At 65.3% G+C, this 56,263-nt stretch carries 51 protein-coding genes, 1 tRNA gene and 1 riboswitch (1 of these 53 running past the window's edge); of the genes, 30 read left to right on the plus strand and 22 right to left on the minus strand.

Annotated features, from left to right (window positions below):
• Window positions 1-1,434 carry the 5' portion of a tetratricopeptide repeat protein gene (locus tag AAFG13_RS32105; protein WP_212313881.1) on the minus strand. Its footprint begins 366 nt before the window's first position, so 1,434 of the gene's 1,800 nt are visible here — the first part of the coding sequence; it begins with the start codon at window positions 1,432-1,434; the stop codon falls past the left edge of the window.
• A gap of 240 nt (window positions 1,435-1,674) precedes the next feature.
• On the opposite strand from AAFG13_RS32105, the gene AAFG13_RS32110 reads away from it, so the two are divergent.
• Entirely contained in the window at window positions 1,675-2,310 is a 636-nt protein-coding gene (locus AAFG13_RS32110; RefSeq protein ID WP_342713436.1) for a LysE family translocator, read from the plus strand.
• A gap of 84 nt (window positions 2,311-2,394) precedes the next feature.
• On the opposite strand, the gene AAFG13_RS32115 is transcribed toward AAFG13_RS32110, so the two are convergent.
• Window positions 2,395-3,147, minus strand: coding sequence for a sulfite exporter TauE/SafE family protein (locus AAFG13_RS32115; protein ID WP_342709282.1), 753 nt, complete (start codon window positions 3,145-3,147; stop codon window positions 2,395-2,397).
• Window positions 3,148-3,238: 91 nt separating this feature from the next.
• On the opposite strand from AAFG13_RS32115, the gene AAFG13_RS32120 reads away from it, so the two are divergent.
• Window positions 3,239-4,132: a LysR family transcriptional regulator gene (locus AAFG13_RS32120; protein ID WP_342709283.1), complete on the plus strand. Its 894-nt coding sequence runs from the start codon at window positions 3,239-3,241 to the stop codon at window positions 4,130-4,132.
• Window positions 4,133-4,151: 19 nt separating this feature from the next.
• Complete coding sequence (locus AAFG13_RS32125) at window positions 4,152-4,799, plus strand: glutathione S-transferase (protein ID WP_212313875.1); 648 nt, start codon at window positions 4,152-4,154, stop codon at window positions 4,797-4,799.
• A gap of 1 nt (window position 4,800) precedes the next feature.
• Here the strand turns inward: AAFG13_RS32125 and AAFG13_RS32130 are convergent, their stop codons facing one another.
• The 3 genes from AAFG13_RS32130 to AAFG13_RS32140 all read right to left on the minus strand — a co-directional run bounded on the left by AAFG13_RS32130 (window position 4,801) and on the right by AAFG13_RS32140 (window position 8,092).
• On the minus strand, window positions 4,801-5,769 hold the full coding sequence (locus tag AAFG13_RS32130; protein WP_342709284.1) for a tripartite tricarboxylate transporter substrate binding protein: 969 nt from the start codon (window positions 5,767-5,769) through the stop codon (window positions 4,801-4,803).
• 86 nt (window positions 5,770-5,855) lie between these two features.
• Window positions 5,856-6,635: a histidinol-phosphatase gene (gene hisN / locus AAFG13_RS32135; protein WP_212313866.1), complete on the minus strand. Its 780-nt coding sequence runs from the start codon at window positions 6,633-6,635 to the stop codon at window positions 5,856-5,858.
• Window positions 6,636-7,204: 569 nt separating this feature from the next.
• On the minus strand, window positions 7,205-8,092 hold the full coding sequence (locus AAFG13_RS32140; RefSeq protein ID WP_212313858.1) for an N-formylglutamate amidohydrolase: 888 nt from the start codon (window positions 8,090-8,092) through the stop codon (window positions 7,205-7,207).
• Window positions 8,093-8,397: 305 nt separating this feature from the next.
• On the opposite strand from AAFG13_RS32140, the gene AAFG13_RS32145 reads away from it, so the two are divergent.
• The gene (locus AAFG13_RS32145) at window positions 8,398-8,757 is read left to right on the plus strand and encodes a response regulator (RefSeq protein ID WP_092123795.1); all 360 of its coding nucleotides are present in this window, start codon (window positions 8,398-8,400) and stop codon (window positions 8,755-8,757) included.
• A gap of 79 nt (window positions 8,758-8,836) precedes the next feature.
• Window positions 8,837-8,911 (plus strand) — tRNA-Val (locus AAFG13_RS32150).
• A 533-nt stretch (window positions 8,912-9,444) separates the two neighbouring features.
• Here AAFG13_RS32150 and AAFG13_RS32155 read toward each other — a convergent pair.
• A complete protein-coding gene (locus tag AAFG13_RS32155) occupies window positions 9,445-10,281 on the minus strand; it encodes a hypothetical protein (protein ID WP_212313857.1) in 837 nt (278 codons plus the stop codon).
• Window positions 10,278-11,708 (minus strand): bifunctional diguanylate cyclase/phosphodiesterase, encoded by a 1,431-nt coding sequence (locus AAFG13_RS32160; protein ID WP_342709285.1) that lies wholly within the window; start codon window positions 11,706-11,708, stop codon window positions 10,278-10,280. The genes AAFG13_RS32155 and AAFG13_RS32160 overlap by 4 nt, the downstream gene beginning before the upstream one ends.
• Window positions 11,709-12,259: 551 nt before the next feature.
• Here AAFG13_RS32160 and AAFG13_RS32165 point away from each other — a divergent pair.
• The 5 genes from AAFG13_RS32165 (at window position 12,260) to AAFG13_RS32185 (ending at window position 21,946) form a co-directional block, all read left to right on the plus strand.
• Window positions 12,260-12,694: a hypothetical protein gene (locus tag AAFG13_RS32165; protein WP_342709286.1), complete on the plus strand. Its 435-nt coding sequence runs from the start codon at window positions 12,260-12,262 to the stop codon at window positions 12,692-12,694.
• Window positions 12,695-13,451: 757 nt separating this feature from the next.
• Window positions 13,452-14,504 carry a helix-turn-helix domain-containing protein gene (locus tag AAFG13_RS32170; RefSeq protein ID WP_342709287.1) on the plus strand — a complete coding sequence of 351 codons (1,053 nt, stop codon included), beginning with the start codon at window positions 13,452-13,454 and terminating at the stop codon, window positions 14,502-14,504.
• A gap of 335 nt (window positions 14,505-14,839) precedes the next feature.
• On the plus strand, window positions 14,840-20,506 hold the full coding sequence (locus AAFG13_RS32175) for a calcium-binding protein (RefSeq protein ID WP_342709288.1): 5,667 nt from the start codon (window positions 14,840-14,842) through the stop codon (window positions 20,504-20,506).
• Window positions 20,503-21,081 carry an invasion associated locus B family protein gene (locus AAFG13_RS32180; protein ID WP_212313845.1) on the plus strand — a complete coding sequence of 193 codons (579 nt, stop codon included), beginning with the start codon at window positions 20,503-20,505 and terminating at the stop codon, window positions 21,079-21,081. Before AAFG13_RS32175 ends, AAFG13_RS32180 begins: the two co-directional genes overlap by 4 nt.
• A 115-nt stretch (window positions 21,082-21,196) precedes the next feature.
• A complete protein-coding gene (locus AAFG13_RS32185; protein WP_212313843.1) occupies window positions 21,197-21,946 on the plus strand; it encodes a hypothetical protein in 750 nt (249 codons plus the stop codon).
• 27 nt (window positions 21,947-21,973) lie between these two features.
• On the opposite strand, the gene AAFG13_RS32190 is transcribed toward AAFG13_RS32185, so the two are convergent.
• A complete protein-coding gene (locus tag AAFG13_RS32190; RefSeq protein WP_342709289.1) occupies window positions 21,974-22,714 on the minus strand; it encodes an SDR family oxidoreductase in 741 nt (246 codons plus the stop codon).
• A 49-nt stretch (window positions 22,715-22,763) separates the two neighbouring features.
• Window positions 22,764-23,330 carry a TetR/AcrR family transcriptional regulator gene (locus tag AAFG13_RS32195; protein WP_342709290.1) on the minus strand — a complete coding sequence of 189 codons (567 nt, stop codon included), beginning with the start codon at window positions 23,328-23,330 and terminating at the stop codon, window positions 22,764-22,766.
• Between the two features lie 186 nt (window positions 23,331-23,516).
• Here AAFG13_RS32195 and AAFG13_RS32200 point away from each other — a divergent pair, with 186 nt between their 5' ends.
• The 10 genes from AAFG13_RS32200 (at window position 23,517) to uca (ending at window position 35,453) form a co-directional block, all read left to right on the plus strand.
• Window positions 23,517-24,389: an AraC family transcriptional regulator gene (locus AAFG13_RS32200; protein WP_342709291.1), complete on the plus strand. Its 873-nt coding sequence runs from the start codon at window positions 23,517-23,519 to the stop codon at window positions 24,387-24,389.
• Window positions 24,390-24,509: 120 nt separating this feature from the next.
• Entirely contained in the window at window positions 24,510-25,706 is a 1,197-nt protein-coding gene (locus AAFG13_RS32205) for a CaiB/BaiF CoA-transferase family protein (RefSeq protein ID WP_212313835.1), read from the plus strand.
• Between the two features lie 64 nt (window positions 25,707-25,770).
• Window positions 25,771-26,514 (plus strand): SDR family NAD(P)-dependent oxidoreductase, encoded by a 744-nt coding sequence (locus AAFG13_RS32210; RefSeq protein ID WP_342709292.1) that lies wholly within the window; start codon window positions 25,771-25,773, stop codon window positions 26,512-26,514.
• 4 nt (window positions 26,515-26,518) lie between these two features.
• Window positions 26,519-27,163 (plus strand): glutathione S-transferase family protein, encoded by a 645-nt coding sequence (locus AAFG13_RS32215; protein ID WP_342709293.1) that lies wholly within the window; start codon window positions 26,519-26,521, stop codon window positions 27,161-27,163.
• A gap of 309 nt (window positions 27,164-27,472) precedes the next feature.
• Window positions 27,473-27,583, plus strand: a riboswitch (guanidine-I (ykkC/yxkD leader).
• 78 nt (window positions 27,584-27,661) lie between these two features.
• Window positions 27,662-28,735: a putative urea ABC transporter substrate-binding protein gene (locus AAFG13_RS32220; protein ID WP_342709294.1), complete on the plus strand. Its 1,074-nt coding sequence runs from the start codon at window positions 27,662-27,664 to the stop codon at window positions 28,733-28,735.
• Between the two features lie 46 nt (window positions 28,736-28,781).
• Entirely contained in the window at window positions 28,782-29,600 is an 819-nt protein-coding gene (locus AAFG13_RS32225; protein WP_176529135.1) for an ABC transporter permease, read from the plus strand.
• Window positions 29,597-30,430 (plus strand): ABC transporter ATP-binding protein, encoded by an 834-nt coding sequence (locus AAFG13_RS32230; RefSeq protein ID WP_342709295.1) that lies wholly within the window; start codon window positions 29,597-29,599, stop codon window positions 30,428-30,430. The genes AAFG13_RS32225 and AAFG13_RS32230 overlap by 4 nt, the downstream gene beginning before the upstream one ends.
• Window positions 30,427-31,272: an urea amidolyase associated protein UAAP1 gene (locus AAFG13_RS32235; protein ID WP_342709296.1), complete on the plus strand. Its 846-nt coding sequence runs from the start codon at window positions 30,427-30,429 to the stop codon at window positions 31,270-31,272. Before AAFG13_RS32230 ends, AAFG13_RS32235 begins: the two co-directional genes overlap by 4 nt.
• Entirely contained in the window at window positions 31,269-31,907 is a 639-nt protein-coding gene (locus AAFG13_RS32240; protein WP_342709297.1) for an urea amidolyase associated protein UAAP2, read from the plus strand. The genes AAFG13_RS32235 and AAFG13_RS32240 overlap by 4 nt, the downstream gene beginning before the upstream one ends.
• Window positions 31,908-31,910: 3 nt before the next feature.
• Window positions 31,911-35,453, plus strand: a complete 3,543-nt coding sequence (gene uca, locus AAFG13_RS32245; RefSeq protein WP_342709298.1) for an urea carboxylase — start codon at window positions 31,911-31,913, stop codon at window positions 35,451-35,453.
• A 44-nt stretch (window positions 35,454-35,497) separates the two neighbouring features.
• On the opposite strand, the gene AAFG13_RS32250 is transcribed toward uca, so the two are convergent.
• Window positions 35,498-36,088: an N-acetyltransferase gene (locus AAFG13_RS32250; RefSeq protein WP_342709299.1), complete on the minus strand. Its 591-nt coding sequence runs from the start codon at window positions 36,086-36,088 to the stop codon at window positions 35,498-35,500.
• A 95-nt stretch (window positions 36,089-36,183) separates the two neighbouring features.
• On the opposite strand from AAFG13_RS32250, the gene AAFG13_RS32255 reads away from it, so the two are divergent.
• Complete coding sequence (locus AAFG13_RS32255) at window positions 36,184-37,098, plus strand: LysR family transcriptional regulator (protein ID WP_342709300.1); 915 nt, start codon at window positions 36,184-36,186, stop codon at window positions 37,096-37,098.
• Window positions 37,099-37,174: 76 nt separating this feature from the next.
• On the opposite strand, the gene AAFG13_RS32260 is transcribed toward AAFG13_RS32255, so the two are convergent.
• From AAFG13_RS32260 to AAFG13_RS32290, 7 genes are all read right to left on the minus strand, one after another.
• Entirely contained in the window at window positions 37,175-37,870 is a 696-nt protein-coding gene (locus AAFG13_RS32260) for an ABC transporter ATP-binding protein (RefSeq protein WP_342709301.1), read from the minus strand.
• Window positions 37,870-38,619, minus strand: coding sequence for an ABC transporter ATP-binding protein (locus AAFG13_RS32265; protein ID WP_342709302.1), 750 nt, complete (start codon window positions 38,617-38,619; stop codon window positions 37,870-37,872). Before AAFG13_RS32265 ends, AAFG13_RS32260 begins: the two co-directional genes overlap by 1 nt.
• Complete coding sequence (locus tag AAFG13_RS32270) at window positions 38,616-39,908, minus strand: branched-chain amino acid ABC transporter permease (protein ID WP_342709303.1); 1,293 nt, start codon at window positions 39,906-39,908, stop codon at window positions 38,616-38,618. Before AAFG13_RS32270 ends, AAFG13_RS32265 begins: the two co-directional genes overlap by 4 nt.
• Window positions 39,905-40,852 carry a branched-chain amino acid ABC transporter permease gene (locus AAFG13_RS32275; RefSeq protein ID WP_173638683.1) on the minus strand — a complete coding sequence of 316 codons (948 nt, stop codon included), beginning with the start codon at window positions 40,850-40,852 and terminating at the stop codon, window positions 39,905-39,907. The genes AAFG13_RS32270 and AAFG13_RS32275 overlap by 4 nt, the downstream gene beginning before the upstream one ends.
• Before the next feature lie 135 nt (window positions 40,853-40,987).
• Window positions 40,988-42,226, minus strand: coding sequence for a branched-chain amino acid ABC transporter substrate-binding protein (locus AAFG13_RS32280; protein ID WP_342709304.1), 1,239 nt, complete (start codon window positions 42,224-42,226; stop codon window positions 40,988-40,990).
• 231 nt (window positions 42,227-42,457) lie between these two features.
• Entirely contained in the window at window positions 42,458-43,681 is a 1,224-nt protein-coding gene (locus AAFG13_RS32285) for a TetR family transcriptional regulator (RefSeq protein ID WP_342709305.1), read from the minus strand.
• A 198-nt stretch (window positions 43,682-43,879) separates the two neighbouring features.
• Entirely contained in the window at window positions 43,880-44,956 is a 1,077-nt protein-coding gene (locus AAFG13_RS32290; protein ID WP_342709306.1) for a dienelactone hydrolase, read from the minus strand.
• Window positions 44,957-45,050: 94 nt separating this feature from the next.
• On the opposite strand from AAFG13_RS32290, the gene AAFG13_RS32295 reads away from it, so the two are divergent.
• From AAFG13_RS32295 to AAFG13_RS32305, 3 genes are all read left to right on the plus strand, one after another.
• Window positions 45,051-45,860: a LytTR family DNA-binding domain-containing protein gene (locus AAFG13_RS32295; protein ID WP_342709307.1), complete on the plus strand. Its 810-nt coding sequence runs from the start codon at window positions 45,051-45,053 to the stop codon at window positions 45,858-45,860.
• A 124-nt stretch (window positions 45,861-45,984) separates the two neighbouring features.
• Window positions 45,985-47,049 (plus strand): hypothetical protein, encoded by a 1,065-nt coding sequence (locus AAFG13_RS32300; protein WP_212313815.1) that lies wholly within the window; start codon window positions 45,985-45,987, stop codon window positions 47,047-47,049.
• A gap of 145 nt (window positions 47,050-47,194) precedes the next feature.
• Complete coding sequence (locus tag AAFG13_RS32305; protein WP_163162778.1) at window positions 47,195-47,389, plus strand: hypothetical protein; 195 nt, start codon at window positions 47,195-47,197, stop codon at window positions 47,387-47,389.
• Between the two features lie 4 nt (window positions 47,390-47,393).
• Here AAFG13_RS32305 and rnk read toward each other — a convergent pair whose 3' ends face one another.
• The 3 genes from rnk to AAFG13_RS32320 all read right to left on the minus strand — a co-directional run bounded on the left by rnk (window position 47,394) and on the right by AAFG13_RS32320 (window position 49,203).
• Entirely contained in the window at window positions 47,394-47,813 is a 420-nt protein-coding gene (gene rnk, locus AAFG13_RS32310) for a nucleoside diphosphate kinase regulator (RefSeq protein ID WP_342709308.1), read from the minus strand.
• 296 nt (window positions 47,814-48,109) lie between these two features.
• A complete protein-coding gene (locus AAFG13_RS32315) occupies window positions 48,110-48,640 on the minus strand; it encodes a chromate transporter (protein WP_212313814.1) in 531 nt (176 codons plus the stop codon).
• Window positions 48,637-49,203, minus strand: a complete 567-nt coding sequence (locus AAFG13_RS32320) for a chromate transporter (protein ID WP_342709309.1) — start codon at window positions 49,201-49,203, stop codon at window positions 48,637-48,639. The genes AAFG13_RS32315 and AAFG13_RS32320 overlap by 4 nt, the downstream gene beginning before the upstream one ends.
• 113 nt (window positions 49,204-49,316) lie before the next feature.
• On the opposite strand from AAFG13_RS32320, the gene AAFG13_RS32325 reads away from it, so the two are divergent.
• Complete coding sequence (locus AAFG13_RS32325) at window positions 49,317-50,234, plus strand: LysR family transcriptional regulator (protein WP_342709310.1); 918 nt, start codon at window positions 49,317-49,319, stop codon at window positions 50,232-50,234.
• A gap of 194 nt (window positions 50,235-50,428) precedes the next feature.
• A complete protein-coding gene (locus AAFG13_RS32330; RefSeq protein WP_342709311.1) occupies window positions 50,429-50,977 on the plus strand; it encodes a carboxymuconolactone decarboxylase family protein in 549 nt (182 codons plus the stop codon).
• 57 nt (window positions 50,978-51,034) lie between these two features.
• Here the strand turns inward: AAFG13_RS32330 and AAFG13_RS32335 are convergent, their stop codons facing one another.
• Window positions 51,035-52,030, minus strand: a complete 996-nt coding sequence (locus tag AAFG13_RS32335; RefSeq protein WP_342709312.1) for a DJ-1/PfpI family protein — start codon at window positions 52,028-52,030, stop codon at window positions 51,035-51,037.
• Window positions 52,031-52,105: 75 nt separating this feature from the next.
• Here AAFG13_RS32335 and AAFG13_RS32340 point away from each other — a divergent pair, with 75 nt between their 5' ends.
• The gene (locus tag AAFG13_RS32340) at window positions 52,106-52,816 is read left to right on the plus strand and encodes a DJ-1/PfpI family protein (RefSeq protein ID WP_342709313.1); all 711 of its coding nucleotides are present in this window, start codon (window positions 52,106-52,108) and stop codon (window positions 52,814-52,816) included.
• A gap of 9 nt (window positions 52,817-52,825) precedes the next feature.
• On the opposite strand, the gene AAFG13_RS32345 is transcribed toward AAFG13_RS32340, so the two are convergent.
• Window positions 52,826-53,317, minus strand: a complete 492-nt coding sequence (locus AAFG13_RS32345; protein WP_342709314.1) for a hypothetical protein — start codon at window positions 53,315-53,317, stop codon at window positions 52,826-52,828.
• Between the two features lie 251 nt (window positions 53,318-53,568).
• Between AAFG13_RS32345 and AAFG13_RS32350 the strand changes: the two genes are divergently transcribed.
• From AAFG13_RS32350 to AAFG13_RS32360, 3 genes are all read left to right on the plus strand, one after another.
• Window positions 53,569-54,633, plus strand: a complete 1,065-nt coding sequence (locus AAFG13_RS32350) for an amidohydrolase family protein (RefSeq protein ID WP_212313798.1) — start codon at window positions 53,569-53,571, stop codon at window positions 54,631-54,633.
• Window positions 54,634-54,707: 74 nt separating this feature from the next.
• Window positions 54,708-55,820 carry an amidohydrolase family protein gene (locus AAFG13_RS32355; protein WP_342709315.1) on the plus strand — a complete coding sequence of 371 codons (1,113 nt, stop codon included), beginning with the start codon at window positions 54,708-54,710 and terminating at the stop codon, window positions 55,818-55,820.
• A gap of 7 nt (window positions 55,821-55,827) precedes the next feature.
• The gene (locus AAFG13_RS32360; protein ID WP_342709316.1) at window positions 55,828-56,241 is read left to right on the plus strand and encodes a Rieske (2Fe-2S) protein; all 414 of its coding nucleotides are present in this window, start codon (window positions 55,828-55,830) and stop codon (window positions 56,239-56,241) included.
• Window positions 56,242-56,263: the final 22 nt, after the last annotated feature.

The following is a 56,263-nucleotide window of genomic DNA, read 5'->3' on the forward strand; positions in this document are numbered from 1 at the left end:
GCGCTGAACCGCCGTCGAGAACAGATCGACCGCCTTGCGATGATCGCCGATCACCATATGGCAGATTCCAAGCACGCCGCGGGCGCCCATGTCGTAGGGATTGAGCTCGATCGCCCGCTTGATGGCGTCCATCGCGGCTTCGTAGTGGCCCTGCATCGCATGCAGATAGGCCAGCAGCGAAAATGCGAACGAGGAGCGCGGGTCGAGCCGGACGCTGCTCTCGGCCAGGCTGACCGACGAGGCCCACAATTCGCGCGTGCTCGGAATCCAGCCGAACTGGATACTCTGGATCTGGATCAGCGCGAGATAGGCGCGCGCGATCGACAGCGCGGGGTCGAGCTCGATCGCCTCCTTGAACAGCGCGATCGCGGTTTCGCAATCGTCCTTGGTCTGGTGATAGTAGTGCGAAAGACCTTTCAGGAAGCGGTCCCACGCGGTCAGCTCGGCGTTCGGCGAGCGCGCCGGCGCCGAGGCCTCGGCACGGTAGATCTCCTGGGCCACCGCGGCGGAGAGGTTCGCGGTGATCTCGTCCTGCATCGCGAACAGGTCGCCCATGTCGCGGTCGTAGCGGCCGGTCCACAGCTGCTCGCCCTTCTCGGGCGCGATCAGCTCGGCGGAAACGCGGATCTTGTTGCCGGCGCGGCGCACCGAGCCCTGGATCAGATAGGTCGCGTCGATTTCGCGCGCGATCAGGCGGGTCGAGACGTTCTTGCCCTTGTAGGCGAAGGTCGAGTTGCGGCTCAGCACGCGGTAGAAGGATTGCAGCGACAGCGCGTGGATCAGATCCTCGGTCAGGCCGTCAGAGAAATATTCGTCGGCGCCACCGCTCAGATTGTCGAACGGCAGCACACCGACGATCGCGGTCCGGTATTGCCCCGGCAGATGCGGGCCGTCGTCGGGAACCTGCTCCTGCTTGTCGGAGCCGGCCGGCGCCCAGGTCCAGACATGGACCGGCTCGGTGATGTTCTTGAAGCGGTGCGGGCCGGCATCGACCAGGCTGACGGCAAGCCGCCGCCCTGACTCGGTGCGGGCCTTGTCCGACACCGCAATGCCGCCCGGCACGGCGACGGTCTCGAGGCGGACGGCGATGTTGACGTCGTCACCGAACACCTCGTCCTCGTCGGCCATGACGTCGCCCATGTGGACACCCATCCGGAAGTGCATGGCGCGGTCGGCCGGCAGATGTTCGTTGCGCTCGGCCATCAGGGTCTGCATCGCGACGGCAGCCTCGATCGCGCCGATGATGCTCGGAAATTCCAGCAGGAAGCCGTCGCCGGTGTTTTTGACGATTCGGCCGCCATGGTTGAGGATGATCGGGTAAATCGCGCTGCGGTGCGCCTTGAACGAGGCATGCGTCCCCGCCTCGTCGACACCCATCATGCGGGAATAGCCGGCGATATCAGCGCAAAGAATGGCAGCGAGCCGTCTTTCCATGTCTCCTGTGCCCTGGAATTGGCCACTTAGCCGAGGTGACCGAATCCGATACTTACAAGACAGGCCGGGTCCGGCGGAAGCGCGGTTTACGGGCACCTATAATGCATCGTAGCAGGAATTGGCATGCGACCAACGGATCGTACAGTCCGTTTCTCTACTGAATTCGTGTGTCGCTGGGATGGCGCAGGTTGGCTGACCGTCCTTTCGGGTTCGTTACTTACAGAGGTTAATGTGGCCGAGATGCTGGGAATTCACGAGCTTTGGCTGTTTGTCCTGTCCGGGCTGCTGCTCAACGTCACGCCGGGGCCGGATACCGCTTATATCATAGGGCGCACGATTCAGCACGGATGGCGCGGCGGAGCCGCTGCGGCGATCGGTATCAGCTGCGGCTGCCTGGTCCACGTGCTGGGCGCGGCGATCGGGCTGTCGGCGTTGCTGATGGCGTCGTCGACCGCGTTCCTGGCCGTCAAGCTGATCGGCGCGGCCTATCTGGTGCTGACCGGCCTGCAGATGCTGCTGTCGCGCGCCAAGCCGATCGCGGACATCGGCGGGCAGGGCGGCGAGACCTCGATCTCGCGTGTGTTCTGGCAGGGGGCACTGACCAACATCCTCAACCCCAAGGTGGCGCTGTTCTTCCTGGCATTCCTGCCGCAATTCGTGGCGGCGGACTCAGCCCAGAAGACGCTCGCCTTCCTGGTGCTCGGGCTGATCTTCATCACCGGCGGCACGCTGTGGTGTCTTGGCCTCGCGGCCTTTGCGGCACGGGCTGCCAGCCGCATCCGGCAATCGACCGGCGTGATCGCCTGGATCAACCGCTCGCTCGGCGCGCTCTTCATCTATCTCGGCGTCCGCGTCGCCATGCTGGAGGCGCGCTAGCCGTCACTTGAGCGTGATCTCCGCGCAAACGCGTTCCGCGTTTATCGCGAGGGAAAACCGCTTCGCACTTTTCCGGATCATGCTCTAGCCGTGGATCTTGAGCAGCGCGCTGCCGGCGAGATAGATGCCGAGCAGGATCATCGCGATCAGGAACCAGCGGCGGAAGACGTCCGGCTGCATCCGTGTGCGGACCGCCTGGCCGATGAACATGCCGATGAACGATGCCACCATCGCGACCGCGCCCGGCAGCGCGGTGGCCGCGGTCAGCAGGCCCGAGGCCGTGAGGTTGAAGGCGAGTGCGATGGTCGCGGTTGTGAAGAAGACGCCGAGCGCCTGCACCAGTTCGTCCCGCTCCATGCCGATCGCCTGCATGAACGGCATCGAGGGAATGACCTGGACGCCGGTTGCCGCCGAGATCAGCCCGGTGATGACGCCGACGATGCCGCCGATCCATTTCTCGTCGCGCCGTCTGACCTTGAAGTTGAATCTGCTCAGGCCGACGATCGCGTAGATCACCAGCAGCGCGCCGAGCACGACGGTGCCGTAGGCCGCGTAAGGCCCGGTCAATAGTCCGGCATTGATCCAGATTCCAACGACGGTGCCGAGCATCAGCGGCCACAGCCGCTTGAGGATGTCGTGCAGATAGGGGCCGACGAAGGTCTGCCAGATATTGGTGACGATCGCCGGCACGATCACGATCGCAATCGCCTGACCTGGTGCCATCGTGGTTGCCAGCAGTCCCATCGCGACCGTCGGCAGCCCGAGGCCGAGTGTGCCCTTGACGAAGCCGGCGAGCAGGAAGGCGAAAGCGATGAAGATCAGGAGATGGTCGACCATGGCTGCACATTGACCGATCGACGCGATCGGCACAATCTGGAGGTTACGGAGTTAGCCTTCGGATCACCCGAAGGGCGGGGCGGGAAACGTCATGCGGTTCGACCTGATCGACTTGCAATTGTTCATCGCGGTTTCGGATGCACGCAGCATCACCCAGGGCGCGGCGCGAGCAAACCTTGCGCTAGCCTCGGCCAGCGAGCGGATCAAGGGGCTCGAGGAGGCGCTCGGCGTCGCGCTGCTCAAGCGCGGCCGCCGCGGCGTCGAACTGACGGCGGCGGGCGAGAGCCTGCTCGGTCACGCGCGGATCGTGATGCATAATGTCGAGGCCTTGCAGAGTGATCTCGCCGCCTATGCCAGCGGCGTCCGCGCCAACGTGCTGCTGCTCGCCAACACCTCGGGCCTGTCGGAGCATCTGCCGCGGGCGCTGGCAGCGTTCCTGCACGAACATCCCGATATCAGCGTCGACGTCGAGGAGCGCGAGAGCACCGACATCGCGACTGCGATCGCCAGCGGCGCCGCCGATCTCGGTTTCGCCGCCGAACACGCGCTGCCTGACAGCGTCGAGCGTTTCCTGTTCAGCGAGGACCGCCTGATGCTGGTTGCATCGCGCCGCAGTGATCTCGGCGGCCGCCGCCAGATCGACTTCCAGGAGGTGGTCGGCCGCGATTTCGTCGGCCTCACGGCGACGTCCGCGCTGCAGGTCCATATTTCGCGGCACGCGGCAAAACTTGGTGCGCGGCTGCGCTTCCGCGCCCGCCTGCGCGGCTTCGACGCCATCTGCCAGATGGTTGCCGCCGATGTCGGCATCGCGGTGATCCCGGAAACCGCGGCGCGGCGCTGCGCGGCGGCGATGCCGATCACAACGATCCGGATCCGCGACGTCTGGGCCAACCGCCGGCTGACGATCTGCGCACGCAGCTTCAAGGCGCTGCCGCGCGCGGCCAAGCAGCTGGTGGAATATTTGCGGGCCGAAGCGCAACGCTGACGAAGCCGAGGAGAGTGCAATGCTCAGGGTCTGGGGACGGCGCAGTTCGTTCAACGTGCAGAAGGTGATGTGGCTGATCGGCGAGCTCGATCTGGCGCACGAGCACATCGATGCCGGCGGCGCATTCGGCGGGCTCGATGCGCCGGCGTTCCGCGCGATGAACCCGCATGGCCGCGTGCCCGTCGTCCGGGATGACGACGCGATCGTCTGGGAGTCCCACGCCATCCTGCGCTACCTCGCCGCGCGCTATGGCAACGGCCGCTTCTGGTCCGACGATCCAATTGTCCGGGCGCGGGTCGATGGCTGGATGGACTGGTCGCAAACCGCGCTGCAGCCGGATTTTCTCGGCGGCGTGTTCTGGGGATTTTTCCGCACACCCGACAGCCAGCGCGACTGGTCAGCGATTCACAAGGCGCTCGCCCGCTGCGAGCAGCATTTTGCCAAGCTCGAACGCCTGCTCGAAGCCACGCCGTTCCTGCTCGGAGAGACGCTGTCGCTCGCGGACATCACCTCGGGAACCTCGCTCTATCGCTATTTCGAACTCGAGATCGCCCGCCCGCCGCTGCCAGCAGTCGAGCGCTGGTATCAGAGGCTGCAGCAGCGCCCGCCGTTTCGTAAGCACGTCATGCTTCCGTTCGAGGAACTGCGCGGCCGGCTCGACTATTAATCTACTTCGTCGTCACCACGCCGGCGTCCTGGATCACCTTTGCCCATCTCTTGATGTCGGCGGCGATGAAGTCGCGGAAATGCTCCGGCGTGTCGCCGACCAGCGTCAGGCCTTGCTCGGCGAGTTTTGCTTTGACCGTCGGATCGGCCATCGCTTCGGTGGCGATCTGGTTCAGCCTGATGACGATCGCCGGCGGCGTTCCGGCGGGGGCGACCATGCCGTACCAGTTCTCGATGATCAGGTCGGGCATGCCGGCTTCCGCCGTGGTCGGCACGTCCGGCGCGGTCGGGGCGCGCTCGCGGCCGCCGAGCGCGATCGGCCGCAGCGTGCCCGCCTTGATCTGCGGCAGGATCACCGGCAGGTCGAGGAAGGTCATCTGCACCTGCTGACCCAACAGATCGTTCACCGCCGGCGCCGCGCCGCGATAGGGCACGTGCACGATGTCGATCTTCGCCGTCAGCTTGAACAATTCGCACGCCAGATGCGGCAGGCTGCCGGGGCCGGAGGAGGCGAAGTTGAGCTTGCCCGGCTGCGCCTTGGCGAGCGCGACCAGTTCGCTCATGTTCTTTGCCGGCACGTCGGTGGCGACAACCAGCATCTCCGGCACGGTCGCGACCAGCGTGATTGGCGCAAGATCCGTCAGCGTGTCGTAGGCGACCTTCTCCATGCTCGGGCTGATCGCCAGCGCGCCGGCGCTCGCGATCGCAACCGTGTAGCCGTCGGGGGCGGCCTTCGCGACCGCATCGGTACCGAGCACGCCGCCCTGGCCGGCGCGGTTGTCGACGATGATCGGCTGCTTCGCCAGTTCCGAGATCTTCTGCCCGATCACCCGAGCGATGATGTCGTTCGGCCCGCCGGGCGGGAACGGCACGATCAGCCGGATCGGCTTGGTCGGGAATTGCTGGGCGCTGGCGGTGACGGGCGCGAGAAGCAGGAGAATGGCTGCCAGCAGCCTGCCGCACATCGTCATGTCGCCCGTCCCTGACTTTTCTCGTTGCCGTCAGGATGGGCGTAGATCAATCGCCCGGCAACTCAAGAAATCAGGCGGAGCAAGGATCAGGCGTTGAGCAGCTTCATCGCGGCTTCGTGCACGCGCGGGTCACCGGCTGCGATGATGCGGCCGCCGCCTTGTGCCGGCTTGCCGTCCCAGGTGGTGACGACGCCACCGGCGCCGGTGACGATCGGGATCAGGCCGGCAATGTCGTAGGGTTTCAGCTCGGTCTCGACCACGAGGTCGAGATGGCCGGCCGCGAGCATGCAATAGGAGTAACAGTCGCCGCCGTAGCGCGACAGGCGCGCCGCGTGCTCGACGCGGCCGAAGCGGGCGCGGTCATCCGGATTCATCAGCAGCGGGCTCGTGGTGAAGACGGTCGCTTCCTTCAGCGAGGCGCAGCGCCGCACCGAGAGCCGCCGCGCGCCCGACGGACCGGCGTAATTCGCCGAGCCGTTGTCGCCAGAGAAGCGCTCGCCGATATAGGGCTGGTGCATCATGCCGAATACCGGCGTACCTTTGTGCAGCAGCGCGATCAGCGTGCCCCAGATCGGAAAGCCGGCGATGAACGACTTGGTGCCGTCGATCGGATCGAGCACCCAGACATAGTCGGCGTCCTGGCGCTCATTGCCGAACTCCTCGCCGACGATGCCGTGCTGGGGGAAGTTCGCCTTGATCAGCCGCCGCATCACGGCTTCCGCGGCCCGGTCGGCCTCGGTGACCGGATCGAAATCGCTCGAGCTCTTGTTGTCGACCGAGAGCGAGGTGCGGAAGAAGGGCAGGATGGTTTCGCCGGATGCGGTCGCGAGGCGGCCGATGAAGGCGGTAAAGTCGATGACCGTCACGGCATGTCCCTGAAATGCGCAAACGACGCGATAGATACCGGATGTGCTCTTGCCTAGCTCAATCCCAGGCGGCGCGCACGATTAACGGAGTGTTATCCCAGCCTGGATGACCCGGTTCCGGACTTTCGATTTGGCTTCGATTCGAAAGTCTCCCTGGCTTTGGGCCGGATCACGAAGTTGCGAGTTCTGGTATACAAGCTATGCGCTGAACGCTGTCCGAACGCGATTTCTCGTGTAAACTATTGATATTCAACATCTTAATTTGGCCACCTGGTCGTGTTGCAGTTTCGCCAGACTTACCAACATTACAGAAGAAATGTTTCGAAAGTTCTTGCGTTTTGTGCAGCGCGGTCGCATATTGTTGCGGTGCGGTAGCGCCTCGCGCTATCGCTGCCCTCCTTGGGCGTTTCCTCCCTAGACTTGGGCCGCTTGTTCATTCAAGCGGCCCTTTTTTCTTTGGGCCGTCATTTCCGCGAGCGAACTGGGAATCCAATTCGGCGCCTACCGCGTCGCCAATTTGAATTCTTGGTTCATGACTTCATCGGTACCACGGGTGGCCGACGAAGGATTTACTCCGCTGCCGCCTGGAACGGGCCGAGATCCCCGAACGGAATTTTCGCGAGCGCATCCGCGAGCGACGCAAAGTCGGCCGTCACCTGGGCGAAGCGCGGTCCGCGCTCGCGTTGGCGCTCATCCATATAGACCGCGCGGTTGAGCTCGATCTGCACGGTGTGCAGGCCGCTCGCCGGGTTGCCGTAATGCTCGGTGATGAAGCCGCCGGCATAGGGCTTGTTGCGGCCGACCGAATAGCCGAGCGAGCCCATCATCTCCTCGACCAGGTCGGGCAGCAGCGGCGCGCAGCTCGTGCCGTAGCGGTCGCCGATCACGACGTCGGGCCGGCGCGGCTCGTCGCGCGATACCCCGACCGACGGCATCGAATGGCAATCGACCAAAATCACGGCACCGAACGCCTGGTGCGCCTTGTTGATCAGCCGGCGCAGTGCGCGGTGATAGGGCTTGTAGAGCACCTCGATCCGCCGCAGCGCCTCGTCGACGTCGAGCCGCTCGCGGTAGATCTCCTGCCCGTCGCCGACCACGCGCGGGATGGTGCCGAGGCCGCCGGCCACCCGCATCGAGCGCGTGTTGGCAAAGCTCGGCAGCCGCCCGGTGAACATGCGCGGGTCGAGCTCATAGGGCTCGCGGTTCACGTCGACATAGGAACGCGGGAAGTTGACCCGGATGATCGGAAAGCCGCGATCGCTCAATCCGGCGATCAACTCGTCCATGAAGGAGTCTTCAGAGCGGCGCAGCGACGCCACATCGATTCGCGACGCCTCGAGGAACTCGGCCGGGTAGACCGAGCCCGAATGTGGGGAATTGAAGATGATCGGCGCGCGCCAGGCCTGCGGCTCAACGATCTCGAACGGGGGCGACAACTCGCCAGCAAATTCGGTCATTCCCTTGGCGCCGTCCCTTGCGTCCGCCTCGCCCCGCAAGAACTGATTCTGCCGGAAAAGCGGAGATTTATGGGCGGGCATTGTCGGTAATCGCGATCATTCTGCCAAGTGAAAAGAGTGTGGCGCGGGCTGGAACGCGTCTTAAAGGCGGGAAATGCCACACGAGGTTGATTCGATGCGTGGTTCGGTCCACAAATGGCTGGCGCGCATTTGCCGCTGGCTTGACGCAAATTTCACCCGAAATTTACCGTCTGTCGGGCTTACTGTTCGGACTGCTCCTCAAGCCGGATTCGACGATCCCTGCCATGCCGAAAATTCTTCTCGCCGAAGACGACACCGATATGCGCCGCTTTCTGGTCAAGGCACTGGAAAATGCGGGTTTCAAGGTCTCGCCGCACGACAACGGCATGTCGGCCTATCAGCGGCTGCGTGAGGAGCCGTTCGAAATGCTGCTCACCGACATCGTGATGCCCGAGATGGACGGCATCGAGCTGGCGCGCCGTGCCTCGGAACTCGATCCCGATATCAAGATCATGTTCATCACCGGCTTTGCCGCGGTGGCCCTCAATTCCGATTCGGAGGCGCCGAAAAACGCCAAGGTGCTGTCCAAGCCCGTGCACCTCAGGGAATTGGTTAGCGAAGTGAATAAGTTGCTGGCGGCCTGATTCGCCAAAAAACCTTCACTTTGTATCCTTGCCTGCCCCGCCGCCGTCCGTTATAGGGACCCGATCCAAACACGGCTTTGGGTGCGTAGCTCAGCGGGAGAGCACTACCTTGACATGGTAGGGGTCACAGGTTCGATCCCTGTCGCACCCACCACGCTTCGCCCTGACGGGCTTCGCGTGGCACAGCCACGCGGAGACCTTCAGGTCGAAGCGTGTCCGGCGTAGCTTGAACGAAGTGAAAGCGAAGTCGGACTGTCACCGCGAGCAAGCTTATTCTATCGATGCGTAGCGAGAGAAGGATGCCGCGCCGAAGCCCAAAGGGCGAAGGCGGGCCTTTGGCCGCGAGCTACGGCTCGGCAAGCCACGCCATGATGGCGGGCTTCTGATTCAACCTGTCAAACAGCTCGTTCAGTGTCATGCCCGCGCATGCGCCGCCGTTAGGTCCGTCATCCTGACGAGCCGCGAAGCGGCGTCTCGAAGGATCGACGGCCACCAGTGGGGCCGTGCATCCTTCGAGACGCGCTGCGCGCTCCTCAGGATGACGGGATAAGCGTCACGCGCAACAGCATTTAGAATATGAGAACGCATTCTCGCGACATGATTTGCCCGAGCTTTGCATCTCGTCTCGCCATCTCGCTTGAAGAGGGCCTAGGGAAAGCCGGCTGCCGATCGCACCCACAAGACCGGTCAGTGCTGCAGGTTCCTGCCGCTCCAGGGTGAGGGCCGCGCCGGCGCGGCCGCGGCACCGACCAGCGGACGTCGATTCCAGTCCAGCACGGAGTCGCTGTGCAGCTGCTCGACGACCCAGAGGAAATAAACCGAGGCGGGAATGCCGATCAGGTCGAACACGAGCATCGATCCGCTGCCGTGAGTCGTCGCGTCAATGAGATGGATCAGCGCGCAGGAGAAGAAGACGCCCGCCAATGCGGCCCCCGACAGCGACCACACACCGGTCGCCAGATAGCGGCGCACCTGATGGTCAGCCAGATACCAGCCGACCAGGCCGTAGGTCACGGTGACGAACACATTGGCGTAGAACGTCGCGGAGGCGACGTCGATCCAGGTGCTCGGCATCGTCGCGCGCGCGGCGAGATCGGCCGACGTGCAAAGGAACGGGATGTTTGCGCCGGGCTGGGCCATCGCCCAGGCCGCCAGCCAGCCTGCCGTGATGGCGAAGCCGCCGACCAGCAACATCGCGCGATGCGGCGAGAGGGCGATCAATCGCTCGCCCTGGCCACCCAATATCGTCTCGAACCGCAGGAACACAAATGTCAAACCTGCCGGCAGCCCGAGCAGGGTGACGGCGAGCATCGACCAGGACACGCTTTCGCCCTGCAGCACCTGGAAGCCATGCACCAGATGATGCGGGCCGCAGCTTGCCGCCATCATCGAAAATCCGATGCCGAAGCGGGACCAGCCCCGGTAACGATGCAGGCTGACCGTTTCCCAGGCCGACAATACGCCGAGGCCCGCGTAAGCCAGCCCGATCGCCAGATTGCTGAGACCGATGACGAGATACATCATCGCGAGACCGTCGCCTTGGTGCCCATGGGAGCCCCGATGTGATCAAGGAATTCGTCGATGAAATAATGATGGCCGCGCCGTACCGGTCCTTCCACGGGCTGCGCGGCGTGCAGCGCGCGTCCCGAACTTGGATGCCAGAGTGCCCTGGTCAGCATCGGCGCGATCTGTTCGGCGGCAACCGGCCGCGAAAAGAAATAGCCCTGGGCAACGTCGCAACCCATGCGGAGCAGCATTGCGGCCTGCTCACTCCGTTCGACGCCCTCGGCGATGGTATGCTTGCCCATCGCGTAGGCCAGGCTCAGGATCGACGATACGATCGCCGTATCGCCGGGCTCGCTGCTGAGACCGTCGATGAAGCTGCGGTCGATCTTCAGGACCTCGGCCGGCATGTCGCGCAGGCGCGACAGCGACGAGTGCTCAGTGCCGAAATCGTCGATCGCGACGAACACGCCGAGCTGGCGGATCTGGTCGAGTACCTGGACGACCTCCTCCGGGGCGCTCATCATGACGCTTTCGGTGATTTCGAGACACAGGGCGGTCGGATCGACATTGGTGCTGGCGAGAACCTGGCGGAGCTCCTGGATGAAGGTCGGCTCCGCGATCTCGCGCGGCGACACGTTCACGGTCATGGCGAGCGGGCAGCCCGGCATCAGCCTCGTCCACTCGGCGAGCTGGCGACAGGATTCCTGCAACACCTGCCGTCCGATCTTGACGATGAGCCCGCATTCCTCGGCCACAGGGATGAAGTCGGCGGGCGAGATGATGCCACGCTCGGGATGTCGCCAGCGCACCAGCGCCTCGACGCCGACGACGCGTCCATCTTTCAGGCGGACCTGCGGCTGATACTCCACGAACAGCTGCGATTCCCGCAGCGCCGCCCGCAAATCGGATTCGATTTGAACACGCTTCTCGGCGCGGGCATGCAGCTCGTCGTTGAACTCGGCCAATCGCGCACGGCCACGGACCTTTGCCGCGTAGAGCGCGGTGTCCGCCTCGCGAAGCAATTGTTCGGCGGACTTCGTGCCGGGCTTGCAGTGCGCGAGCCCCACGCTTGCCGATACCACGACTTCCTTGCCAGAGAGCAGGATCGGCTCCGCCAGCGCTGCAAGAATCCGCCTGCCGAGTTCAGCTCCGGAAGAGGCCGAGGCGCGCGGATGGAGAACGACCATCTCGTCGCCGCCGAACCGGCTCGCAGTATCTTCCGGTCCGAGACAGCTTAGGATGCGCCGGGCCATTTCGGACAACACCTCGTCGCCGCTGCTATGGCCGAGTGAATCGTTGACGAGCTTGAAGTTGTCGAGATCGACGAACAGAACCGCGATCCGCGCGCCGTCATCGGCCTCGCGCGCCAGTTCAAGATCCAGCCGCTCGAGCAGCAGACTGCGCGTCGGAAGTCCGGTCAGCTGGTCATGCGCGGCCGTGTGCATCAGGCGTGCAATGACGCCGCGCAGGCGCTCGACTTCCGGGTTTGTTCCAACCGATGGAACGGCGGGATCACGCTCAACGCCCGAATGCTGTTCCCTGAATGCAGTCCCGAGTCGTATTGGGATATTCGGCCGCAGCCCAGCCATTCCCGTCCCCACTATCACTATAATATCCGGTGACGGTAGGCAGTTTGGAGTTTGCAAAAGGTTGCGTGAAGGCTGCCCGCGACTTTTGCCCGATAACGATTTGCAAGATGGTTACAAATCTACGACAGGCGCGCCGCCCATTTGTTGCGACTTTCGTCGAGGGCCAAATTACCGCCGTGCCGACCCATGGCTATTCGGAACGGGCGCCGGGGCGCGGCACGCCTCCCGGTGAGAACCCCTGTGCTGCCGCGGGCCATCGAAGGCGGCTTGGACGATAGACTTGTGCGGTCGGGCAAATCGGTGATCGGCATCTCGACGATCACGGCGCCCCGGGGCAATAAAGGGCGCGGAACACAGGTTGCACAGGGCTCCTGGCGCGATCACGGAAGGTCGAAGGAGGCATCGCAGTGCTCGATCATATCCCGAAGTTCATGACGCTCGGGACCATCATCGTCGGCATCACCGCGATCTACACGGCGCTGCATACCAACAACCGGCGGCTGGGAGCCGACATCTTCCTGAGATATTCCGAGCGCATATCCGATTTGCGGCGTCGCCTGCCAACGGCGGCGTTCCATGACGAGGGCGCCGGCGGCACCATTGAGATGACGCCGGACGAGCGCCGAATTGTGCATGAAGTCATCTTCTCGATCTTTGAGCTCTACGAGCTCAAGGTGCATGGCTTCGTTCCGCCGGGAATCTGGAAGATCAGGGAGCCCGACATCGAACGGGTGCTCTCGCTACCGGTCTTCCAGCAGGAGTTGGCGGTCGTGCAAGGCAGGTTTGCGAAGCATCCGCGCTTTGCGGCATGGCTCGACCGGATCGGGCAAGGCAACGCATAGCGGGGCGGCGCGCGATCGAGGAACGCAGGCTGCGTCGCTGGTGTTGCAGGTGCCGGCGATCAGGTTCGCTCCGCCGGCATCGCGGGTGTGTTCACCGACGAATATGATGAGCCATTGTTACTTTCGTCATCTCGACGTTCATATGAAAATGCCGCAGCGTGCCGCAACATGTGCGCCTCGTGCGGCGCGCGTGTTCCGTTCCCATCGATCGCATTCGCGTCGCACGTGGTGGAATGCCGCATGATTAGGCAAGCGTCTTCAGGCGCGGTCGACGCGAATCCCGTGCGCGGGATTCGCGATGTGTCATGTACCGTGCTTAAGTCGCTGCGCTCTCGCGACGTTCATTTCGTCTCAGCGCGAAGATCGAGAAAACTTTCTGAAGTCCCTGCGATGATGCGTTGCCCGATCGCATCGCACGAACGCAATTTTGGATTTCTTCAAGGCGCGCGTTGTCGCCGCTCTGGTTCTCGCACAAATTGTTCTTTAGACCAGTCAGGCCGAGTCGGTGACGGAGCTTCCGGGCCGGAATCCGGCAGCGAAGCGACAATGATGAATGCCATGTGTGAGCACGACTGCTGCAGGACCCATCGGCCCTATCAGGAGCGGTCGGTGTAAGCGGGTGATGTCCGCATCCAAAAATGCTGCTTCCTTGTCCGCCAGAAATTCGCCTGCCCGCCAGAGGCCGGCGACGCAACCTTGGGAATGCGCCCCCGTTGAGACGACGTTCGTCGTTTGCGACAACGGGGCACGGAATGACATGCCAGAAGACGACAATGCGCCGGCGAGTGCCGCCAAGCTCCTCGAACAAGTTCCCCTGCCACGCGAGCCCCGGAACATCAGGGACATAATCCCGTCGGTACCGCGGTTCTTCACGACACGGCTCTATCCGCCGTCGGAGCAGTTCGAGGTCTGGAAGACGCGCATGGCCTCGCTGGTCGATGTGGCGCCGTCGGAAGGCCATAGCCCTGCGCAAGGATTCGAGGTGGAGTATCTGACCTGCAACATGGCCGACGTCATCTTCACGTCAGGACGCGTTGCCGCTCAAACATTCGCGCGTGCCGTCGAGCCGTCGCAGGGCGCGCCGGTCGATATCTGGTGGCTGTTCCGGGTGCGCTCCGGCGAGGCCCGCTTCGAAACCGCAGAGCGGCGCGTTCACGCCGGGCCAGGCGCGATGTTCCTGATCTCGCTCGACGACGATTTCCGCGGCAGCATCACCGACTATGATGGCCTGGTGCTGGCTTTGCCGCGCCGGTCATTCGCGGATGTGGCCGATCAGCTTAACGACGCCTGCAACATTCTCCTCTCGGGCAATCTGATCGAACTGCTGTCCGACTATCTCGACAGACTCGAAACGCGCCTGGTCCTGATGTCGCCGGAGGAACTGCGGCAGGCAGGGCGAGCGACCGCGCAGATGATCGCCGCGTGCATTCAGCTGTCTTCGGACCGGCTGGAGCAGGCGCGCGGCGCAATCGAACCGGTGCTGTTCGAGCGTGCACGCCTTTATATTGAGACGCATCTCGGCGACTTCGATCTGGCGCCGGATCGCATTGCGCAGCAATTGCGGATCTCGCGCTCTGCCCTCTACCGTGCATTCGAGAGCGTCGGCGGCGTCGCCGGATATATCCTGCGCAAGCGGCTGCGCGCAGCACATGCCGAACTCGTCGCGTCCACCGACAGGCAGGTGCAGGAAATCGCCTATCGTCACGGCTTCAAGCTGGCGTCGGATTTCACGCGCGCGTTTCGCCGCGAGTTCGGCGCCAGTCCGCGCGAGATGCGTGAACGCGTGCGCCGCAGGTCAACTGCCGGTTGAAGATTTGCAGATTACCCCACGGTGCATCGAGCAAATCATTCAACTTGTGAGACGATCTGCGCGCTATTTGGACGGACTGCTGAGTGACGTTGTCAAATATGTGTCTATCATTTTTGATATGACGACTCGGGGCACATTGATGGGGCAGTCGAGCGGGCGCTGGGTGGCAAGATGCGCTCGTTGAGTTCGACACATCGTTGGCCAGGACGGGAAGGCAGGCGTGCGTTGCGCTGTCTTCATTTCGTCACATGCGGTCCCAAAGGACGCGCATGTCGGCACAGTCCGCGGCATGGCACCCCCGACGTCTGGACAAGATGTCACGAAGGGGTCGCACCATGGTTGTCGCACACAACTCGTCCGAATCGCTGAAGCGTCAAGGCCGCACCGGTTTCGTCCGGAGCTGGGTCGCATCGGGCGATGCGGGTAGCCGTTCGTTGCGGCGGCGGCTGTTGGCGGTGCTGCGTCAGGCGCATCGCAAGCTCGGCGTGAAGCGTGATCGGCTGGGGCTTGGTTCGCTCGGCGCTGGCGGGCTTACGTCAAGGATGGCAACAACGCTCGGTGCACTCGCGATCGCAATCGCCGCGACCTCGACCGCGAGCGCCCAGAACTACAACGCCGGCAGCGGCAGCGTCGCGACGGGCACCCAGGCGACGGCGATCGGCACGAACGCCTCTGCGGCTGCGGGGGCAGGGAATCCCACGGCCGTTGGGGCGGGCGCGAAGGCAAATGTTACGGGAGGGGGGTCTCCCATTGCCATCGGCACGAACGCGAATGCGAGCGGAACCGGGGGCGTCGCGGCGCTTCCCGGTGGCGGCACGAGTTTTGAGGCGGTTGCCATCGGCAACGCGGCCGTTGCCACGGGGCAGGGTAGTTCGAGCCTTGGCCCCAGTGCGAGCGCGACTGGGAACTGGGCCACCTCCATCGGCTTGCTCGCCAATGCATCAGGGTATCAGGCGACGGCGGTCGGTGTTCAGGCTGCTGCGTCAGGACAATACACGGTCGCGCTCGGGCGGAGTGCGCAGGCGTCGGGCACTGGCGGCGCGATGGCGCTGGGCGCCGGCACGATCTCGAGCGGCGTCAATTCGGTCGCGCTCGGCGTCAACGCCAATGCCACCGCAGCCGGCTCAAGCGCCTTGGGCACCTTCGCCAGTGCCACCGGAGGCAACGCCAGTGCGGTCGGCGTCAGCTCCACGGCGAGCGGCAACTTTTCATGGGCCGGAGGCTGGTCGGCCGTTGCCTCGGCGGACAGCGCGACTGCCGTCGGCAAGCAGGCGGTCGCGTCGGGAATCAACTCATTCGCCGGAGGTAGCTCCGCCAACGCAGCCGGGGATTTCGCCGTGGCTGTGGGCAATCAGGCGCAGGCGCTGAGCACCGGGGGCTCGGTCGCAATTGGATCGGGCGCAATCGTCAACAGTGCAGCGACGGGCGGCATCGCGCTCGGCAACAATGCGGCATCCGCCGGCATCAGTTCGATCGCGACCGGCGTTGGGGCCAGTGCCGCCGGCACAAGTTCGCTGGCGATCGGCACTACCTCAAATGCGAGTGCCGCCGCCAGCACTGCGGTTGGCAACACAGCCGTTGCCAGCGGCCAAAACTCCTCTTCATTCGGGTCTGGAGCGAGCGCGGCAGGAGACAATTCTCTCGCGGTCGGCGTCAGCGCCAGCGCCAGCGGAGTAGCCAGTACCGCGCTCGGCATCGGCGCCAAGGCGTCGGCTACAAGCGCCATCGCTATCGGTAACAATGCCGCGGCCAGTTCCGCCAACGCGGTGGCCTTGGGCACCAACGCAGTGGCGACCGGCGGCCAGGCGGTCTCGATCGGCGCGAACAACACCGCCTTTGGCAACGGCGCGGTGGCGATCGGCGACCCCAGCTATGCGAGCGGCACCGGCGCTTTCACCGGCGGCGCGAACAATATCGCCAACAGTGACGGCACGGCCAGCGCCACCGCCGCCAACCAGGCCAACGGCGCCGTCGCGATCGGCAACAACAACAAGGCGATCGGGCAGGGCTCCGTGGCGCTCGGCAATGGCTCCACCGCGGGCGCCGCCGGTCTTGTCGGCAATATCGCACTGGGCAACGGCGCCACGGCGGCGGCAAAATCCGGCGATGTCGCGCTCGGCTCCGGCAGCGTCACGGCTGCCGCGGTCGGCACGCCCAATGCAGTCGTCAACGGCATCACGTATGGGAACTTCGCCGGCACCACGCCCGGGTCCACGATCAGCGTCGGCGCGGTCGGCGCCGAGCGCACCATCACCAATGTCGCGGCGGGCCGGGTCACCCAGACCTCGACCGATGCCATCAACGGCTCGCAGCTCTACAGTGTCGCCAACACGCTGACGAGCCAGATCGCCGCCGGCGCGATCCACGACTACAGCGTCAACAGCGCGACGCCAGGAACCGACACCAACTACAACAATGCCGGAGCCACCGGCGCCAACGCACTCGCGGCCGGCGTCAGTGCGAGTGCCGCCGGCGCGAGCAGTGTTGCGGTCGGCGCTGGCGCCGCGGCACGGGCATCATCCGACACGGCGCTCGGTTCGGGCGCGCTTGCTGCGTCGCTCAGCAATTCGCCGCAGACCGGGGCCGTTGCCATCGGTGCGGGGCAGGCCACGAATGATGGTGCCATCGCGATCGGCAACGGCTTTGGCGGCGGTCCGAAGGCATCCGGCCGCGATTCGATTGCTCTCGGCACCGCCGCGACCGCCGCCAACGCCGGCGCCGTTGCGCTCGGCTCGGGCAGCGTGACGACCGCTGCGGTCGGCACGCCAAATGCGGTCGTCAACGGCATCACCTATTCGGGCTTCGCGGGCACGACGCCGCTCTCGACGGTTAGCGTCGGCGGGGTCGGCGCGGAACGCACCATCACCAACGTCGCGGCCGGTCGAATCGGCACGTCGAGCACGGACGCCATCAACGGCTCGCAGCTCTACAGTGTCGCCAACACGCTGACGAGCCAGATCGCCGCCGGCGCGATCCACGACTACAGCGTCAACAGCACGACGCCGGGAACCGACACCAACTACAACAATGCCGGAGCCAGCGGCGCCAACGCGCTCGCGGCCGGCGTCAGTGCGAGTGCCGCCGGCGCGAGCAGTGTTGCGGTCGGCGCTGGCGCCGCGGCACGGGCATCATCCGACACGGCGCTCGGTTCGGGCGCGCTTGCCGCGTCGCTCAGCAATTCGCCGCAGACCGGGGCCGTTGCCATCGGTGCGGGGCAGGCCACGAATGATGGTGCCATCGCGATCGGCAATGCCTTTGGCGGCGGTCCGAAGGCATCCGGTCGCGATTCGATTGCTCTCGGCACCGCCGCGACCGCGGCCAACGACGGCGCTGTCGCGCTCGGTTCGGGCAGCGTGACGACCGCTGCGGTCGGCACGCCCAACGCGGTGATCAACGGCATCACCTATTCGGGCTTCGCGGGCACGACGCCGCTCTCGACGGTTAGCGTCGGCGGGGTCGGCGCGGAACGCACCATCACCAACGTCGCGGCCGGTCGAATCGGCACGTCGAGCACGGACGCCATCAACGGCTCGCAGCTCTACAGTGTCGCCAACACGCTGACGAGCCAGATCGCCGCCGGCGCGATCCACGACTACAGCGTCAACAGCACGACGCCGGGAACCGACACCAACTACAACAACGCCGGAGCCAGCGGCGCCAACGCGCTCGCGGCCGGCGTCAGTGCGAGTGCCGCCGGCGCGAGCAGTGTTGCGGTCGGCACCGGCGCCGCGGCGCGGGCATCATCCGATACGGCGCTCGGTTCGGGCGCGCTTGCCGCGTCGCTCAGCAATTCGCCGCTGACCGGGGCCGTTGCTATCGGTGCGGGGCAGGCCACGAATGATGGTGCCATCGCGATCGGCAATGCCTTTGGCGGCGGTCCGAAGGCATCCGGTCGCGATTCGATTGCTCTCGGCACCGCCGCGACCGCGGCCAACGACGGCGCTGTCGCGCTCGGCTCGGGCAGCCAGACCACTACGGCGGTCGGCACGTCAGGCATCACCATCGGCACCACCGCCTACAGCTTCGCCGGCACGACGCCGCTCTCGACTGTCAGCGTCGGCTCGGTCGGCAGCGAACGCACCATCACCAACGTCGCGGCGGGACGGATCAGCAACGGATCGACCGATGCGATCAACGGTTCGCAGCTGTTTGCCGCCACCTCGGCGATCGACAGCCTGTCGACCATCGTCAGCAACGGCCTGACGCATTATTACAGCGTCAACGACGGTGGCACCCAGCTGGCGAACTACACCAACAACGGTGCGACCGGTGCGAATTCGATGGCCGCCGGCATCGCCGCGTCGGCAACCGCCGCCAATTCCACCGCGCTCGGCTTCAACACCCAGGCCACGGTCGCCGGCGGCGTCGCGATCGGCTCGGGTTCGATCTCCAACCGCGCGCTCGCGCCGGCTTCCGGCACGATCGGCGGCACCATCATCCCCTACAACACAACCGATCTCGCGCTGCTCGGCGCGGTGTCGGTCGGCAATGCGACGAGCTATCGCCAGATCACCAATGTGGCCGACGGCACCCAGTCGAGCGATGCCGTCACCGTGCGGCAGCTGACCGGTGCACTGTCGTCGTTCGCGACCACGACGACGAAATACTTCCACGCCAATTCGACGCTCGCCGACTCGCTCGCGGTCGGTAACAACTCGGTCGCGGTGGGGCCGCAGACCGTGGTCAATGGCGACAACGGCATCGGCATGGGATTTGGCGCGACCGTGCAGCAGACTGCGCCCGGCGGCATTGCGATCGGCCAGAATTCGGTATCCAACTTCGCCGACTCGATCGCGTTCGGAACCAATGCGCAGGCCAGCGGCATCCAGTCCGTCTCGATCGGCGCCGGGTCCCAGACGACCAACCCGACCAGCGTTGCGCTCGGCCCGAATGCCAAGGCGACGGCACAGGCCGGCGACGTCGCGCTCGGTGCCAATTCGACCACACAGACGGTGGTCGCGACCAAGAACACCACGATCGGCGGCACCACCTACGCCTTCGCCGGCACGGCGCCGACCTCGACCGTCAGCGTCGGCAGCGTCGGGGCGGAACGCACCGTCACCAACGTGGCCGCGGGACAGATCAGCGCGACCTCGACGGACGCGATCAACGGCTCGCAGCTCTGGGCCACCAACACCTCGCTCGACGCTCTCTATACAACGGTCAACAACATCTCGACCGGCAGCGGCGGCATCAAGTATTTCCACGCCAACTCCACCGCGGCGGATTCGTCCGCCACGGGCGCGGAGAGCGTCGCGATCGGACCGCAATCGGTCGCAAGCGGCGCGAACGCAGTATCGATGGGCAACGGCTCGGCCGCATCGGGCGCCAACTCGGTCGCGATCGGCGCCGGCGCCAAGGCGACTTCGGCCAATTCGCTGGCGCTCGGCGCGAACTCGACTACAACGGCCAATCTGAGCGATGCAGCCTATACGCCCGTCGTCGGCAAGAGCGTCGCGGGGGTTGCGACCGGCGAAGTGTCGGTCGGCTCGGCCGGGGCTGAACGCCGCGTCACCAATGTTGCCGCGGGCTCGGCTGCGACCGATGCGGTCAATGTCAGCCAGTTGCAGGCGGTTTCCAGCGGCTCGATCCGCTACGACACCGATGCCTCCGGCAACACCACCAACAAGGTGACGCTGAACAGCGGCAGCAGCGGGCCGGTCACCATCAGCAACGTGGCGGCGGGTGTCGCCGGCACCGACGCGGTCAACGTCAACCAGCTCAACAGCGCATTCCAGCAGCTGAACGGCCAGATCGGCGAGGTGCGGCAGGACGCCTGGCGTGCGGCCGCGATCGGCATGGCCGCAGCATCGCTGCGCTATGACGACCGGCCCGGCAAGATCAGCGCATCGGCCGGCGGCGGCGTCTGGCGCAGCCAGGGCGCGCTCGCCTTCGGCATCGGCTACACCAGCGAGAACGGCCGGCTGCGCACCAACGCGGCGGCGACCACCGCCGGCAGCGAGTGGGGCGTCAGCGCCGGCGTGAGCCTGACGCTCAATTGACCCTGGCGTCGACGAGGCGGCTGGCGTGGCTGGCTTTGGCCATCTGGCTCGGCGCGGCGGCGGGCGCGAGCGCGCAGGGCGCGCCGCCACCCGCCTATGCCGTGAAGCCATCGGACGTCGTGGTGCCGGAAGGCGAGACGCTCGGCGAGTTCAGGCGGATGATCCAGCCGTTCAAGAACTGGACCTTGATCTGCGACGAGAGCCTGAAATCGAAGCGCCGCGTCTGCAACGTCACGCAATCGATCGTCAACGCGCAGGGCGCGGTTGCCTTCAACTGGTCGCTGATTGCGACCGCCGACGGCAAGCCGCTGATGGCGATGCGGATTCCCGCGGTCGCCGGGGTCGGCGCGCAGATCGAGCTCGCGATGGGCGACAGTCCGGACCGCATCGTTGCGCAGACCGATCGCTGCGACGCCAATTTCTGCTTTGCCACGATCGCTATCGGCAATGTGCTGAGGCGGCACATCCGCGCGGCGACGCCGTGCCTGGTGTCGTATCCGCTGCCGCAAGGCGGGCCGGTCGTGCTGGAGGCGCCGCTCGACGGCCTGTCCGGTGTGCTGGCGAAGCTGAAATGACCCGAGAGCGTTTTCGAGCGAAGTGGATGCCGGTTCGCGCGAGGAAAACGCGTCAAAACCAAAATCCGGAGCCCTGTTCCGATTCAATCGGAACGGAAGAGGCTCCCGGAGAGGCATGCGGACCCGGCATTCGGAGATCCGCATCGAGCTGCAGGACGAGAAGATGAAAACGCCGATGCGACTGAAGACCCCCATCCTGATTTCCGCGGCGGTCGTCGTGGCGGCGCTCAGTGCGGCCGGCGTCGTGGGATATGCCCAGCAGCCTACTCAGGCGCAGCCGATGCCGCTGCAGCAAGGGACATCAGCGCCGGCCAAGAAGCCTGCTGCCGCTGCGAAGCCGCAGCCGCACAAACAGCGTCCGCAGGAGGCGCAGACGCCATCGGCGGCGGCGGCATCCGTTCCGCCGCAGCAGGCGGGGCAGCAGCCGACGGTGTTCGACGAGCATGCGCGGCAGGGCAACGTCGCGACCTGCGCCAATCTGTTCGGGTTGCTCGGCCGCGGTCTCGCGACGAACTCCAACTACACCGCGCAGTCGCAGTGGGACGCCAAGGCCGGCAATTCGCATTCGGTGCAGTCGCTGGTTGCGCTCGCGCCAATCCAGGCGCCCCAGGGCAGCGCTGCCCAGCGTGCCGCCGGCATCGTGTTTGCCGCGCCGGTCGGGTCGTCCTGCGAAGGCAATCTGGTGCGGGTGACGCCAAGCGCGGAGAGCTGCCCGACGGTTGCCGCGGAGCTCGCCAAGCTCAACGGGCAGAACGGCACGCTTGGAGACCTCGCGACGATCGCGCTGCCGAACGGCGCGCAGGTGGTGCTGATTCCGTTCGGCAACGCCTGCGTCGCGGTAACTGCGCTCCGGGTCGCCGGATAACGCACCGCTCTCGCATACGCGGCCCGATCAGAGAACGTAGCCGCCGTCGATGGTGATGCTGGTGCCCGTGATCAGGCTGGCGCCGTTGCCTGCCAGAAAGCTGACCGCCGATGCGATGTCATCCGGACTGTTCAGGCGGCGCAACGGAATCCTCTCCTTCAGCCAATCGGCCATGCCGGCGGTCATGTCCGTGGCCGTCGGTCCCGGCTGCAGATTGTTGACCGTGATTTGCCGCGGGGCCAGGTCGAGTGCTGCGGTCTTCACGAGTGAAGCGACCGCCGCCTTCGTCATCGCATAGGCGCTGCCGCCGGCGGCGCCGGTCCTGATGGCCGTGTTGCTTCCGATCGTGATGATCCGCCCGCCGTCACGCATGGCGGCAGTGGAGGCCTGCATCGCCAGGAACACGCCGCGAATGTTCACATTGAGCAGCAGATCGAGATCGTCGGGATTGAATGACTCGATCGATCCGAGACGAAGCACGCCCGCATTGATGACCACGACATCAAGCAGTCCGAGCTGATCGGTGGCCTCCGCCACGGCGCGCCGGATCGCGGCGGGATCGCCGCTGTCGGCGTGGATCGCGACTGCCTTGCCTCCGGCCCCGGAAATCCCATCGCACACCTCGCGTGCCTTGTCGGGCCTGCTCACATAGGTGAGGGCGACCGAGAACCTGTCCTCTGCAAGGCGCTTGGCAATCGCGGCGCCGATCCCCCGCGAGCCACCGAATATGAGTGCGGTACGTGGTCTCTCCGATGCTGTGAAGGTCATTTCCGTATCTCCTGTTGTTGGAATGTTCATTCCAGAATAGGCCAAAAAATCATGCGAGTGCGCGCAGCGCCAACTGTCCGAGTGATCGCAATCGCCGGTGGCCGGCGCCGCCGCGGGCGGCGACCCTGATCCCCGCAAAGGATGCGTAGAGGAATTCGGTCGCGCTGGACGGGTCGATTTCGGCCGCCACGTCGCCCTGCGCCTGAGCCTCACGGATTCGCGCCACGATGGCCTTGGTCAGCGCGCGTCCAGAGTTCTCTCGAACCGCAGCAAGCTCCGGCTTGCCGGTACCGAATTCGCAGATTGAATTGACGCCCAGACACGCCTCCGCCGCGGCATCCACCACGCGCTCGACCATGGCGCGAAGACCATCGAGCGCGCGCTGCTCGCTTGCCAGGGCTGACAAATGGGCCTCCGTCTCCCGGGCGGCATAGCGCTGCACCGCGGCGAGATACAGTTGCCACTTGTCGCCGAACGTGTCGTAAAGGCTTTGCCGGCCGATGCCGAGTGTCCGTACCAGCATCTCCGCCGACGTGCCCTCATAGCCGTGCTCGCGGAATACGCCGATCGCGGCATCAAGCGCCTCTTCCGCAATGAATTCCTTCGGTCTTGCCATTGCTTCGAAATGACGGATTTGGAATGGTCAGTCAAGAATGGCTGACATCACGGTCGCGTGCGCCATCCTCCGGAACTGCCCGCTAACATCTTGGCGATCAGCCATCAAAGGGCTGGATTTCCGGCTCCGGATCGTCAATTCTGATTTGGAACTTACCATCCGTGCCAAACGCGGAGGAGATGTCCCATGGAGGAAGCGCGTCCGGAGCGGTTTGTCCGCAAGGTCGGCGGTGAGCTGGTGTCGTCCGTCATCGCGCGGTCAGAGCCGATCAGGGTCGAGCTGCTCAGCCGGACCTCGCGGCCCCGCATGAACTGGCACTTCCGCCAGCCCGAGCTGACGTTGTTCTGGTTCCGCAATGGCTGCTCGCGGTTGCAGGCCACGATCAACGGCCGTCCGGTCGAGTATGAGTTCTCCAGGGCAGCCAATCTCGCGCTGTTTCCCGCCGGTACCGAGATCGAGGGGGAGTGGTCGGTCGGGCCGGCGTTCGACTATGTCGTCGTCTTCGTCGACCCAAAATTCGTGCAGAGCCGTCTCAATGGCTTGATCGAAACGCCGGCGATCGCGTTCGGCCATGACCAGCTCTGTCGCGGTCTCTCCGAACTTTGCCAGGAAGCGACCACGCCGGACAATCTGTTCGATCTGTTCGCCGAAGGCTGGGCCAGCCAGGCGCTGGCCCACATGGCGCGGCTGTCGCGCGGCGCGGAACCGGCGAAGGCGTTAAGCCGTGGCGGACTGCCGGCGCTCAAGCTGCGGAGGATCGAGGAATTCGTCCGGGCCAATCTTGGCGAGACGATCTCGTTGTCGGCACTGTCAGATGTTGCCGGCCTGAGCAAGCGGCATTTCCTGCGCGCGTTCCAGGAGAGCATGGGCACCAGCCCGCATCGCTATGTGCTCGGCCTGCGCATCGAGGTGGCCAAACGTCGCCTCAGCGACACCGATGAGAGCCTGACCAGCATCGCGCTGGCCTCGGGGTTCAGCCACGCCCAGCATTTCTCGTCGACGTTCAGGCAAGTCACGGGTGTCAGTCCGTCTGTGTTCCGGCAGCAGGGCCGGGCGTGAGTTTCGGCGCTTTTTTGCAAGTCGAGGCGCTTTCCCGCAAGCGCCGGCGCACGGTCCATCGTATGCCGAGGTTGCGCTCGGGATTTGGTCGCGTCCGCGCATTGGAGAAGGAAGCAAAACATGCCAGGGCCATTGGCGGGAGTTCGCGTACTTGATCTGACCGGTGTCGTTTCGGGCCCGTTCGCGACGATGTTTCTGGCCGATCAGGGCGCGGACGTTCTGAAGGTTGAGCCGATCGGCGGCGACATCACCCGCCGCAGCCGAGCCAATGTCGACAAGACCGGCGAGTTCTCGGCGCTGTTCATCTCGTCGAACCGCGGCAAGCGTTCGCTCTCGATCGACATGAAGACCGATGCCGGCCGGGACGTGCTGGGCAAGCTGGTCCTGCAGTCCGACGTGCTGGTGCAGAATTTCAGGCCCGGCACGATGGAACGTCTCGGGCTCGGTCCGGACGAGGTGCGCAGGAAGAATCCGCGGCTGATCTATGTCTCGATCAGCGGCGTCGGCGAAGACGGGCCTTACGCCAAGAAGCGCGTCTATGATCCCATCGTGCAGGCCCTGTCGGGCTTCTGCGATATTCAGGCGCAGCCGGTGACCAACCGTCCGCAGATGATCCGGACCATCGTGGCCGACAAGACGACGGCGGTCTATGCCGCGCAGGCGATCACGGCGGCGCTCTACGCGCGGGAAAAATCCGGCAGTGGCCAGCATATCCAGGTGGCGATGCTCGACGCGATGATCGCCTATCTCTGGCCGGAAGGCATGATGCAATACACGGTGGTCGGCCGCGAGCAGGCGACGGCCGATCCGAACGATCGTCCCGATCTCGTGTTCCAGACCTCGGACGGCTACCTCACTTGCGGGACGATCTCCGACTCCGAGTGGCAGGGCTTCTGCAAGGCGACCGGCGATCCGGAGCTCGCCAACGATGCGCGCTTCGCCACGCCGGCTTCACGCTCGGTCAACGCGACGGCGCGCATCAACAAGATGCAGGACTATATCGGCAGGCACACCACCGCCGAATGGCTCGCCCGGCTCGATGCGGCCGATGTGCCCTGTGCGCCGATCCTCCGGCGCGGTGAAATCATTGCCAACGAGCAGGTGGTTGCCCGCGGGCTGATCGCCGAGCTCGAGCAGCCCGGGGTCGGCACGGTGCGGCAGCCCAAGCCCGCTGCGCGCTTCGAGGTCGATGCCGCCGCGATCGGCGGTCCTGCGCCGCGCATCGGCCAGCACACAAGGCAGGTGCTGTCCGACCTCGGCTACGGCGAGGCCGCCATCGCAGAGATGATCGAGCAGAAGGCCGTGCGCGCGGTCTGAGCGACCGCGCCACGCAACGTCACCATTGCTGAACCGAACAACCGCCGTCGGTGGGAGATGTCCTATGGCCGAGACGAACAAGACTGCCTTATTGGTTGGCGCGGGCGATGCGATCGGCGCCGCGGTGGCGCGGCGCTTCGCCGCCGGCGGCTACACCGTCTGCATCGCGCGGCGCGATGCGGCGAAATCGAGTGCCCTGGTGGAGGAACTGACCGGCGCCGGAAGCCAGGTGCATGCGTTCAGCGTCGACGCGCGGCGCGAGACCGAGGTGCAGGAGCTTTGCGAGCGCGTCGAACGCGAGATCGGGCCGATCGAGGTTTGCCTGTTCAATGCCGGCTCGAACGTCAAGAAGGAGCTGCATGAGACCAGCGAAAAGCTGTTCTTCAAGGCCTGGGAGCTCGCCTGCTTCGCCGGCTTCCTGGTCGGGCGCGAGGCGACCCGGCACATGCTGCGGCATGGCCGCGGTACCATGCTGTTCACCGGCGCGACCGCGAGCGTGCGCGGCAGCAGCGGCTTTGCGGCATTCGCGTCCGCCAAGTTCGGCCTGCGCGCGGTCGCCCAGGCGATGGCGCGCGAGCTCGGGCCCAAGAATATCCATGTCGCACATCTGTTGATCGATGCCGGTGTCGACAGCCCGGCCATCCACCAGCGGATGAAGGCCGCCACCGGCGTCGACGCATCAGAGATCCCGCCGGACACGCTGACACGCACGTCATCGATCGCGGAGGCCTACTGGTTCGTGCACCAGCAGAGCCGCGACGGATGGAGCCATGAACTGGATCTGCGTCCCTCCGTCGAGAAATGGTGACGTCATGCCGGAGATGCTGACGCTATGGGGGGTGGGAACATCGCGGACGATCCGGGCCCATTGGGCGTTGCACGAACTGGGGCTGGACTATCACTGCAAGCCGATCCTGCCGCGCTCCGGCGAGACCAAGACGCCGGAATACACCCTGCTCAATCCGCGGCAGAAGATTCCCCTGCTGCAGGACGGCGACTTCACGATTGGGGAGAGTGCGGCCATCGTCGCCTATCTGGCGCGCCATTACTCCAACCCGAACATGTCGCTCGTTCCCGTCGAGGAGCGCGACTTTGCGCGATGGCTGGAATGGTGCTTCTTCATCGTGGCCGAGCTCGACTCGACCAGCCTCTATGTGATGCGCCGCCATGACGTCCAAGGCCTCGCCCACATCTACGGCCATGCTCCGGACGTCGTCGTGAAAGCGGCCGAGTATTTTCGCCAGCAGCTCCGCCATGTCGAAGTCGCCTTGTCGGACGGCCGCCAATATCTGATGGGCGATCAGTTCACCAGCGCGGATATCCTGCTGACGACCTGCCTGGTATGGGCGATCGATTACGGTGTCGGTGTCTGCGAGGTCGCAACGCCCTATCTCGATCGCGTCACGGCACGGCCGGCCTACACGGAAAGTGTCGCGATCAATACCGTGAAGAGCTGACCGGCCTCGCCATTCAGGGTTGGCGCTGCCGGGGACCGCCGATCTCGCATCCTGGCATCAGACCAAACCGGCCGTGCAGCCCGCGCCAGAGGCCGCCGCACAGTACGCTCAGAAGCTTGCGCATCGACTTCCCCTTCGACATCCGCCAGTTGCGATCCTGCTGGCGTCGTCGGCGGAATGACAGAGTCAATTCTGGGCAGGCCTGCGTAGTTTTTAAGCAGGGCGCGCTCGCGGCCGCGCGGCGCGCGCCGAAAAATCTCATGAGATTCAAACGCCGATGGTGTGGCACGCCTCGTGCATCAAGGGCATCGAGTTGGCCGCTAGGGTTCCGATCTTGCGAAGCAAGGTGCTGGTCCGAGAGCAGCCGCTTGCGGGGGAGACATCCCCGCAGGTGCACGGCGGGATAAAAGCCCGGGAGACCTCGTTAGCCAAGGGATTGGCGGAGCGATGGTCTTTTCGCCAGTCCCTTTTTGTGAAGTTTCGCAAGAGGGATCGGCAATGAACAAGTTCTCTTTCTTCCTCCGCTCTGTTGTCATCGGCTGCGCGATCGTGCTCGCGGCCGCATCCGTCGCTGACGCCGCACCGAAGAAAAGCTTCAAGGTCGCCTGGTCGATCTATGTCGGGTGGATGCCGTGGGGCTATGCGGCCGACACCGGCATCGTCAAGAAGTGGGCCGACAAATACGGCATCACGATCGAGGTCAAGCAGTTCAACGACTACGTCGAATCGATCAACCAGTACACCGCCGGCGGCTATGATGCCGTCACCATCACCAACATGGACGCGCTGTCGATTCCGGCGGCTGGCGGTGTCGACACCACCGCGGTCGTGATGGGCGATTTCTCCAACGGCAACGACGCCGTGATCCTCAAGAACAAGTCGGATCTCGCCGCGATCAAGGGCCAGACGGTCAATCTGGTCGAGTTCTCGGTGTCGCACTATCTGCTGGCGCGCGCGCTCGAGACCAGCAAGCTGAGCGAGAAGGACGTCAAGGTCGTCAACACCTCCGATGCCGATATCGCCGCCGCCTACAAGACATCAGACGTCAATGCGGTCGTGACCTGGAATCCGATCGTGACGGAAATCCTCGGCTCACCCGATGCAAAGAAGGTGTTCGACTCCTCGCAGATCCCCGGCGAGATCATGGACCTGATGGTGGTGAACACGGAGGTTGCCAAGGACAATCCTGATTTCGCCAAGGCGCTGGTCGGCATCTGGTATGAGACGCTGTCCAAGATGACGGCGAACGATCCCGCCGCGAAAGCCGCCAAGGAAGCGATGGCCAAGGCCTCCGGCACCGACCTCGCAGGTTTCGACAGCCAGCTCTCGACCACAAAACTGTTCGACAAGGCAACCGACGCCGAAGCGTTTACGCGCAGCCAGACCATCGGCGTGACCATGGACCGCGTCCGCAAGTTCCTGTTCGACAAAGATCTGCTCGGCAAGGGCGCGAAATCCGCCGATGCCGTTGGGATCGAGCTCGCCGACAAGTCGGTGCTGGGCGACAAGTCGAACGTCAAGCTGCGCTTCGACCCGACCTACATGGACGAAGTCGCCAAAGGCAAGCTTTGACGTCAAGCTCTGACGCGCATCGCGTCGCCTCAAGCAGGAGCCGGACATGCGACTTGTGAACATACGGCCGGGACGGCAGACGCGATTCTATCTGCTCGCGCTGCCGTTCGTATTGGTCGCAATCGCCTACTTCGCCGGCTCCAGCGCGCGGCTCACGCAAAACCCGAACGACAAGCTGCTGCCGGCGCTGCCCAGCATGGTGCAGGCCGTCAAGCAGATGGCGTTCGAGGTCGATCCGCGCACCGGCGGCTATCTGATGGCCTCCGACACCGTCGCCAGCCTGGGGCGACTGGGGTCGGCGCTGGCGATCTCGACGGTGGCGGCGCTCGTCCTCGGCATCGTGATCGGGCTGTTGCCGGGCGCCAATGCCCTGCTCGGGCCGTTCGTGTCGGTGACTTCGATGGTGCCGCCACTGGCATTGTTGCCGATCCTGTTCATCGTGATGGGGTTGGGTGAGAACTCGAAGATCGCGCTGATCGTGATCGGGACGCTGCCCTGCATGATCCGCGACCTCGCCATGAAGGTGCAGGAGCTGCCGCGCGAGCAGATCGTCAAGGCGCAGACGCTCGGCGCCTCGACCTGGCAGATCGCGCTGCGCGTCGCGATGCCGCAAACGCTGCCGCGGCTGATCGACGTGCTGCGGCTGCAACTTGGACCGGCGTGGCTGTTCCTGATCGCAGCAGAGGCGATCGCCTCGGATTCCGGGCTCGGCTACCGGATCTTCCTGGTGCGCCGCTATCTCGCGATGGACGTCATCATCCCCTACGTCGCCTGGATCACGCTGCTGGCGTTCCTGATCGATGTCGGCCTGCGCGTCACGCAGCGCAGGCTGTTTCCCTGGTTTGCCTCGGTGAGGGCGGAATGAGCGCGATCCGGTTCGACGACGTCTGGAAGGAATATGGCGATCACATTGTGCTCGAGCGCATCACGATGGAGGTCGAGCCGCGCGCCTTCATTGCGCTAGTCGGCCCGTCCGGCTGCGGCAAGACCACGCTGCTCCGGATGCTGCTCGGTGAGGAGCAGCCGAGCCGCGGCCAGATCATGGTCGACGGCAAGCCGTTGCGCGCCGAGCCGGATGCCGACCGCGGCGTGGTGTTCCAGCGCTACTCGGTGTTTCCGCATCTGACCGTGCTGCAAAACGTCATGCTGGGCCGCGAACTGCGCGACGCCAAATTCACCGCCCGGCTGTTCGGCGCCGCGCGCCGCGCCGCCACCGACGAGGCCGTGGTGTTGCTTGCCGAGGTCGGGCTCGCCGGTCAGGAGAGCAAATATCCATCTGCACTGTCGGGCGGCATGCAGCAGCGCCTCGCCCTCGCGCAGGCGATCATGCGCGGTCCAAAAATCCTGCTGCTCGACGAGCCGTTCGGCGCGCTCGATCCGGGGATTCGCGCCGACATCCATGTGTTGATGAAGCGGCTCTGGAACGAGACACATCTGACTATCGTGATGGTGACGCATGACCTCAGCGAGGCGTTCGGGCTCGCGACGCGCGTGATCGCGCTGGAGCGGCAGCGCAACCGGCCGGAGGAGCGCGAGCGCTACGGCGCCACGGTGTCACGCGACCTCGAGATCTTCCCACGCCGCAGCGCGGAGCCGCGGTCATCCGTTCAACCAGCTCCGATCGGGACGGCCCGGTCAGACAAGGAGCATCAGCCGGGACGGCCCGGCGCTCTCGTCTTGAAGGAGCAACCATGATCCTCACAGAGGAACAGAAGGCCGAGATCGCGGCGCATACCCGACGTTACAACGAGCTGAAGGCGGCAGGGCAGGAGCATGCGCCGCGGGCGCTGCCGGCGCCAACCGCGCGCGACGCTGCGTCGATCGCCACCGATGCGATCATCCATCGCGAGACGATTCCGGCCGGCTGGTACTGGACCACACGGCTGAACCGCGGCGACACGCTGCGTATCGTCAACAGTTCGGGGACATCGACCGTCAGCCTTCTTGCCTGGAACAGCGCCGACACCACCGAGCGGCTCAACCACGCCGACACCATCAAGGTGCAGTGGGCGGCGCGGCTGCAGAAGGGCCGCGTGCTGCTCTCGGACATGGGGCGTGCGCTGCTCGGCATCACCGAGGACAGCAGCGCCGCGCATGATGCCGTGGTCGGCGGCTCGACCGCGGCGACCAACCTGGCGAAATACGGCGAAGGGAGTTTCCGCAACACGAGCGACAATTTCGTTCTGGCTGCGGCGAAGCTCGGGCTCGATCGCCGCGACGTGCATCCCTGCGTCAGCTTCTTTGCACCGGTTGCGATCGAGGCGGGCGGCAGGTTCGTGTGGTCCGACGCACGCCGAGAGAAGGGAGACTTCGTCGATCTGCGTGCGGAGGTGGACCTGCTGATTGCGCTGTCGAACTGTCCGCATCCGCTCGATCCCGCGGAAAGCTATCCGCAGGCGAGCGTGGAGATCGTGCGCTACCGCTCGGCCAAGCCCGCCGCCGACGATTTGTGCCGCACTGCGACGGCGGAGGCGGTCCGCGCCTATCAGAACAACGCGCTGTATCTCGGCGAGACGAGCGAAGGAGACGTGCGATGACCACGCAATCCGCTCAGACCCGTGGCCGCGTCGTTCTCGACGTGGAAATTCCCGCGCGCAAGCCATGGTCGGCCATCATCCGCAAAGGCCAGACGCTGCGGATCACGGACACTCATGGCCAGCAGGCGGTCGATACGCTGTTCTATCGCGCCGACGATTTTGGCGAGCGGTACAGCGGCCAGGATACGTTGCGCGCGCAGGGCTCGGCCTATGTCGGGCTCGGCACCAGGATCATGTCCAATGAAGGCCGGGTGATGCTGCGCGTCACCGCCGACAGTTGCGGCCAGCACGATACCTCCGCCGGCGCCTGCTCCTGCGAAAGCAACACCGTGCGGTTCGGGCACCAGACCCGCTACCAGCACGCCTGCCGCGAGAATTTTGCGATCGAAGCTGCGAAATACGGCATGTCGAAGCGCGACATCGTGCCGAATTTAAACTTCTTCATGAACGTGCCGATAGATCCCGCCGGAAATTTCACCGTGGTCGACGGCGTCTCCAAACCGGGTGACGCCATCGAGCTGGTCGCCGAGATGGACGTGCTCTGCCTGATCTCGAACTGCCCGCAGATCAACAATCCCTGCAACGGCTTTTTCCCGACGCCGGTGCAGGTCACGATCTTCGAGCCGGAGGCGTGAGGCATGTTCAGCAAGGTCCTGATTGCCAACCGCGGCGAGATCGCCGGGCGGATCGGAAAGACATTGCACCGCATGGGCATCGGCTCGGTCGCGGTCTATTCCGACGCCGACCGCTTCACGCGGCCGGTGCTCGAGGCCGACGAGGCGGTGCGCATTGGTCCGGCACCGGCGGCCGAGAGCTATCTCAACGTCGATGCGATCATGGCTGCGTGTCTTGCGACCGGCGCGCAGGCGGTGCATCCCGGCTACGGCTTCCTGTCGGAGAACCGCCGCTTCGCCGAGCGGCTCGCCGAACATGGCATCAAGTTCATCGGGCCGCGGCCTGAGCATCTCGACGCCTTCGGCCTCAAGCATCGGGCGCGCGAGATCGCCGAGCGCAGCGGCGTGCCGCTGCTGCCGGGCTCCGGCCTGCTGGAGACCATCGAGGAGGCGGTGCGCGAGGCTGACAGAATCGGCTTTCCGGTGATGCTGAAAAGCACGGCGGGCGGCGGCGGCATCGGCATGCAGCTCTGCCACGACATGGCAACGCTGCGCGAGCGGTTTGAATCGGTGCAGCGCACGGCGCGGGCGAGCTTCGGTGATGCCCGGGTCTATCTCGAGCGGTTCGTCGCCCAAGCCCGCCACATCGAGGTGCAGATCTTCGGTAACGGCAAGGGCGATGTGGTCGCGCTCGGCGAACGCGATTGCTCGCTGCAGCGGCGCAACCAGAAGGTCTTTGAGGAGACCCCCGCGCCCGGTCTCTCCGCCGAGATCAGGCAACGGCTGCACGCGGCCGCGGTGTCGCTCGGCAAGGCGGTCGCTTACGAATCCGCCGGTACGGTGGAGTTCATCTATGACGTCGCGCGCGAGGATTTCTACTTTCTCGAGGTGAACACCCGCCTGCAGGTCGAGCATCCCGTCACCGAGCAGGTCACTGGCGTCGACCTCGTGGAATGGATGATCCGGCAGGCGGCCGGCGAGGATGTGCTGGGCGAGGCCGGCGCGCTCGCACCGAGGGGCGCGGCGATCGAGGTGCGGCTCTACGCCGAGAACCCGGGCGCAGGCTTTCGCCCGAGCGCGGGCAGGCTGACGCAGGTCGCGTTTTCGCCGGATGCGCGGATCGACGGATGGATCGAGACCGGCACCGAGGTCTCGCCGTTCTACGATCCGATGCTGGCCAAGATCATCGTGTCGGCCGAGACGCGCGAGGCCGCGATCGCAAAGCTGGCGAAAGCGCTGGATGACACGGTCGTTGCCGGCATCGAGACCAATCTCGATTATCTCCGCGCGATCGCGGCGTCTGACGTGTTCCGCGGCGGCAAGGTGGCGACCAGCGTGCTCGGCGCATTCGCCTATCGCCCCCGCACCATCGACGTCGTCGCACCGGGTGCGCAGAGTGGGGTGCAGGAATTGCCCGGCCGGCTGCATCTCTGGCATGTCGGCGTGCCGCCGAGCGGGCCGATGGATGAGCGGTCGTTTCGTCTTGCCAACCGCGTGGTCGGCAATCCGGAGACCACGACCGCGCTGGAGCTGACGGTCAACGGGCCGACCCTGCGCTTCAATACCGATGCGATCGTCGCGCTCGCGGGTGCACGCATGAAGGCATCGCTCGACGGTACCGAGGTCGCTCATGACGAGCCGGTCGCGGTGTGCGCGGGCCAGACGCTTGTCATCGGCAGCATCAAGGGCCCGGGCCAGCGCAGCTATCTCGCCGTGCGCGGCGGCATCGCCGTGCCCGAGATTCTCGGCTCGCGGGCGGTGTTTGCGCTCGGCGCCTTCGGCGGCCATGCGACCGGCTCGCTGAAGGCCGGCGAGGTGCTGCACATCGGTGCCGAGCGATCTGGCCTTGCCTTGCCGCGGCGCGCTGCGGAGGACGAGCGGCCGGAGCTGACTTCGGCGTGGCAGATCGGCGTGGTCTACGGCCCGCATGGTGCGCCGGATTTCTTCCTCGACGAGGACATCGAGACGCTATTCGCGGCGAGCTACGAGGTGCACTTCAACAGCGCCCGCACCGGCGTGCGGCTGATCGGGCCTAAGCCGCGCTGGGCCCGCGCCGACGGCGGCGAGGCCGGACTGCATCCGTCGAACATTCACGACAACGCCTATGCGGTCGGCTCGATCGATTTCACCGGCGACATGCCGATCATTCTGGGACCGGACGGACCGAGTCTCGGCGGCTTCGTCTGTCCGGCGGTCGTCGCGCGCGACGAGCTCTGGAAGATCGGCCAGCTCAGGCCCGGCGACACCGTCCGCTTCGTTCCGGTGAAACGCGACGATCCCGTCGCCGGCCCCACGGTGCTCCAAGCGCCCGAGCTCGGCGCGGCCATCGTTGGCCGCAACGATGATGGTCCGATTCCGGTGGTGTACCGGCGCGCCGGCGACGACAATCTCCTGGTCGAATATGGCCCGATGGAGCTCGACATCGCGCTGCGGCTGCGCGTGCATGTGCTGGCGCAGGCGCTGGAAGAAGCAAAACTCGGCGGCCTGATCGACCTCACGCCCGGCATCCGCTCGCTGCAGATCCATTATGACGGCACGGCGCTGTCGCGAACGAAGCTGCTCGACGTACTGCGAAAGATCGAGCGCGAACTGCCGCCGGTCGATGCGATGCGGGTGCCGAGCCGCACCGTGCATCTGCCGTTGTCATGGCGGGATCCAGAGGCCGAGCTTGCGATGCGCAAATATCAGGAGCTGGTGCGCGCGGATGCGCCGTGGTGTCCGTCGAATGTCGAGTTCATCCGGCGCATCAACGGCCTCGGCAGCGAGGATGATGTTCGCCGCGTCGTGTTCGACGCCGATTATTTCGTGCTCGGCCTCGGCGACGTCTATCTCGGCGCGCCGGTGGCGACCCCGCTCGACCCGCGGCATCGGCTGGTGACCACCAAGTACAATCCGGCGCGCACCTGGACGCCGGAGAACGCGGTCGGCATCGGCGGCGCCTATATGTGCATCTACGGCATGGAAGGGCCGGGCGGCTACCAGCTGTTCGGCCGCACCATCCAGGTCTGGAACAGCTGGCGCACCACGCGGGTGTTCGAGCCCGGCCATCCCTGGCTGCTGCGGTTCTTCGACAAGATCCGATTCTTCCCGGTTGACGCCGACGAACTGCTCGACGCCCGCGCCGCGTTCCCGCACGGGCAATACGACATCCGGATCGAGCAGGGCGAGTTCTCCTACGCCGACTATGCGAAGTCGCTGGCCGATGCGCGGCCATCGATTGCCGCGTTCAAAGCGACGCAACAAGCGGCGTTCGATGCCGAGCGCCAGCGCTGGCGCGAGATGAAGCTCGACGAGACGCCGGCGGAATCGATCGACGCGAGTGCCGTCGCGACCGGCATCCCCGATGGCCAGATCGGCGCCTTCTCGGAGGTGCCGGGCAATATCTGGAAGATCCTGGTCGAGGAGGGCGCCAAGGTCGCAGCCGGCGACGCGCTGGCCATCATCGAGTCCATGAAGATGGAGATTAGCGTGCACGCGCCTGCGGCGGGCCGCATTGCGTCGGTGCCGGTCAAGCCTGGCCAGACTTTGCGCGCCGGCGATGTCGTGGCGTTGATCCGGCCGGAGTAGATTCGGCCGCGTCGATCTGCTGCGGTCCCGCCCCCATCATGGCGCTATGGGGGACGATCGGACGGGAGCCGACAGCGCCACGCCTCGTTGGCAAGGAGCCGGCGCTGTCGGTCGGCGATGGCAGGCCATCCGGAGCGTACCACGCTGAGGACCGCAGCGTCGGCGGATGGACCTTCATCGCAAGCAAAATAGGCGCGAAGCCGTCCTTCGCAGCGGAAGCCGAGGCCGGTGTAGAGCTCGAGCGTACGCCGCAGGCGCCAATCCAGATGCACCTCGGCCCGCTCGACGGCGAGCACCTCGAAAGCATACCGCGTCATGAGATGCGCGACATGGCTGATGAGCAGGACCTCGTCCAATCGTCCGCTGCTCCAGATCGGTGCAAACCTCACCCGCTTCTCCTCCGGCTCGAGCGCCGCGAAAGCGGTAAGGCCGATGATGTCGCCTGACCCGGCGTCCTCGATCGCGAAGGTGGCCGTGACGTTCGCGCAGCTCAGCGTGGTTGCCATGCGCGCGGCCGCCGCCTGGCCGGAGCCGCCGCGATCGAGCTGCCGAAGCATGCCGGCGTCCCCGAGCGGCTTTACCCGCGAGATCTCAGAACCGTAGATCCTGGTCAGCAGGGTGCGGTCGGTGGCCAAGGCGGCATGGCTGTCTACGAATTGCATGCCCTATTGACGCATCGAACCAACATGCCGTCAAATGACCGGAATGGCAGTTCATATGCGGATTGGTCATGTCCCTGAATCCGAGACACGTCGACCTGTTTCGCGAGGTCGTGCGTCACAACGGAATCACCAAGGCGGCCCTGAGCCTGCGGATCGGGCAGCCTTTCGTCAGTCGCGCTATCGCGCGGCTGGAGCGCGAGATCGGCTTCGCGCTGTTCGAACGCGGGCGCGGCGGCGTCACGTTGACGCCGGAAGGCGAGATATTCCTGCATGAGGTGGAGCGCAACCAGGCCGGGCTGGAGTATCTGGCGCGTGCGGCGCGCGGTATTCGCGCGCGGGGCAGCGGGACGCTGAGGATCGCCTGCCTTCCAGCATTCACCTATTCGTTGATGCCGCGGATCGTCAGCAAGTTCTCCAGGAAGAACCCCGGCATCATGCTGTCGGTCGCCGTGCACAGCCCTGAACGGGTCTGGAGCCTGGTTGCTGCAGGCCAGTGCGATGTCGGGCTGGCGCGACCCCAGTCGGGCTTTGCAGCGGTCGACGACGAACTGCTGATGACGACCGACGCCATCTGCGTGCTGCCGCGTCAGCACCGGCTGCGGTCCAAGCGATTGATCATGCCAAAAGACCTGCACGGCGAGGCGATGATTGCGGCAGCCCCGGGCGCGCCGCACCGATCGCGCCTCGAACGCGCCTTCGAAGACGCCGGGGCCGAGGTCAGAACGGTGGCGGAGATTCAGTACAGCATGCAGCGCTGCGCTCTGGTTGCGCAGGGGCTGGGCTTCTCGATCGTCGATCCCGTCGTGGCGCGGGATTTTGCCAGCGCCCGGATCGTGCTCAAGCCGTTCACGCCGCGGCTGGAGATCACCACCGTGCTGCTGTTTCCGTCGCAACGGCCGCGCAGCCGTCTTGCGCTCGAATTCTGCGACCTGCTTCGCGCCGAGACCGCGGAATACAGGAAGCCCGCCCGCACTCCGGCCTGAACCGATCCGCGCCGCTTTGCCCGGATGTGGTGTTGTCCCGTGATCCGCCGCCGTCGGTCACGAGCGGGGAACCCCCTCACACCTCCAGCCATTCCTCGCGGACGGCGGCATTCGCCTTGAGCTGGTCGGGGGTGCCTTCGAACACGACGCGGCCGTGGCCCATGATGTAGACCCGGTTCGAGATCTTCATCGCGATCGACAGCTTTTGCTCGACCAGCAGGATGGCGACGCCGGCCTTGGCGATCCGCGCGATCAGCTCGCCGACCTGCTGCACGATTAGCGGCGCCAAACCTTCGGTCGGCTCGTCGATCATCATCAATTCGGGATCGCCGAGCAGGGTGCGGCAGGTGGTCAGCATCTGCTTCTCGCCGCCCGACAGCACGCCGGCCGGCGTGTCGGCGCGGCGGGCGAGGTTGGGAAACATGTCGAGCATCTCCTGCAGCCGCCACTTGCCGGGGCGGCGCGGGTCCTTGATGCCGAGGATCAGGTTCTGGCGCACCGTCAGGCTCGGGAAGATGTCGCGATGCTCCGGCACATAGCCGAGGCCGAGGCGGGCGATCTTGTGGCTCGGCAGGCCCGCGATGTCCTTGCCCTTGAAGCGGATGGTGCCTTGCGGCGGCACCTCGCCCATGATCGCCTTGACGGTGGTCGAGCGGCCGACGCCGTTGCGACCGAGCAGGCTCACCACCTCGCCGGCGGCGATGTCGAGATCGACGCCCTGAAGGATGTGGCTCTTGCCGTAATAGGCGTGGAGATTCCTGACTTCGAGCATCAGTCGACCTCCTCGCCGAGATAGGCTTCCTTGACCTTCGGATTGCCGCGGATCTCTTCCGGGGTGCCGGAGGCGATGATGTGGCCGTAGACCAGCACCGAGATGCGGTCGGCGAGGCCGAACACCACGCTCATGTCGTGCTCAACGATCACGAGCGTGCGTCCTTCGGTGAGGCGGCGGATCAGCGCGACGGCGCGCTCGGTCTCGGCGTGGCTCATGCCCGCGGTCGGCTCGTCCAGCATGATGACGCTGGCGCCGCCGGCGATCGTGATGCCGATCTCGAGCTCGCGCTGCTCGGCATAGGTGAGCAAGCCCGCCGGCACGTCGCGGCGATGGCTGAGATGGATGTCGTCGAGGATCTGCGCGGTGCGCTGCTTCACCTCGGGGAGGTTGTCGACATTCTTCCAGAACGCGTAGCGGTGGCCGGTCGCCCACAGCACGGCGCAGCGGACGTTCTCCCACACCGTCATACGGGCGAACACGTTGGTGACCTGGAACGAGCGCGACAGCCCGCGCCGGTTGATCTCGAACGGCCGCAGGCCCGAGGTGACCTCGCCGTTGAGACGGATCTCGCCCGAGGTCGGCTTGATGTAGCCACTGATCAGGTTGAACGTCGTCGACTTGCCGGCGCCGTTCGGGCCGATGATGGCGTGACGCTCGCCCTTGGCGACGTTCAGGCTGAGGTCGCGGATGATCTGGACGTTGCCGAAGCTCTTCTCGACGGCGTTGACTTCGATGGCTGCGGTCATGCCAGATACCCCCGATCACGGGCCACCGTCGCGGCGCGATCCCAGGCTTCCGCAATGCGTCGCCAGGTGATGCGCGCGACCAGGAAGCCGCCGACCACCAGAACCGCGGCGGCCGCCCAGGTCGTCGGCGCCGTGGCGGCGAAGGGAATGCCGAGCAGATTGATGGCGTCGCCGCCCGAGAAGCGCGCGACCGTCTCGATGCTCAGGATGATGCCGAGCGCCAGCGCCAGCGTCGGGATCGCCGCGACCAGATAGGACGGGATCACGGCACCAAGCGTGCCGGCGCGGATCAGCGGACGGTGCTTCATCAAGATGCCGGCGATGCCGCCCGGCGCGAACATCACGATGGCGATAAAGATGATGCCGAAATAGAGCTGCCAGACCGAGGTGACGTTGGTCAGCCCGAGCTGCAGATAGGTCACCAGGATGGCGCCGAGGATCGGACCGAAGAAATAGGCGGTGCCGCCGATGAACGCCGAAAACAGCACGAGGCCCGATTGCGTCGCGCCGAGATAGGCGGAGTTGGCGATCTCGAAATTGATCGCGGCGAGGCCGCCGGCGATGCCGGCGAAGAAGCCGGCGAACATGTAGGCGAGATAGCGCACCACATGCGGATCGTAGCCGATGAACTCGACCCGTTCCGGATTGTCGCGCACCGCGTTGCAGATGCGCCCGAGCGGCGTGCGGGTCAGCGCGTACATCGCGATCGCGGAGATCAGCACCCAGAACGCGATCAAATAGTAGACCTGGATCTGCGGCCCGAAGGTCCAGCCGAACAGCGGCATCAGCGAGGTGCGGTCGGTGGTGATACCGGATTCGCCGCCGAACACGCTGCGCAGGATCAGCGACGACGAGGCGACCAATTCGCCGATGCCGAGCGAGATCATCGCGAACACCGTGCCGGCGCGCTTGGTCATGACCCAGCCGACCAGCAATGCGAAAGCCATGCCACCGATGCCGCCCATGAGCGGGATCACTGGCAGCGGGATCGGCCAGTTGTGGCTCGCGACCGCATTCATGGCGTGCACGGCGAGGAAGCCGCCGAGGCCGTACTGCACGGCGTGGCCGAACGACAATAGCCCGGTCTGGCCGAGCAGGATGTTGTAGGACAGCGCGAAGATGATCGCGATGCCGATCAGGCTGAACGAGGTCAGCGAGCCGCCGGAGGAGAAGATCAGCGGCAGCACGACGAGTGCTACGGCTGCGATCAGCCAGATGCCATAGAAGCTCAGGGCGCTGGCGGACTCTTCTTTGGCCGCGGCGGAGGTGGGGATAGCGGCGTTGCTCATGACTCGCGCGTCCCCAGCAGGCCCATGGGGCGGAAGATCAGCACCAGCACCAGCAGCAGATAGGGCAGGATCGGCGCGATCTGCGCGATCGTGACGTTCCAGATGTCGGTCAGCGGCGAGGCACCGAGGCTCGGATCGAGCGGCCCGAACACGCTGGCGAGCGAACCGTTGAGCGCGACCGCAAAGGTCTGGATCAGCCCGATCAGGAGCGAGGCGATGAAGGCGCCGGGCAACGAACCGAGGCCACCGAACACGATGACGACGAACAGGATCGGCCCGAGCAGCGCGGCCATGTCGGACTGCGTCACCAGCGAGGGACCGGCGATCACGCCGGCAAGACCCGCCAGCGCGCTGCCGACGCCGAACACCAGCATGAACACGCGGCCGACATTGTGACCGAGATGGCCGACCATGCTCGGATGGGTCAGCGCGGCCTGCACGATGAGGCCGACCCGCGTCCGCTTCAGCGTGACCAGGAGCGCGATGAAGATCACGACCGAGACCACCAGCATGAAGATCTTGTAGGCGGGGTAGTTGGTGGAGAACACCGTGAAGGCCGGAAAGTCGAGCGCCGCCGGAACCCGATAGTCGACCGGGCTCTTGCCCCAGATCATCGAGACGATTTCCTCGATGGCGAAGGCCAGACCGAAGGTCAGCAGCAGCTCGGCGACGTGGCCGTGCTTGTGGGTGTTGCGCAGGCCGTAGCGCTCGACGCCCATGCCGACCACGCCGACCAGGAGCGGTGCGATCACCAGCGCCGGCCAGAAGCCGATCCAGCGGGTGAGCTGAAAGCCGAAGAACGCGCCCAGCATGTAGAAGCTCGCATGCGCGAAGTTGAGCACGCCCATCATGCTGAAGATGACGGTGAGTCCGCTGGACAGCAGAAACAACAGCATGCCGAACAGCACGCCGTTGAGTGTCGAGATGACGATGAGCTCAGCCACGGCGCACCCGCTTGAGACTGGAACGGTTCACGTGATCAATAACCTGTCGATGAAATGAGCTACGGCACCACGACGCTGCCGGAAGGCGAACGCCTCCGCAACCCTGTGGTCGCGGAGGCGCCTTGCAGCGGCCGATCAGGGCCGCTTCATGTTGCAGGTGGTCGGAAGCACCGTCTGATCGGTGTCGATCCTGGAGACGATGTGCCAGCCCCAGCCGGTGTTCTCTTCGTCGAACGGCTCCTTGGCCTTGTCGGCCAGCGAGCCGAACGAGGAGATGATGATCGGCTGGAAGAACTGGTGGTCGTCCTTGCGCATGAAGCCGTCGCCGCCGTCGAACACTTCGAACTTCATGCCCTCGAGCGCGGCCGCGACTTTCACCGGATCGATCGAATTGGCTTTCTCGGCGGCGGCCTTGAACATCCGCATCTCATTGACGGCGCGCGGATACCACACGGAAATGCCGGTCTTGGCGCGGAAGTCCTTCTCGAAATCCATCGCCGCCTTGTTGCCGGAGTTCGGGACGCCTTCGCTGATCTGGAACACCTGGTTCTCGAGACCGGTCTGCTTGATCGCAGTCGGTCCACCGGCGCCGCCGGCATAATATGTGTACCAGTTGACCTTGAGGCCGGCATCGGCCGCGGCCTTCAACAGCAGCGCGAAGTCCTGTCCCCAGTTGCCGGTCACGACGGTGTCGGCGCCGGACGCCTTGATCTTGGCGATGTAGGGCGAGAAGTCGGTGACCTTGAGCATCGGGTGCAGCTCGTCGCCGACGATCTGGATGTCCGGACGCTTTTCGCCCAGCATCTTGCGCGCTTCCGATCGCACCGACTGGCCGAACGAGTAGTCCATGTTGATCAGATAGACCTTCTTGATCGACGGCTGGCCCTTCATGTAGTTGGTCAGCGCGGCCATCTTGATGTCCGAGTTCGCATCCCAGCGGAAATGCCAGTAGCTGCACTTCTCGTTGGTCATGCTCGGATCGACCGCGGCGTAGTTGAAGTACAGCACTTCCTTGCCGGGGTTGCGCGAGTTGTTCTTGGTGACGAAGTCTTCCAGCGCCGCACCGACCGACGAGCCGTTGCCCTGGGTGATGTAGTGGATGCCGGCGTCGACCGCCTTCTGCGCCTGCACCAGGCTTTCCTGCGGATTGGTCTTGTTGTCGAGCGGGACGATCTCGACCTTGTGGCCGAGGATGCCGCCTTTGGCGTTCAGCTCGTCGGCGAGATACTGAAACGTCTTCAGGCCGCCTTCGCCAACGCTGGCGCCGCCGCCGGAGAGCGGATCGATATAGCCGATCTTGATGGATTCCTGCGCGGACGCCGCGCCTCCCAACACCGTCAGCGCTGCCGCGGCGGCAACGATCAGCCTATGCATCCTGCGTTCCTCCCTTGCTCATGTTCTGATTGATCTTAAGCGATCGAGGCCGTCTCATAACCCCAATTGCCGCGCCTTCGCAACTTTCGCCTTGAATATGGCGTCAAGTTTTAGCGGAAGGTAGTATGATGTTATAGGCTATATGTCCTCAGAATTGGTCGCTGTTTTGAATTAGCAGTAAACTTTCGGATGAGACCTGCGCCCGCCCGCCCAGCATTTTGGAACCGATGCTCAAGCCGGATGTCGCCGCGGCTTGAGTCCCGAGAGAAACAACCGCGCGAAATGATCGGCGATCTCGGCTGGAGACCAGTCACGCCTGGTCCTGAACCAGATCGGATACCAGTGGCCCATTCCGGTCAGAATACGCTCGGCGAAGTAGGTATCGATGCGGCGGAAGCGGCCCTCGTCGATCCAGCGCTGATAGCTGTCCTGGTCCCGCCGGATCGTCGCCAGCACCTCGCCGACATAGGCTTTCCGGTCAATTTCGTTGAGATAGTTGATGTTGTGGTAGGTCGCCTTCGGGCCGCAGGGCGTGTCGTGCAGCATCAACAGCAAGCGGATTCTCTGCACGATGTGATCGAATGCGCCGAGGCTGTGTTCTTGCAGGTGCTCGCGGATGCTGATCTCGCCGGCGAGCCCGCGCCGCAGGCAAGCCAACAACAGGCTCTCCTTTTCGCTGAAGTGATAGTAGATGCCGGCGCGGGTCATGCCCGCATCCGCGGCGATGCTCTCGAGCGACGTGCCTGACGCGCCCCTGCGGTTGAAGCTGTCGGAGGCAATCGAAAGCATCCTGTCGAACTTCGCGGCCCGCTTGTTCAACGCCGCGCGCGACTCCAGGAATGGGGCAAGGCTGAGCGGTTCGGGCATCTCGGGAACCGCGATCTCGCGCCGGTAAACCCCGTGCGTGATGATGTCATCGATGGCATCGATCGCCTGCTGGCGCGTGTAGTAGTCGCGTTCGGACAGCCAGAACGGAACCCAGTCCAGGATGGAGATGAGCGCCACCGCCGTGAGCAGCGGTTCGTCGCAGGCGATCGAGCCGTCCGCTACGCCCCGATCCAGAATCTCCGCAAGCCAGGCGGCATTCTGCCAGCGCTTGGCATGGACTTCGCTGCTGTAGGGCGCCGCCAGCGCATCGATATCGGTGAACAGGATCATGCGCTGGGCTTCGGACCGCAGCCGGCCGCGCACAAAGCGCCTGACGATCTCGAGCCCGTCGATACCGGGCTCGGCCGCCGCCTCCATCTCGCGCCTGTAGATCGCGAGGCCGCGCAGGTAGCAATGAAAGATCAGGTCTTCCTTGTCGCGGAAGTGATGATACAGCGCGCCCGGCACGGCCTGTACCGCCGCCGCAACCTGCTCCATCGTGACATTGGCATAGGAATGGCGGGCAAACAGCCGGGATGCAGCGACCAGAATCTCTTCAGCTCGACCTGTCAGCGCAGCGACTTGCAAGCTCCGATGCCCTTTCCGGTTGCCGGATGCCAATCCTGACGGGAGATAATCCTCTCGGCATGGGACTTTCAATCGCCGATTTGGTCCGACGAACCTCCTATCGCGTGATCCGAGCACGAGATCATGACGCGGCGGCGCGCATCATGATCCCGTCTCGTTGCGTGAGTCCGATCCCGGCACGGTCAGCTGCGTCGCCATCTACTCCTGCGCAAATGCCTTGTCGAAGAAGGCGGGCAGATCGTTGCGCAACTGCGTGAGCAGCACCTCGCGATCGAAGCCGGGCGGATCTGCCGCGGCGTCGCCATCCAGGGTCTGGATCGGTGTGCCTGGGCGATCCATGAAGGCGAAGTGCCACGCGTTGGGGATCATGTGAAATTCGGCGTGCGGCACATTCTGTGCGACCCATTCGGCATGGAAGAGCGGCACCAGCCAGCGGTCGCGCTCGGCTGCGTAGACCGCGGTCGGTATCTTGATCGCGGCGAGCGATGCGGCGGTGAAGAACACGCCGGCCGGTGCCATCGCCACCACCGCGCGCACCCGCGGATCGGTCGCCGTCGGCAGCAATGTCACGGCGGGCGGTGACTTGGAACTGCCCCCCATGCTGCAGAACAAGGGATCATCCTTGCTGTCGGTTCTGCAATGCTCGCCGATGCGGGACAGGTCGACCTGGCCGCCCGCCAGCGCGATCACGGTGTAGCCGCCGGCGGAGTGTCCGACCGCCCCGATGCGCGGACCCTGCGCATCGGTCGCGATCTTGTCCTTCCATTCGGGGTCGGCCAGCAGCGCATCGATCACCCGCGACGCCTGGCGTGGCCGCTCGGTGAAGAATGTCCCCGGCGGCTGCTGCCAGATCGAATGATCCTCCCAATTGTCGCCGGGATGCCGCAAGGCCGCGACCAAATAGCCGTGCCGGGCCAGGGCTTCCGCCAGGCTGGTATGCCCGAGCTCGGAGCCGCCCGTCCCATGGCTGATGATGATCAGGCCCTTGAATTTTGCATCGGGCGGCGCCCCGATCGCGACCCGGACCGTGAACGCGCCCATCGGGATGGCACGGGCCGGCGTTTGGGTCGGGTAATAAAGTGCGACGGGGATAGCCGCCGGATTGGTGGCGGAGACCGGGATCGTGATCTGGCGCCAGCCCGCCTCGGTCGCCTCGGCCGCGGTGGGCGGCACCAGGACCGGGAGGGCCAGCAAGCCAAGACAGGACCAGAGACAGGACCAGAGGCAGGAGCAGAGCAGCGGAAGGCGAGCCGCCGGAACCAACGAAAATTTCATATGCGAGTCCTCGAATGATCGACCGTCCGGCTGCTATAGGAAAGGGCGGTCTCGGGTCCACGTCCACTTCGCGAACGGCAATTCTTATTCGCCAATGACCATCACCGAACTTTTCCGCCAGGATTCGATGGCCTTGCCGCGGCGCCACGCCGCGCTGGTGCTGCCGGTGGTGACCGGTGTCGGGCTCGCGATCGTGGGCGCGTTCGGCACCTATGTCGGTATGGGGTTGCTGACGCGGCTGGTCCATTTCGTTGTGGGCGCGTTGTTGATCACCACCCTGGTCATTGGCGTGACGGCGCTGGTGCGGCGCTATCTGTTCTCCGGCGCCGAGCCGTTCTGGGCCGCGGTCGGCGTCGCGGTGGCGGTTGCGCCGGTCGGCGGCTGGATCGTTCAACAATTGTTGTGGCTGCTGGCGCCCCAGGTGCTGCCCTATGTGACTTACCGCGACCTCGCCCTGCAGGTGCTGTCCATCAACCTGTTCCTCGGCCCGCTGATCTGGGCCCTCCGGCGGGTACCCGCTGAAGCTGCCGATCTCGCCATCGACCCGGCACAGCCGACGTCCCCGCCGGATGCATGCTGCTCGTTTCGTTCGAAATTGCCGTTTGCGCTCCGCAGCGCGGCCATCCTGTCCCTGAGCGCGGAGGACCATTATGTCCGCGTGCGCACCGATCGTGGCGAGGCCCTGATCCTGATCAAGCTGGCCGACGCCGTCGCAGCCCTGGGACCGGAGACCGGGGTGCGGATCCATCGGTCACACTGGGTCGCCCACACCGCCGTCCGGGGGTTGACGCGTCAGTCCGGCCGGCTCGGCGTCCGGCTCGAGGACGATCTGGTGCTGCCGGTGAGCCGCGCTGGACAAAAACTGCTGCGTCATCAGCAGGATAGGACGCCGATCGGCGCCTGATTCGACCAGGCCGCAGCAGCGCGCCAAGGCGCTTGGCCGGATCGCCGGAACATCGTAAGACAAGTATCTGGTATACCACGGACCGTCGGCAAGAGGTCCGGGATTGGTCTTTGAGAGAGGAAACATGGCGCGCAACATTCTGATTCTTGGGGCTTCCTACGGCTCCCTGCTGGGGACCAAGCTTCTGATGGCGGGGCACAACGTGTCCCTGGTGTGCCGGAAGAACACTGCGGACCTGATCAACCGCGACGGCACCGAGGTGCGCGTCAAGCTGCGTGACGAGAAGGAGCACCGCTCGATCTTCTCGCGCGACCTGCCGGGCAAGCTCGACGCCGTCACGCCCGCCGATGTCGACGTGTCGCGCTACGACATGGTCGGCCTTGCGATGCAGGAGCCGCAATACACCAACCACACGGTTCGCGTCCTGATGATCAAGATCGCGGCGGCGAAGCTGCCCTGCCTGTCGATCATGAACATGCCGCCCCTGCCGTATCTGAAGCGGATCCCCGCGCTCGCCGGCATGGACCTCGAGGAGGCCTACACCAACGCCCAGGTCTGGGAGCGCTTCGAGCCGGGCCTCGTCACGCTGTGCTCGCCGGATCCGCAGGCCTTCCGCCCGCCGGAGGAGAAGGCCAATGTGCTGCATGTCGGCCTGCCGACCAACTTCAAGGCCTCCGTTTTCGCCGACGACAAGCACAACAAGGTGCTGCGCGAGCTCGAAGCCGACATCGACGCGGTGACGCTCGACGGCCAGGACGTTCCGGTGAAGCTGAAGGTGTTCGATTCGTTGTTCGTGCCGCTGGCGAAGTGGTCGATGCTATTGACCGGCAATTATCGCTGCATCACGCCGACCGAACCGCAATCGATCCGCGACGCCGTCCACGGCGACCTCACGCGCTCACAGGCGATCTATGACCATGTCGACGGCATCGCGCGCAAGCTCGGCGCCGATCCTGCCGATCAGGTGCCGTTCGCGAAATACGCCAAGGCGGCGGAGAGCCTGCTCAAGCCGTCCTCGGCGGCCCGCGCGGTCGCCGCCGGCGCGCCGTTCATCGAGCGCGTTGATCTGCTGGTGAAGCTGATCTCGCATCAGCTCGGCACGCCGAGCGCCGAGATCGACCGCACCGTCGAGACCGTCGATCAGAAGCTGAACGAAAAGATCGTGCAGGGCGGCTCGGGCGCCGAGTAACCCAACGACGTGTTGGCGGGGGCGGCAAGCGCCCTCGCCATGCATCGGCGCTCGGCAAAGCGTGCAATCGCGGCTGCCGAACGCATGGCTCGACCTGTTCAGCTGAGGTAGGCTCGCACGAGATTTGCGGTTGGGAGCCACCGACATGCCGATCAAATCGCTTCCTCTTCTTGCCATCTACGGCGACCTCGATCGCGCGCGCGACATCATGCGCGCCTGGCAGCCGCTCGACCATCTTTCCCCCGACGATGCCGAGATCGTCGTGAAGGCGATCGCCGAGGGCATCGCGCGCGGGCGCCGGCACGGGCTGGAGATGGGGCAGTGCCATCTGGCGGCGTAGGCCGCTAGCTCTGCTGCTTCACGGCCAGAATCGTCACCGAGCGTGTCTGGTGGCTCGGCGTCTGGAAATCGATGGTCTGGCCGACCGACAATCCGATCAGCGCGGCGCCGATCGGCGTCAGCACCGAGATGCGCCGGAGCGCGATGTCGGCTTCGTGCGGGTACACCAGCACGACTTCCCTGACGTCGCCGGTTTCGTCGTCGCGGTAGCGCACGCGCGCGCCCATGCGGACCACGTCAGGCAGTTCGGAATCGTCGGCGACGACTTGGGCGCGGTCGGTCTCGCGGGCGAGGAACTGGGCCACGCGGGGAAACACCGCCATGCTGGAATCGGCCAGCGCGCTGAGGCGATGCGCCTCGCTCGCGGTGATCACGATCGGCGGCAATGCAGAAGCGGTAAAGTCGTTTTGAATGGTTCGGGTCATGTCGGATGATCTTTGCGGTTGATCGCAGGCGCGGCGCTGCCGGCGCGCAGATGTCTCGCGCGACGCGACAGGCCGAATGATTTGATGGTGTTATGAATTGACGACGACGAGAATCCGGACGGCGCGCGATCGCCGGCCGGCTAAGTGCCTGCGTGCAGACGTCCGGCGCGCAAACCAAGGCGCGCAATGCGGGTGTCGATGCTCAACATGTCGATCATGGCACCATCAACATAGCCGCTCATGACGTTGCATCCATTGCGGCGAAAGCGCGCACGCGCCGCGGGCCGTAACAGCCGTCAGGGCTGGCCGATGCCGGTGAGGCCGAGCACCGCGCCGGCGGCGAGCGCGAGCAGCGGATGGATCCGGGTCGTGGTGGTCGCAATCGCGACCATTGCCGCGATCAGGATGGTGCCCCAGCTCGAGGTCGACGAATGGGTGATGACGATGGCGCTGGCGGTGACGAGGCCGGCGGTGACCGGAACCAGCCCGGCCTGCACCGTGCGGCGCCACGGCCGGTCCTTGAAGCGTTCCCAGAGCCGCAGCGCGAAGCCGGTGACGAGCGACGACGGCCCGAACTTGGCGAGCGAGGTCACCAATACGCCCGGGAAGCCGGCCACATGCCAGCCGACCAGCGGCACCACCATCATGTTCGGTCCCGGTGCGGCCTGGGCCAGCGCGAACAGCGCGCCGAATTCCTGCGCGGTCATCCAGTGATGGATGTCGACCACCTGCCGCTGCATCTCCGGCAGAATGGTGTTGCCGCCGCCGAAGGCGAGCAGCGACAGCTCGGCGAAGATCAGGGCGAGCGTGACCAGGGTTGCGGTCATGACGCCTGCCTCGATCGGAGGAATATGCTGAGCGGCGCGAGCGTCAACAGCGTCGGCAGCAGCGGCAATCTGAACACCGCGATCGCGAGCACGCAGAGCGCGCCGATGACAAGCCCGAGCACATCGCGCCGCAACGGCCAGGCGATCTTGATCGCGGTCGAGATCAGCAGCCCGGCCGCCGCTGCGGCGAGACCGCCGAACAGATGACGCACCACTGGGTGGTCGGCGAAGCGGCCATAGATCACGCCGAGGCCGATCACGACCGCGGTCGGCACCGCGATCAGGCCGAGGATCGAAGCAAGGGCGCCGGGAATGCCGCGGAACTTCAGCCCGACCGCCACCGACATGTTGATGATGTTGCCGCCGGGCAGGAACTGGCAGAGCCCGAGTAGATCGGTGAACTCGGCGCCGGTCAGCCAGCCGCGTTTCTCCACCATCATGTGCCGTGCCAGCGGCAGCACGCCGCCGAAACCGGTCAGCCCGAGAATGAAGAAGCCCGTGAACAACTCGCCGACATCAGGTGCGTCATGCTTGGCGGTCTGTGCGGCGGGAATGGCGTCCATCGGCGGGGCGGCTCCGGTTTGTTCGTTGTTGAGCTCACTTTAGTTGGCCGCGTGCCAAATATCCAATATATGGATACGGGAATTTGCATATCTATTGCATATGGATCGCTCTGATGATCGAACTGCGCCATCTCCGCTATGCCGTCGCGGTCGCCGAGGAAGGCCATATCACCCGTGCCGCCGCGCGCCTCGGCATCCAGCAGCCGCCGCTGAGCCAGCAGATCCGCGCGCTGGAAACCGCGATCGGCGCGCCGCTGTTTCGCCGGCAGCCGCGCGGCGTCGAGCTGACCGCCGCCGGCCGTGCCTTCGTCGGCAAGGCGCGCGCGATCCTGCGCGACACCGAACTCGCCGTGGAAGCCGCGCGCCGCGCGAGCCGCGGCCAGGAAGGGCAGCTCGCGATCGGCTTCACTTCGTCGGCCGCCTTCCATCCTTTCGTCACCGGCGTGATGCGCGAAATGCGCGAGCGCGCGCCGGCGATCACGCTGTCGCTCGAGGAGGCCTCGACCGGCGATCTGATCGAAGCCGTCGAGGCCGACCGGCTCGATGCCGCATTCGTGCGCTCGCCGAGCGAGCGGCTCGAGAACCTGACGATCACGCATCTGCTCGACGAGGAGATGCTGGTGGCGTTGCCCGATCATCATCCGCGCGCCCGCAAGGACACGCGCCGGCGGATCTTGCTGGCCTCGCTCGCCGACGAGCCGCTGATCCTCTACCGCCGTCCGACCGGACCGGGCCTCTACGACAGCATCATCGCCGCCTGCCGCGCGGCGGGCTTCAGCCCGAAGGTGGCGCAGGAGGCGACGCGAATGGTATCGACGCTGAGCCTGGTCGCGGCCGGGCTCGGGATTTCGATCGTGCCGGAATCGATGGCGCGGCTGGAGACCGCAGGCGTGTCCTATCTCCGCCTCGACCGCGCCACCGGCCTGGTCGCGCCGCTCGCACTGGCGCGCAAGAAGGGCCCCGCCGCCGGCACGCTCGGCCGCCTGCTCGGCATCGTGACGCGACGGGTGAAGGATCGGGCCGCCGTTTGACGGAGTGTCGCGCGACGTGGCTTCACGTCGACGCAGGCCCCGCGGATGGCGTGGAATGTGGGGAGTTTGGCGAACGCGCGCGTCGTGGCGCAGCTAGATAGCCTGCATCGAACCCGGTTGTTCGCGCGTCGATCGCAACAGCTCGGTTGCGTCCGGCGGCCTCGGGTTCAATCACCACGGTGAAAGGCAGTTCAATGGCACGTTTTCCTGTCCATACGCTCGACTCCGCCCCGGAAGCCTCGAGGCCCGCCCTGCGTGACGTCGAGGCGCGGTTTGGCATGATCCCTAACCTTGCGGCGGCGATGGCGACGTCGCCGGTGCTGATCCAGAGCTTCATCGGCATCTTCGACAAGGTTCACAGCGGCAGCTTCACCGAGCAGCAGATCCAGACCGTGCTGCTCACCGATGCGGTGACCAATGGCTGCACCTGGGCGGTCGCGCTGCATTCCGCGCTCGGCCTGCAGGCCGGTCTCGATCCCCAAGATGTCGACGCGATGCGTGCCGGCCGCTCGCCTGCCGACAAGACCCTCGGCGCGCTCTCGACGCTGGCGCGGTCGCTGATCGAAAAGCGCGGTCGGCTCGACGACGAGGAGATCGAACGATTCCTGGCGGCCGGGTTCTACAAGGACCTCGTGCTCGAAGTGATCACCATCGTGGCGGCATCGACCATCACCAACTACACCGGCAGTGTGACCAATCCACCGCTGGAGGCGGGATTGCAGGACCATGCCTGGAAGGGCTGACCCGATTCACTCCGGACCGTCAGTCATTGCACGTCGGCCATGCGGCCGGCGTGCGCTTCAGCCCGCAAACCTGGCGCGGTAGTCCTGCGGTGTGGTCGACAGCACGCGCAGGAAGCTGCGGCGCATCGTCTCCTCTGACCCGAAGCCGCAGCGCTGCGAGATTCGCTTGACCGGCAGGCGCGTCTCCGAGAGCAAATGCCGGGCGCCCTCGACCCGCAATCGCTCGATCGCGCGCGCCGGCGTCAACCCGGTTGCATCGGCGTAGTGCCGGCTGAAGCTGCGCTCGCTCATGCCGGCCTGTTTCGCCAGCGTCGAAAGCGAGAGGTCGTCGGCCAGATGGCCGCTGATCCAGTCATGCAGCGCGCCGAACCTGTCGTCCGTCGTTTGCAGCGACAGGATTTCGCTGAACTGCGCCTGTCCGCCGGGCCGCTTGAAGAACACCACGAGATAGCGGGCGACGGCAAGCGCCGCCGCGCGGCCGAGGTCCTCCTCCAACAGGGCCAGCGCGAGATCAATGCCGGACGTGACGCCGGCCGACGTCCAGAACGATCCGTCGCGCACGAAGATCGGATCGGACTCGACACGAACATCGGGAAAGCGCTCGGCGAGTTCCGAACAGAATTGCCAGTGCGTCGCGGCACGGCGGCCATCGAGAACACCCGATGCGGCGAGCAGGAACGCGCCGGTGCAGACCGATGCGGTGCGGCGTGCCTGCCCGGCGCGTCCGCGTACCCAGTCCACCAGGGCGCGATCGGCCGCCGCTGCGTTGACGCCGTCGCCGCCCGGAATCACCAGCGTGTCGACTGCCGTGCTGACGGCGGGCAGCGGGTGCACCGCGAGCCCGACACCGGCCGATGCTTCGATCGTGGGCCCATCCTTGGCGACGACGCGGACCTCATAAGGCTCGGCGTTGCCTGCCCTGGCCGCCAGCGCGTTGGCGGATGCGAACACCTGCAATGGTCCGGTGACATCGAGCAATTGCACCGCCGGGTAAGCCAGCACTTCGATCAGGCGGCGGCCTTTTGGCGGGAAACGTGGGCTGGTTGGCGTCATCGCCGAAACGTGCCGCGCTAGATTCGCTTTGTCCATAGTGCAGGGAAAGTTCACGCGAAGTTTGAGGGAAGTTCGATGATTGCTCATGATGTCCACTTGCGGATCGGATCACTGCTGTTCGAAGGCGTCGATCAAATCGATTTGACCGGGCCGTTCGAGGTGTTGTCGCGGATTCCGAATTCGACCTACCGCATCTACGGCAAGACCGCCGAGCCGGTCCGCGACATCAAGGGATTGCGGCTGACACCGGATGCGACGCTGACCGAGGCGCCGCCGCTCGATGTGCTGCATGTTCCGGGCGGCTTCGGTCAGCAGGCCCTGATGGAGGACGCGGAAGTGCTCGGCTGGATCAGCCGGCAGGCAGCGGGGGCATGCCGCATCTTCTCGGTCTGCACGGGCGCGCTGATCTGCGGAGCGGCGGGCCTTCTGAAGGGGCGCAGGGCGACGACGCATTGGGCGTCGTTTCATCTGCTGCCGTTCTTCGGCGCGACGCCGGTGAACGAACGCGTGGTGGTGGACGGAAGCTTTGTCTTTACCGCCGGAGTCACGGCAGGCATCGATGGCGCATTGCGGCTCGCGGCTGAGTTGCGCGGCGACGATGCGGCACGAGCGATCCAGCTCTATATGGTGTATGCGCCGGAGCCGCCGTTCGACAGCGGCACGCCGGAGACCGCGCCACCCGAGATCCTGCAGCAGTCGCGCCAGGCCGTACGCGCGATCACGGCGCAGCGGGAAGAAACCGCACGCCGCGTGGCCGCGAGGCTGGGCGTCGTGGTGGGAGATTGAACGCGGCGGCTAATTCCCCGGCTCGAAGCTGCAGTCGGCGCCGCCGCCGGCCTTGTCCTTGATCACGCCGGGATCGAGCGTGCAGGACAGTTTCGACAGCGCCTCGTAGATCGTGCCTGCGGCGCCGTCGGGCGGCACGCCGGCGAGCGCCACGGTCGCGTAGATCGCGTTGGCCTCGCGGCCCTTTACGGTGCGGGTCCTGCTGCCGAAGGTCAGCGCGCAGGAGCGCGAGGTGATGTCGACATTGCTGGCGCGGCAGACGACCTTGTCGGCCGTGACGGTGATCTTCCCGGTGACGTGAACATTGCTGTTGCCGCCAAAGAATGCGGCGACCGCTTTCTTCTTCTTGGCCGGTAGCGACGAGTACGGCGCCACCACGCTTGCGAGCGCCAGCGCAACCGAGCCGGACGTGGTCGCAGGCGCGGCCGATGCGGCGGACGAGGCCAGCGACAATGAACATGCGAGGATCGTCAATCGGCCAAGCCTCATTCCAAGTCTCATTCTCGTCTCCTGTATCTGCGCTTTCCGTGGCGCGGAATCGCTAGCACGCCTAGTGACCTGAATGGGTGATGCCGTTCACATGCCATCCCGCAACTTCGCGTGAGGGCGGTGCGCGCACAGGGCAGGGCGGCCCCGCGTGGACCCGCTTGCACGATCGCGCCATCGGCGTCACAGTCCGCTCTGCGGCAGCGATGTCGCCAACAACCAAGACAAGAAGTTCAGTCCGAGGAACGGAACATCTAGGGAGCATCATGGCGGCCACGCGCATCGACTGCGACATCCATCCCGCGGTGGGGGGAACGCGCACTACGCTGCTGCCTTATCTGAGCGATCACTGGAAGGAACAGGTGGTCAGCCGCGCCATCGACGGGCTGGATCTCAACTCCTATCCGCCGTCGATGCCGCTGTCGGGCCGCGCCGACTGGCGGCCGGCCGACGGCCGCAAGCCCGGTAGCGATCTTGCCATGGTGCAGCGCGGCGCGTTCGACCAGCTCGGCGCCAGCCACGCCATCTGCAACGTCGTCTATGGCGCGCAGGCGGTGTTCGATCCCTACATGGCGGCGGACTTCTGCAAGGCGATCAACGACTGGATCGCGGCGGAGTGGCTTGCCAGGGACACGCGGCTGCGCGCCTCGATCGTGGTGCCGATCCAGGCACCGGATCTTGCAGTCGAGGAGATCGAGCGCCGCGCCGGCGATCATCGCTTTGTCTCCGTGCTGGTGCCCTCGCAGGGCGAGATGCTGCTCGGGCGGCGGCACTACTGGCCGATCTATCAGGCCGCGGAGAAACACAGACTGCCGATCGCGATCCACGCCGGCAGCGCCTACCGCGGCGCGCCGAGCTCGATCGGCTGGCCGTCCTATCGTTACGAATATTATCTGGCCGAAGCGCAGGCGTTCCAGGCGCAGACATTGAGCCTGATCTATGAGGGCGTGTTCGGGAAGTATCCGGGATTGACTGTCGTGTTGATGGAGTCGGGCGTCAGCTGGCTGCCGGCCTTCATGTGGCGCGCCAACAAGACCTGGCGCGGCGTCCGCGTCGAGGTGCCGTGGGTGCAGCGCGAACCGGGTGCGATCATCCGCGATCATTTCCGCGTGACGATGCAGCCGTTCGACGCGCCGATGGATGCAACCGGCGTCGCCGACATCATCGACCAGATCGGCTCCGACAAGATGTTCCTGTTCGCATCCGACTATCCGCACTGGCAGTTCGACGGCGACGATCCGATCCCGCCGCATCTGCCTGATAGCCTCGTCAAGCGGATGTGCGAAGACAACCCGATTGAAACGTTCCCGCGCCTGAAGCTCGACTCGTAATTCGCGCGCATGATCCGGAAAAGTGGGAACCGGTTTTCCGAACAGATCATGCGCCAAGCCAAATGGAGGATCGCATGAGTGACGTCATCGACCGCCCGATGCTCGACCAGGAGATCACCGCCGCGACGCGGCTCAAGATCATCGATTGTGACATCCATCCGAGCATTCATGCACACAGCGACCTCAACGAGTTCCTGCCAAAACGCTGGCAGCAGCATCTGAAGGAATATGGCAGCCATCTGCGCACGCCCTATATCGGCACCACGCCGTATCCGCGCTCCTCGCCGCTGATCGCGCGGCGCGACGCATGGCCTCCGACCGGCGGCGTGCCCGGCTCCGACCTCGATTTCATGCGCAAGCAGCATCTCGATCCGTTCGATGTCGAGTTCGGTATCCTGCAGGTGCTCGACCTCTTCATCTTCTCGCAGCAGAATCTGGAATTCGGCGCCGCGATCCAGCGCGCCATCAACGACTGGCAGCTCGCCTTCTGGGCGCACCGCGATCCCCGGCTGAAGGCCTCGATCCTGGTCGGGCAGGACGGCTCCGACCTCGGCCTCGCCGAGATCGACCGTTGCGCCAAAACCGGTGAGTACATCCAGATCAACGTCTCGCCGCGCGCCAACGAGCCGCTCGGCCGCCGCCGCTACTGGCCGATCTACGAGCGCGCGCAAGAGCTCGATCTTCCGCTCGGCATCCATGTCGGCGGCTATGGCGGGCATGCGCCGACCGGCGGCGGCTGGCCGTCCTATTATTGCGAGGAGCATCAGTCGAATGCGCATACGGTGGCCTCGAACCTCACCAGCCTCGTGCTGGAAGGCGTTCCCGAGCGCTTCCCGAAACTGAAGATCGTGTTCATCGAGGGCGGCTTCGGCTGGATCCCCGCCACGATGTGGCGGATGGACCAGCATTTCGAGCGCTTCCGCAGCGAGGTGCCGCATCTGAAGCGCAAGCCCAGCGAATATGTGAAGCAGCATTTCTGGTTCACGACCCAGCCGATCGACGAGCCGGATGAAGCGAAGCACCTGCGCCAGCTGATCGAATGGGTCGGGATCGACCGGCTGCTGTTCTCGTCGGACTATCCGCACTGGGACTATGACGACGCGCGCTTCGCCTTCAAGACGCCGCTGACGGACGCCGAGCGGCGCAAGATCTTCAACAGCAATGCCCGCGCGGTTTACAAGTTTTAGGACACCGATGGCCCGTCACATCGTCGCGCGCATCAGCGAGATTCCTGCAGGCTGCAACAAGGTGTTCGGCCTCGAGGGCCGCGACATCGTCGTGTTCCACGTCAATGGCGAGTTCTTCGCGCTGCTCAATCGCTGTCCGCATGAGGGCGCGCCGTTGGAGAAGGCGGCCTGCGTGGCGCGCCTGACTTCGCCGGAGCCCGGCATCTATCAGCGCGACCGTGTCGGCGAGATGCTGCGTTGTCCGTGGCACGGCTGGGAATTCGACATGCGCAACGGCCAGTCCTGGTTCGATCCCAAGCGGTTCAGGATTCGCTCCTATCCGGTCGCGGTCGAGAGCGGCGCCGAATTACAGAAGGGGCCGTATGTCGCCGAGACGTTTCCGGTGCACATCGAGGACAATTACGTGATCGTCGAGGTGTAACGGGCTGCCCCGGATTTCGCCG

Origin of the sequence: Bradyrhizobium sp. B124 (assembly GCF_038967635.1) — a bacterium.
GTDB lineage: Bacteria > Pseudomonadota > Alphaproteobacteria > Rhizobiales > Xanthobacteraceae > Bradyrhizobium.

Bases quoted from the DNA above. Each gene is read 5' to 3' on its own strand.
- AAFG13_RS32110 (WP_342713436.1), top strand. From the start codon at position 1,675: ATGCTGGGAATTCACGAGCTTTGGCTGTTTGTCCTGTCCGGGCTGCTG.
- AAFG13_RS32115 (WP_342709282.1), bottom strand. From the start codon at position 3,147: ATGGTCGACCATCTCCTGATCTTCATCGCTTTCGCCTTCCTGCTCGCC.
- AAFG13_RS32120 (WP_342709283.1), top strand. From the start codon at position 3,239: ATGCGGTTCGACCTGATCGACTTGCAATTGTTCATCGCGGTTTCGGAT.
- AAFG13_RS32125 (WP_212313875.1), top strand. From the start codon at position 4,152: ATGCTCAGGGTCTGGGGACGGCGCAGTTCGTTCAACGTGCAGAAGGTG.
- AAFG13_RS32130 (WP_342709284.1), bottom strand. From the start codon at position 5,769: ATGACGATGTGCGGCAGGCTGCTGGCAGCCATTCTCCTGCTTCTCGCG.
- AAFG13_RS32140 (WP_212313858.1), bottom strand. From the start codon at position 8,092: ATGACCGAATTTGCTGGCGAGTTGTCGCCCCCGTTCGAGATCGTTGAG.
- AAFG13_RS32145 (WP_092123795.1), top strand. From the start codon at position 8,398: ATGCCGAAAATTCTTCTCGCCGAAGACGACACCGATATGCGCCGCTTT.
- AAFG13_RS32155 (WP_212313857.1), bottom strand. From the start codon at position 10,281: ATGATGTATCTCGTCATCGGTCTCAGCAATCTGGCGATCGGGCTGGCT.
- AAFG13_RS32160 (WP_342709285.1), bottom strand. From the start codon at position 11,708: ATGCACACGGCCGCGCATGACCAGCTGACCGGACTTCCGACGCGCAGT.
- AAFG13_RS32170 (WP_342709287.1), top strand. From the start codon at position 13,452: ATGCCAGAAGACGACAATGCGCCGGCGAGTGCCGCCAAGCTCCTCGAA.
- AAFG13_RS32175 (WP_342709288.1), top strand. From the start codon at position 14,840: ATGGTTGTCGCACACAACTCGTCCGAATCGCTGAAGCGTCAAGGCCGC.
- AAFG13_RS32185 (WP_212313843.1), top strand. From the start codon at position 21,197: ATGCGGACCCGGCATTCGGAGATCCGCATCGAGCTGCAGGACGAGAAG.
- AAFG13_RS32190 (WP_342709289.1), bottom strand. From the start codon at position 22,714: ATGACCTTCACAGCATCGGAGAGACCACGTACCGCACTCATATTCGGT.
- AAFG13_RS32195 (WP_342709290.1), bottom strand. From the start codon at position 23,330: ATGGCAAGACCGAAGGAATTCATTGCGGAAGAGGCGCTTGATGCCGCG.
- AAFG13_RS32200 (WP_342709291.1), top strand. From the start codon at position 23,517: ATGGAGGAAGCGCGTCCGGAGCGGTTTGTCCGCAAGGTCGGCGGTGAG.
- AAFG13_RS32205 (WP_212313835.1), top strand. From the start codon at position 24,510: ATGCCAGGGCCATTGGCGGGAGTTCGCGTACTTGATCTGACCGGTGTC.
- AAFG13_RS32210 (WP_342709292.1), top strand. From the start codon at position 25,771: ATGGCCGAGACGAACAAGACTGCCTTATTGGTTGGCGCGGGCGATGCG.
- AAFG13_RS32215 (WP_342709293.1), top strand. From the start codon at position 26,519: ATGCCGGAGATGCTGACGCTATGGGGGGTGGGAACATCGCGGACGATC.
- AAFG13_RS32220 (WP_342709294.1), top strand. From the start codon at position 27,662: ATGAACAAGTTCTCTTTCTTCCTCCGCTCTGTTGTCATCGGCTGCGCG.
- AAFG13_RS32225 (WP_176529135.1), top strand. From the start codon at position 28,782: ATGCGACTTGTGAACATACGGCCGGGACGGCAGACGCGATTCTATCTG.
- AAFG13_RS32230 (WP_342709295.1), top strand. From the start codon at position 29,597: ATGAGCGCGATCCGGTTCGACGACGTCTGGAAGGAATATGGCGATCAC.
- AAFG13_RS32235 (WP_342709296.1), top strand. From the start codon at position 30,427: ATGATCCTCACAGAGGAACAGAAGGCCGAGATCGCGGCGCATACCCGA.
- AAFG13_RS32240 (WP_342709297.1), top strand. From the start codon at position 31,269: ATGACCACGCAATCCGCTCAGACCCGTGGCCGCGTCGTTCTCGACGTG.
- uca (WP_342709298.1), top strand. From the start codon at position 31,911: ATGTTCAGCAAGGTCCTGATTGCCAACCGCGGCGAGATCGCCGGGCGG.
- AAFG13_RS32255 (WP_342709300.1), top strand. From the start codon at position 36,184: ATGTCCCTGAATCCGAGACACGTCGACCTGTTTCGCGAGGTCGTGCGT.
- AAFG13_RS32260 (WP_342709301.1), bottom strand. From the start codon at position 37,870: ATGCTCGAAGTCAGGAATCTCCACGCCTATTACGGCAAGAGCCACATC.
- AAFG13_RS32265 (WP_342709302.1), bottom strand. From the start codon at position 38,619: ATGACCGCAGCCATCGAAGTCAACGCCGTCGAGAAGAGCTTCGGCAAC.
- AAFG13_RS32270 (WP_342709303.1), bottom strand. From the start codon at position 39,908: ATGAGCAACGCCGCTATCCCCACCTCCGCCGCGGCCAAAGAAGAGTCC.
- AAFG13_RS32280 (WP_342709304.1), bottom strand. From the start codon at position 42,226: ATGCATAGGCTGATCGTTGCCGCCGCGGCAGCGCTGACGGTGTTGGGA.
- AAFG13_RS32290 (WP_342709306.1), bottom strand. From the start codon at position 44,956: ATGAAATTTTCGTTGGTTCCGGCGGCTCGCCTTCCGCTGCTCTGCTCC.
- AAFG13_RS32295 (WP_342709307.1), top strand. From the start codon at position 45,051: ATGACCATCACCGAACTTTTCCGCCAGGATTCGATGGCCTTGCCGCGG.
- AAFG13_RS32300 (WP_212313815.1), top strand. From the start codon at position 45,985: ATGGCGCGCAACATTCTGATTCTTGGGGCTTCCTACGGCTCCCTGCTG.
- AAFG13_RS32305 (WP_163162778.1), top strand. From the start codon at position 47,195: ATGCCGATCAAATCGCTTCCTCTTCTTGCCATCTACGGCGACCTCGAT.
- rnk (WP_342709308.1), bottom strand. From the start codon at position 47,813: ATGACCCGAACCATTCAAAACGACTTTACCGCTTCTGCATTGCCGCCG.
- AAFG13_RS32315 (WP_212313814.1), bottom strand. From the start codon at position 48,640: ATGACCGCAACCCTGGTCACGCTCGCCCTGATCTTCGCCGAGCTGTCG.
- AAFG13_RS32320 (WP_342709309.1), bottom strand. From the start codon at position 49,203: ATGGACGCCATTCCCGCCGCACAGACCGCCAAGCATGACGCACCTGAT.
- AAFG13_RS32325 (WP_342709310.1), top strand. From the start codon at position 49,317: ATGATCGAACTGCGCCATCTCCGCTATGCCGTCGCGGTCGCCGAGGAA.
- AAFG13_RS32330 (WP_342709311.1), top strand. From the start codon at position 50,429: ATGGCACGTTTTCCTGTCCATACGCTCGACTCCGCCCCGGAAGCCTCG.
- AAFG13_RS32335 (WP_342709312.1), bottom strand. From the start codon at position 52,030: ATGACGCCAACCAGCCCACGTTTCCCGCCAAAAGGCCGCCGCCTGATC.
- AAFG13_RS32340 (WP_342709313.1), top strand. From the start codon at position 52,106: ATGATTGCTCATGATGTCCACTTGCGGATCGGATCACTGCTGTTCGAA.
- AAFG13_RS32345 (WP_342709314.1), bottom strand. From the start codon at position 53,317: ATGAGACTTGGAATGAGGCTTGGCCGATTGACGATCCTCGCATGTTCA.
- AAFG13_RS32350 (WP_212313798.1), top strand. From the start codon at position 53,569: ATGGCGGCCACGCGCATCGACTGCGACATCCATCCCGCGGTGGGGGGA.
- AAFG13_RS32355 (WP_342709315.1), top strand. From the start codon at position 54,708: ATGAGTGACGTCATCGACCGCCCGATGCTCGACCAGGAGATCACCGCC.
- AAFG13_RS32360 (WP_342709316.1), top strand. From the start codon at position 55,828: ATGGCCCGTCACATCGTCGCGCGCATCAGCGAGATTCCTGCAGGCTGC.